The organism is Streptomyces sp. NPDC005963, assembly GCF_040638655.1.
Taxonomy (GTDB): domain Bacteria; phylum Actinomycetota; class Actinomycetes; order Streptomycetales; family Streptomycetaceae; genus Streptomyces.
This window is the reverse complement of sequence record NZ_JBEXVD010000023.1, coordinates 55,529-110,858: the sequence shown is the minus strand read 5'-3', so window position 1 is coordinate 110,858 and position 55,330 is coordinate 55,529. Positions and strand designations below refer to the sequence as shown.

Sequence of the window (55,330 nt, the reverse complement as noted above, 5' to 3'; positions counted from 1 at the left end):
GGAGTTCGCCTGGGGGAAAATCAGCGACCTCGGGGTCGTGGAGAGGCTACTCACGCCTTCCCGTCTGCTCGACATGGTGATGCGCCGCAGTCTCGCCAACCCGCAGTTCCGGTTCTTCAAAGGTGGTGCTGAGCTGCACCCCGACGCCTATCTCGACCGCCAGGTTACGCCCCGGGGCCAAGCGATCCCCATGGTGGACATACGTCGGGTGGGCGGCCTGTTGCGTGAGGGCGCAACGCTGGTCCTGGATCAGTCGAACGTCTTCGACCCCACGATGGAAGCGGCCTGCCGAGCGATGCAGTGGTGGTCTCGGGAGCACGTCCAAGCGAACGTATATCTGACCACGAACGATGCTTCCGGTTTTGACCTGCACTGGGACGACCATGACGTCCTCATCGTTCAATTGGCCGGCGAGAAGCAATGGGAGGTACGCGAGACCTCCCGGCCCGTGCCCATGTTCCGGGACGCGGAGCGGAACAACACCCCCAGCGAAGACATCGTGTGGACCGGCACGATGAAGACCGGCGACGTGATGCACATTCCCCGCGGCTACTGGCACGCGGCAACGCGCGTGGGCAATGGCGACGGCCACAGTACTCATGTGACCTTCGGCTTCGCCAAGCGCACCGCCGTGAGCTGGCTGACCTGGCTCGCCGACTGGTCCCGACAGGAGGAAGTGTTCCGCCACGACCTCGACCGCTGGAGCAGCCCGGAGGAACGGGAAGCCCAGAAGCGGCTGCTGGCCACAGAAGCCTCACACCTCGTCGACGTCCGCACTCCGGAGGAATTCCTCCGCCTCCGCGAGCAGGAAGCCCCTCCCGGTCGACACGTCCCCTTTCTGGACATCTTCGGCCCGCTTCAAAGCGTGGTGTGTGTCAGCGAGTTCCCGCCGCTGATCAAGGAGGAGGACGAGACGGTCGCCGTGCTGGCCGCAGGCAAAAAGCTCACCTTCATGTGCAAGGCCCTGCCCGGGCTCCGAATGCTCCTCAGCGGCCATCCCGTGCAACTGGACGAGGCTGCCCGCCTGGTGGGCGCGGAGATAGAGACCCTGGCAAAGATCCTGGTGAAGGAGGAGCTGTGCGCGAGTCTGACCCCCGAATTGTCCTCGGGCTACACCGGTCTCGTTACGAGCGCCGGATCCTGACAAGCGCACTGGATCTCGGTATCGACGCGATCGACACCAGCTTCAACTACCACGGCTTCTCGGCCCATTCAGCCCTGGCGAAAGCTGCAAATGATCTTCTACCCCGATTCAAGGTGTCCACCAAGGTCGGCTTCTTCCAGGCTGCCGGCCAAGCCGAACACTCTCTCGACCCCGTTCGTCTCCGGAAGGCAGCGGAGAAGACGATCCGGGATCTCGGCCGCGTTCCCGATCTGGTGTTCCTGCACAATCCGGAACGCTCCTTGCACAATCTCTCTGCCGGTTCCCGGAACGCACTGGACATGGCGTGTGCTGCACTTGCGAGTGCGGTGGCAGATGGTCTGTGCGGGGCCTGGGGCGTCTCTTCCTGGGACCCACGTCCGCTGCCCGGATTGGTCGAAGATTCGACGCCGAGACCCGACGTGTTCATGGTCCGCGCGGGGCTTCTTGCTGGAGCCGACGTCTTGGATGCCGCGGAAGCACTGGCGACCCGCTGGGATCTCGGTTCTGACCAGCTTTGGGGCATGAGTCCCTTCGGCGGCAGCACCGAGGACCCCCTGTGGAGCAGTCTTGACGCCCGGATGTTCATCCGGGCAACTGGATCTGGGCTCTCCCGCGTCCAGGCGGTCTTCCGTACTGCGTACTCGCTTCCTCGGGTGGGAGCAGTCGCCGTCGGTACGGATGACCCCTGCCACCTGCGGGATCTGATCGCCTCACTGAGGTACGACACCGACGACACGAGTGTCAACGCGTACCGCAGGCTCCTCCGCGAGCGGGCGGACCGTCAGCCTCGCTGAAGCTCGTCCGCGACCCGGGTGGCCATGTGGCGTGCCGGTTGGAGTCGGGGGTCCTCGGGGTGGGCATCCGGAGCCAGGATCTTCGCGCAGACGAAAAGGGTCATCAGCCGGCCATCCCGGCTCTCCAGGTCATGTCGCCGCTCATGGCGGACCCGATCGGCCAGGGCCGGGACAGCAAGGGAGTTACCCCACAACGACGCGGCATCCAGCCCGCGCGGGGCAATGCCCCAATCCTCCCAGTCGAAGAGACAGAACTGCGGACCGGTCATGTTCGCCCAATTCAGGTCGGCGTGCGCCGACCGCCACTGGTGGACTGTTGGGTCGACGCCGCCAGGAAGGAATCGCTTAACCGCATCCGTCACTCCATTCTGCGTGACGGTGACGGTGTCCGGGGTGGCGACCCGACTCGTATGCTGGGCGGCCAAGGCGTCCAGCGACGCGTTCAGCGCCTGCCACCAGCAGTCCGGCAGCTCGGGATCCGCGAGCAGGACACTGCCGCCGATCGGTGCCCCGGGCAGCAGGTCCGTCTCGTCCGCGCGCCACATCGCGGCCTCATCCGGTCTGCTCCATGTGCTGGCCCGGTGCCATACGGGCTTCGCGATCCCCTCCAGCAGAGCCGCACATTCCGTCCCGTTCCAGCCCTGGCCGCCGATCCTGACGAAGGGACGCCGCTCGATCCGTACCCACGTATCCCGGTCCGTGCGGGCGCCGAGCGAGCGTCGCTTGCACACCAGAGTGTGCCGATCGAGCCGTGTCTGGAGTGAACGCTCGACCTCGTCGAGCACGGCATCCACCGGCTCAACACGCAAGTCGACGACGGCATTAGTGGGGAACGAAGACGGCACTGGACCTCCCTGGCCGGCCACTGGCCGACGTTAACAAGAACCGGCTCACTCGATTCCTGGTGACATCAGCAAGCAAGGCAGTGCCGGTGCAACTCACGGACGGCTCGGCCTTCGGCGTCGGCGAGGGCAAGCCAGCTTGGGTTGGTAACGAGCCCAAAACGGAGACCACAGGCAGCAAGACAGCCCGCGCCCGACGCAGGCGCCACATCCGATAAACAAAAACCCCAGCTCATGACGAGTGATCTGGGCCACACATTAAGCCTCTGAGAGCCCCCTGTCGGATTCGAACCGACGACCTACGCATTACAAGTGCGTTGCTCTGGCCAGCTGAGCTAAGGAGGCAGCCGTAGCAGTGTAACCAACCGTGTGCCCTCGTCGACCGAGAATCTGGTTGCCTACGGCAGCTGACAGATCAGAAAAGGGCAGGTAGCGTCACCCCACGTCCACACAGGTGGACTACACCAATCCTTTACTCGGATCGTCCGGCACGTTCCTGCCGGTGAAGGGAACCATCAGCATGGCCAGCGTCACGTTCGACAAGGCGACCCGCATCTACCCCGGCGGGGACAAGCCTGCGGTCGACCAGCTCCAGATCGAGATCGAAGACGGCGAGTTCCTCGTCCTCGTCGGCCCTTCCGGTTGTGGCAAGTCCACTTCCCTCCGGATGCTCGCCGGACTTGAGGACGTCAACGGCGGAGCGATCCGCATCGGCGACCGCGATGTCACGCACCTGCCACCCAAGGACCGGGACATCGCCATGGTGTTCCAGAACTACGCGCTCTACCCGCACATGAGCGTCGCCGACAACATGGGCTTCGCGCTCAAGATCGCCGGCGTCAACAAGAGCGAGATCCGCAAGAAGGTCGAAGAGGCTGCCAAGATCCTCGACCTCAGCCCCTACCTCGACCGCAAGCCGAAGGCCCTCTCCGGCGGTCAGCGCCAGCGTGTGGCGATGGGCCGCGCCATCGTCCGCGAGCCGCAGGTCTTCCTCATGGACGAGCCGCTGTCGAACCTCGACGCCAAGCTCCGTGTCTCCACCCGTACCCAGATCGCCTCGCTCCAGCGGCGCCTGGGCATCACCACCGTGTACGTCACCCACGACCAGGTCGAGGCCCTCACCATGGGCGACCGGGTCGCGGTCCTCAAGGACGGTCTGCTCCAGCAGGTCGACTCCCCGCGCAACATGTACGACCGCCCGGCCAACCTCTTCGTCGCCGGCTTCATCGGCTCCCCCGCCATGAACCTGGTGGAGGTGCCGATCACCGACGGCGGCGTGAAGTTCGGCAACAGCGTGGTGCCCGTGTCCCGCGAGGCACTCAGCGCCGCCGCCGACCGCGGCGACACCACCGTCACCGTGGGCGTCCGTCCCGAGCACTTCGACGTCGTCGAGCACAACGGCGCCGCCGCCCGCTCGCTCTCCAAGGACTCCCAGGACGCGCCGGCCGGTCTCGCCATCTCCGTCAACGTCGTCGAAGAGCTCGGCGCCGACGGTTTCGTGTACGGCTCCACCGAGGTGAGCGGAGAGTACAAGGACCTGGTCGTCCGCGTCGGCGGTCGTTCCGTGCCCGACAAGGGCGCTGAGCTGCACGTCGTTCCGCGCCCGGACGAGCTGCACGTCTTCGCGACCTCGACCGGTGAGCGCCTCACCAACTGAGTCGACCGAAACGGTTCAACACAGAGTGACGGCCCCGCAGTTCCTGCGGGGCCGTTTCCCGTGTCCCGCCAAAAGCCCCACCGCTCCGGGCATTTCGGTACCCGCCGTCAACACCGGATTCGAAAGGGCTCGTCGAACCGTCCCCCGCCCGAGTGACTAAATGTCGCCAAATCATCACTGACCGCTACGCTCGCTCGCGTGACCCACTCAGCACGCCGAATCGGCCGCACACTCGCTCTCGTTCTGCCCGTCGTCCTGGTGCTCTCCGGAACCCTCGCGGTCACCAGCGTCCCGTGGGCGGGCCAGCCGAGCCAGTCGCAGATGCTCACCGCCTCCTCCCAGGACGTCTCCGTACGCGCGAAGCCACGCGCCCCCCAGGACGTCCTGCGCGACCGCCTCCTGGCCGAACTCCAGGAGAAGGACCCCGGGACCGCGCTCACCCACCTCCAGCGCGAGGTGGAGGCCCGGCCGTCGCTCGCACAGCACTGCATGTCCATCGCACGCGCCCTCGGCCGCGCCGCCGTCGACCGCCTCGGCCCCACCCGCGCCCAGTCCTACTCCAAGCCTGTCTGCGACACCTCCTTCGCCACCGGCGTCGCCGCACAGACCCAGGGCAGCTGAGCCGCCGGGGCCTTCCGGCCCGTGCCGCATATGGTTCACGCCATGAGTACGCCTACGCATCCGACGCAGGCCGTGGTCCTGGCGGGCGGCCAGGGCTCACGGCTGCGCCCGTACACCGACGACCGCCCCAAGCCGATGGTCGAGATCCCGGGAACCGGGACCCCGATCATCGGCCATCAGCTTTCCTGGCTGGCCGCCGAAGGCGTGACCGACGCGGTCGTCTCCTGCGGTCACCTCGCCGAAGTGCTCCAGGACTGGCTGGCGACCACCGAGTTGCCCCTGCGCGTCACCACCGTCGTCGAACCCGAGCCGCTCGGCCGCGGCGGCGGTCTCAAGTACGCCGCCGCCCGTCTGCCCCGCCCCGATCTGCCCTGGTACGCCACCAACGGCGACATCTGGACGCGTTTCCCGCTGCGTGACATGGCCGCCTTCCACACCGAGCGCGACGCCGTCGCCACCCTTGCGCTCGCCCGCCCCCGCATTCCCTGGGGAGCCGTGGAAACCGATGCGTTCGGACACATCACGGACTTCATCGAAGCCCCGCCGTCGCCGTTCCTGATCAACGCCGGCGTGTACGTCTTCTCCGCCGCCTTCACCGAGCTGCTGCCGGATCGCGGCGACCACGAGCGCACCACCTTCCCCGGACTGGCCCGAGAGCGCCTGCTGGCCGGCTTCCCGCTGCCCCAGGGCGCCTATTGGCGGGCGATCGACACCGCGAAGGACCTCACCGAGGCCGCGAAGGAACTGGCCGCGCAACAGCCCTCGTAGCAGGCGCACCGCCGGGCATACCGTGCGCAGGGAACGCCAAGGGCGGCCACCGGGATTCCGATGGCCGCCCTCGGTCGTTCGGTGGGCGGGTGCTCAGCCCAGCAGGCCGCCGATCACCCGACCGCTGCCCCCGCTGCCCGATCCGCCGCCCGAGCCCGAACCGGAACCGCTCGTGGACCCCGGGTCCTCGGCGCTGCTGTCCGTGGCGCCCGTACCACCGCTGCCACCGCCCGACGACGACGGCCCCGAACTCCCCGAAGGTGCCTGCTGGGCGGGCTCTGAACGGGCCGGCGGCTCCTGAGCGCCACCACCCGTGCCCCGGGGCTCGCTGGGCTGCTCCTGGGCCGTGCGGCCCGGCTCACGGGCCTTCTCCCCGGACGGCGTGGCCTGTTCCTTCTTAGGGGTCTCCACCCGGCTCACGGACGGCTTAGGTTTCTTGGGCTGCTCCCCGGTGGGGCCGGAGGAACTGCGCTCACCCGTCGGCTCGTCCTGCGGCAGGGCGGAGCCGGGCAGATGGTTCGTCGGGTCCTGGTTGGGACCTGGCACGGTGACCATGTCCGTGGAGCGCACCGCCCCGCCCAGGATCGAGCCGAGGAGCAGGGTGAGGCCCACGACCACGGTCGCCACGACCGCGCCCCGCCGCAGCACCCGCTGGCGCAGCTGCCAGAGCTCGGAGCGCGGCCCGAGCTTGCGCCACGCCTCGCTCGCCAACCGGCCGTCCACCGAGTAGACCGGTGCGCCCGCGATGATCAGCGGGGACCAGGCGGCGAGGTAGATGATGTCGGGTGCGTCGTAGACGGGTACGGTCCGCCAGCTCACCGTGAGGATCAGCGCGGCCGACAACAGTGCGCCGACGACGGCGGCGACCCGCTGCCACAGCCCCAGGACCGTCAGCACACCCACGACGATCTGGAGGAAGGCGACCGTGAGGCCCGCGCCCACCGGGTGGGAGAGCGCGAAGTCGCGCAGCGGCTCGGCCAGCGCCCACGGGTGCAGCGAGTTCAGCCACTTGACCATGGAGCCGCGCTCGCCGCCGTCGAAGTAGACGGGATCGCTGAGCTTGCCCATGCCGGCGTAGATGGAGATGAAACCGAGGAAGACCCGCATCGGCAGCAGCACCACGCCGAGGTTCATCCGGCGCCCGGGGTAGTAGCCGTGCCGAACCGTGTCCTGCCCCGCCCGGTGCGGGGGCGTGTCCCCCACGACGTCGTCCAACTCGTCCTCGTAGGGCTCCTGTTCGTAGGAGGCGTACGAGGCGGATGGGTCGTAGCCGTCATAGGTGCCGTAGCCGTCGGGGCCGTCATAGGCGCCGACGGCCTGGCGCATCGGCGGCAGGAGCGGGCTCTCCGAGCGGCTGTGGGGCACTCCGGGATGGACGGGGTGGGGCTCGGTCGGATCGCCGCCGACGCCGGTGACCTCGACCCGGGGGATCACCTGGGTCGAGCCGCCGTCGTAGTGGTCGTGGCCGTCCTGGTATCCGGTGGTGGCGTTGTTCCGGACGGCTCGGAGCAGTCCCGTCGCACCGGCGTCCCCGGGTGCGGACCGGCCGCTCCAGACGACGGGCGCCCGCCGCCGGGCCACGGCACCCGTATGGGGGACGCGCGTGGTGTCCGCCACGGCTCGTGACGGGCGCGAGCTCGGAGCGAGCCGCACCCGGAAGCTGGCGTGGTTCACGATGACCTGCGCGGGGTCGCAGTCAACCTTGACCATGCTCAACGCAGGCTGATCATCGAACCCGGGCCGGGGCGTTCTGGTGTCCACACTCATCTAACCGAGTGACAACGAGTTAGGACACTGCCACGGCCGGCCCTATCTGTCCGAGACCCGTCAAGGCTGGTGAGCGCCCCGGAAAGGGCGTGGCGGGCCGGAGTCAACCCGCCACGCGGACGTCATGGGCGCCGCTTGGCCGCCTCGTACAGCACGACGCCCGCCGCTACACCGGCGTTGAGCGACTCCGCGCCGCCCGGCATCGGAATGCGGACGAGGAAGTCGCAGGTCTCGCCGACCAACCGGGACAGGCCCTTGCCCTCGCTGCCGACGACGATCACCACGGGTCCGCCGAGCGCTTCGAGGTCGCCGACCTCGTGCTCGCCGTCCGCGGCGAGACCGACGACGGTCAGGCCCGCCTTCTGGTACCCCTCCAGGGCGCGGGTGAGATTGGTGGCCCGGGCCACCGGAGTGCGGGCGGCGGTGCCTGCGGACGTCTTCCAGGCACCCGCGGTCATGCCGGCCGCACGGCGCTCGGGCACCACGACGCCATGACCGCCGAAGGCGGAGACCGAACGCACCACGGCACCCAGGTTGCGCGGGTCGGTCACCCCGTCGAGCGCGACGATCAGCGGGTCCTCGCCCTCGTCGTGCGCGGCCACCACCAGGTCCTCCGGGTGCGCGTACTCGTACGGCGGGACCTGGAGCACCATGCCCTGGTGGTTGAGGCCACCGGTCATCCGGTCCAGCTCGGGCCGGGGAGCCTCCATCAGATGGATGTTGCCGCGCCTGGCCGCCAACTGGAGGGCCTCGCGGACGCGCTCGTCGTTGTCGATGAACTGCTGCACGTAGAGCGTGCTGGCGGGCACCCCGTCGCGCAGCGCCTCGAAGACGGGGTTGCGTCCGACGACCATCTCGGAGCTGCCCTTGCCGCCGCGGCGGGCGACGGGGCGGCGCGCGGTCTGCTTCGCCTTGGCGTTGGCGACGCGGTTCTTCACGTGCCCCTTGCGGGCGGACGCGGGTGGGGTCGGGCCCTTGCCCTCAAGCGAGCGGCGCCGATTGCCACCGCTGCCGACCTGCGCGCCCTTCTTGTTGGACGTGCGGCGGTTCCTGCGCTGGCTGTTCCCGGCCATGGCTACTACCTGTTTCCTGAAAGCTCGAAGGCGTACGTACGTATGTATGAAAGTGTGCCGCCCGGGGAGCCGGGCGGCACATCGCGGATGGGCGTCAGCGCGGTCCGAGCGTCCAGCGCGGTCCGTCCGGGCTGTCCGCGATGACCAGACCGGACTGCTGGAGCTGGTCGCGGATGGCGTCGGCGGTGGCCCAGTCCTTGCGCCCACGGGCCGCCTCGCGCTGCTGGAGCACCAGGCGTACGAGGGTGTCGACCGCGCCGTGGAGGTCCTCGCCGCTCTCCGTCTCCCCCGCCCAGTGCGCGTCGAGCGGATCGAGACCCAGTACACCGAGCATGGCACGAACCTCGGCCAGACGGGCGACCGCGCTCTCCTTGTCGTCCGCGGCGAGCGCCGAGTTCCCCTGTCGGACCGTGGTGTGGATGACGGCCAGGGCCTGCGGGACCCCGAGGTCGTCGTCCATCGCCTCGGCGAACGCGAGGGGGACCTCGGCGGCGGGGGCGACGGTGTCCCCGGCCTTCTCGCAGACGCGCTGCATGAAGCCGACGATCCGGGCGAAGGCCGATTCCGCCTCGCGCAGGGCCTCCTCGCTGTACTCGATCATCGACCGGTAGTGAGGCGTGCCCAGGTAGTAGCGCAGGACGATGGGCTTCCAGTGCTTGACCATCTCGGAGACGAGGACCGAGTTGCCGAGGGACTTCGACATCTTCTCGCCGCTCATGGTCACCCAGGCGTTGTGCACCCAGTACTGGGCGAAGTCATCGCCGAACGCCTTGGCCTGCGCGATCTCGTTCTCGTGGTGCGGGAAGACCAGGTCGATCCCGCCGCCGTGGATGTCGAAGCTGGTGCCGAGGTACTTGTGCACCATGGCCGAGCACTCCAGGTGCCAGCCGGGACGGCCGCGGCCCCAGGGCGTCTCCCAACTGGGCTCACCGGGCTTGACGGCCTTCCACATGGCGAAGTCGCGCGGGTCGCGCTTGCCGGTCTCCCCCTCGCCGGAGGGCTGCCGGAGATCGTCGATGTCCTGGTTGGAGAGCTGGAGGTAGTCGGGGAAGGAGCGCACGTCGAAGTAGACGTTGCCGTCGGCCTCGTAGGCGTGTCCGCGCTCGATGAGGCCGCGCATCATCTCGACCATCTCGGTGATGTGACCGGTGGCGCGGGGCTCGTAGGTGGGCGGGAGGCAGCCGAGCGCGGTGTAGCCGTCGTTGAAGGCGCGCTCGTTCTCGTAGCCGATCGACCACCAGGGGCGGTTCTGTTCCGCCGACTTCTGGATGATCTTGTCATCGATGTCAGTGACGTTCCGGATGAACGTCACGTCGTAGCCGCGGTACTCGAACCAGCGGCGCATGATGTCGAAGTTCAGCCCGGAACGAATGTGTCCGATGTGAGGGGCGGCCTGCACCGTAGCGCCACAGAGGTAGATCGAGACACAGCCCGGCTTGAGCGGGTTGAAGTCACGGATCTGCCGGGCGCTGGTGTCGTACAGGCGAATAGTCACGCAACAAGGGTAGTGGGCGCACGGCAGTGCCCCGCGACCCAGTGGGGGACGCGGGGCGAAACTTTGCTCACGTGGCCTGTGTGACTTCCCCCTTGTGGGGTTCAGATACGCCCGACGACCTTCCGCGGGGTGATTCGGACAACCACGCGGGGAGCGTCCTGAGCGGCGGCGGGATTGAACTCCGCGTACTTCTTGCCCACGTACTTCACCGAGAGTTCGTCGATCAACTCCTGGCCGCCCTCGCTGGTGAGCTCGGCGGTCCCACGGATCTCGGCGTACGTGTACGGGGCGTCGAACGGCTGCACCAGGACCGTCACCCGGGGGTCGCGACGCAGGTTCTTCTCCTTGCGCCGACCGACGGTCGTCGAGATGAGGACGTCGTCGCCGTCCCGCTTCACCCATACCGGCGACACCTGGGGGCTGCCGTCGGGCTGGATCGTCGCGATGTTCACGAAGACGGGGGAGTCGAGGAGCGTCTTCAGTTCGTCCGAGAGTTCGGCGGTCATGTACGCGGCCTTTCGGGTCGGGTGCGCCGGAGTGGACCCGGGGCGGGGTCAGCGGACGGAAGGGGTCCACCGGGGCGGGTCCTCGTAGGAGTACCCGGGACGGGCGGCACGTCACACCCGTCCAACGTTTCAGCCTGACGAACTACTCACCCGTACGGAACACCAGAGCCGTGGCGACCGCGGCGATCCCTTCGGCACGACCGGTCAGGCCCAGGCCGTCCGTCGTCGTCCCGGAGACGGACACCGGGGCTCCGACCGCGGCGCCCAGTGCCTTCTGTGCCTCCGCTCGGCGCTTGCCGATCTTCGGGCGCACCCCGATCACCTGAATGGCCACGTTGCCGATCTCCAGGCCCTCGGCCCGGACCAGCCGGGCGGCCTCGGCGAGCAGGGTGACGCCCGAGGCGCCGGACCACTCGGGGCGGTCGGTGCCGAAGTGGGCTCCGAGATCGCCGATGCCCGCGGCCGAGAAGAGCGCGTCACACGCGGCATGGGCGGCGACATCGGCGTCGGAGTGACCGGCGAGGCCCGTCTCGCCCTCCCAGAACAGCCCGGCGCACCACAGTTCCCGGCCCGCCTCGAAGGCGTGGACATCGGTGCCGATGCCGACCAGGGGGAGGCTAGAAGCCGTCATTGGCCCTCCTACGGGCGAGCACTGCTTCGGCGAGGACGAGATCGAGGGGACGCGTCACCTTGAACGCCTCCTCGTGGCCGGGCACCACGACCACGGGGGCGCCCAGTCGCTCCACCATGCCGGCGCAGTCCGTGGCGCCGTCGCCGCCGGCCGCGGCCATGGTCCGGTGGGCGTTGACGAGGGTGGCACGGTCGAAACCCTGCGGTGTCTGTACGGCCCGCAGTCGGGCCCGCTCGGGAGTGGCGACGACGGGCTCCGGTCCCGGCGGCAGCCCGGCGGGCGCCGGCTCGACCTCCTTGACCGTGTCGGCGAGCGGTAGCGCCGGCACCACGGCCACAGCGCCGTCGCGTACGGCCTCGATCACGGCGTCGACCGTGTCGACGGGCACGAGCGGGCGGGCCGCGTCATGGACCAGGACGATCTCGATCACGTCGGGGATGGCTTCGAGGCCGAGCCGCACCGACTCCTGACGACTGTCACCGCCGGGGACGACCACGACGTCCGTGCGGTCCGGCAGCGCGATGTCCGCGAGGAGGGTCTTGACCCCCTGCACCTCGTCGGACGGGGCGACGACCACGACGAGGGTGACCGACCGCGAGGCCGCCATGGCGCGTACGGCGTGGACGAGCATCGGTGTGCCGTTGAGCGTACGGAGCGCCTTGGGTGCGCCGGGGCCCAGCCTCACCCCCCGCCCGGCGGCCGGAATCACCGCTGCGGTGCGGGGCGGATGCGATACGTCTGACATCGGTTGCACTCCGGCAGGTTTGTTTCCTCGGCCGACATGGGTATGGCCTCAAGCGTGCCGGGCGCGACGCCTTGACGGACCCTTCCGTGACTACTGGTCTGCGCCAGCCGCCCGGGCCCGGCACACCACAGGGATCAGTGGTGCGGTCCACAGCACCGAAAAGCAGTACCAGCACGACACACGGGCGGGACCACGAAACATGCCGCAGCGCCCGGCGACAGGGCCATGATCAATGGTGATCATGTCATGTCATCGGGCACCGCGGCATTGGTGCGTCACGCGTCAGGACGCGAGGACCTCGTCGAGCAGAGCCTCGGCCTTGTCTTCGTTGGTGTTCTCCGCGAGGGCGAGCTCGCTCACCAGGATCTGGCGAGCCTTGGCGAGCATGCGCTTCTCACCTGCGGAAAGTCCACGCTCACGCTCACGACGCCACAGGTCACGCACTACTTCAGCGACCTTGATGACATCACCGGAGGCAAGCTTCTCCAGATTTGCCTTGTAACGACGGGACCAGTTAGTCGGCTCTTCGGCATACGGTGCGCGGAGCACCTCGAAGACCCGGTCGAGCCCGTCCTGACCGACCACATCGCGTACGCCGACGAACTCCGCATTGTCCGCTGGCACGCGAACAGTCAGGTCACCCTGAGCGACCTTGAGCACCAAGTAGGTCTTGTCCACGCCTTTGATCTGGCGAGTTTCGATGGCCTCGATCAGCGCGGCCCCGTGATGGGGATAGACCACGGTGTCGCCAACCTTGAACGTCATGTGACAGGTACCCCTTCCGTGGCTATCCAGGGTAACACGGATACAGCTTCTTCTGAATGGCGTTTTCGCAGGTCAGGGCATATCTCGGGGCTTGACAACAGCAACAGGAACGTGCTGCGAGCGGCTTCCGGAAGACGGTATTCGCAGGTCGGAGCGGCTGCACGGGCCGAGTGAAACACGTACGTTACCCCCCGTACCGACCCCCCAGACATGACTGAACGTCCCGATATGCCGGGTTCTTCATGGTGAACTTCCCGTACTCCGTTCGGCCGTCGTTCACCCGTTCGGCCTGATGGGCGCGGGAATCCGCAATTGATCACCGGGGCTGTGTCGAAGCTTTCACCTGCACGGTATTCGGAAGGAATGCGGAGCGGGCTCGGGAATTGATCACTGGTGATATGCGAACGCCAAGGGGAACGACAAGAGAAAACCGGCTTCTGGCGGCTTCCTCGGAAGGAGCCGGAAGTCGGCCGTTCCGACCTCCGGTTCATCGCCCGGTTGGTTGTGGCCCCTTCTGGTAGCCGGCCGCCGGTAAGGAGCCGCAACCGACTACCAGAAGGGGCCACAACGCGAAGGGGCGGGTCGGGTGCAGGGCGGAAGCGACGGCTCTGTAATCTGTCGACGAACTGAAGTGGTCTCGGCCGGTATCGCGAACTGTCGCGGTCCCGGCCGGTATTACGCCGGTTCAACCGGCCCGCCCACCGTCGTTCGGCAGGCGGCAGCCCGACCAGTCCGCAGTCCGTACGTCCAAGGAGATGCCGCCGTCGTGAGCCTCCACCACACTCCGTCGGGAGGCCGCACCCGCAGCCTTCGACGCGGTGCCCTCGCCGTGACCGCTGCCGTGCTGTCGACCGCCGCTCTCACCGCTTGCGGCGCGGGCAACAACGCCCAGTCCCTCGGCATCAAGCCGGACACGGCAGGGGTGACGGTCGACACGATCAGTGTCCAGAACGCCAACGTCATCACCCAGCCGAAGGCGGACTCGGAGGGCCCGGCGGCCGTCTCCGCGACGATCTTCAACAACGGTCAGGACGCCCAGACGATCGACTCGATCACCCTGCCGGGTGCCGGTCGCGTGCAGTTGAAGCCCGCGAAGGGCTCCGGCCCCATCACGGTGCCCGCTCAGGGCACGGTGATCATCGGTGGCAAGGGCAATGCCTCCGCTTTCATCGAGAACGGCCGCGATCTGACGAAGAACATCGGCGGCGTCCAGGAGACCGTCTTCCGGTTCAGCGACACCGGTGATGTGAAGCTGAAGGCGTTCGTGATGGCGTCGTCGGGCGACTTCAAGGACTTCGGGCCCACCGCGCCGCCGAAGCCCGCTCCGGAGAAGCCCAAGCCGTCGGAGCCGGCGGGCGAACCGGGTGAGAACCCGGCAGACGCCCAGAACCCAGAAAACACAGAGAACGCGCAGAACGCAGAGAACGCGACCAACACCGAGAACGGTGCGAACGGCGACAACCCGGGGAACGGGTCGGAGCCGGGTGCGGAAGGCCAGCCGGGCTCCGAGGGCGAGCAGAACGAGCAGGCGAACGAGCAGGGCCGGGACAACGAGCAGGGCGACCCGGAGGGCGATTCCTCCGACTCCGCGCACAGCTGACGCCCGGCGTCCGTACCGTTCGTACGTCTGGACAGCAGGGCGGTACGGTCCGGGTTTCGGATCGAGCTCCATCGCTAGCAGAACGCCCCACCGGTTTCGGTGGGGCGTTCTTCGTCAGCCGGTGGGGTCGGCCCTCGGACCGCTTAGGGCTCGAACTTGTAGCCGAGGCCACGGACCGTGACCAGATAGCGCGGGGCGCCCGGGTCCGGTTCGATCTTGGCGCGCAGGCGCTTCACATGGACGTCGAGGGTCTTGGTGTCGCCCACGTAGTCGGCTCCCCACACCCGGTCGATCAACTGCATCCGGGTGAGCACGCGGCCCGCGTTGCGGAGCAGCATCTCCAGCAGGTCGAACTCCTTGAGCGGCAGGTCGACCTTGCCGCCACCGACGGTGACGACGTGGCGGTCCACGTCCATCCGCACGGGGCCGGCCTCCAGCGCGGCGGGGGTGACCTCCTCCGGTTCGCCGCGCCGGCGCAGCACCGCTCGGATGCGCGCCACCAGTTCCCGCGAGGAGAAGGGCTTGGTGACGTAGTCGTCCGCCCCTATCTCCAACCCGACAACCTTGTCGATCTCGCTGTCCTTGGCGGTCACCATGATGACCGGGACATTGGACCGGCCGCGCAGTTGGCGGCAGACCTCGGTGCCGGGCAGGCCGGGGAGCATCAGGTCGAGGAGGACGAGGTCGGCGCCGTTGCGCTCGAATTCGTCCAGCCCTTCGGGGCCCGTGGTCGCCACGGCGACTTCGAAGCCTTCCTTGCGGAGCATGTAGGACAGGGCGTCGCTGAAGGATTCCTCATCCTCGACGACAAGCACTCGGGTCACGGAAGGACCTCCGGGGCAGGGGTTTCGGTGTTCGGATCGGTGTCGTTAGGCCGGTTGTCGTCCTCGGCGGGGCGATCCGTGCCGGTGGCGGGGCGGTCGTCGGGCGTGGTGACGCCTTCGGGCGCTTCCGTACGGGTGGTCGGGGCCTGGCTGCTGGCCTGGCCCTGGCCGGTGGCTGAGCGGTCCCTGGCGGCGCCGGCTTCGGGCAGCCGCAGGGTGAAGGTGGAGCCCTGTCCCTCGGTACTCCAGACGGTGACCTCCCCGCCGTGCGAGGCGGCCACGTGCTTGACGATCGCCAGCCCGAGCCCGGTGCCCCCTGTGGCGCGGGACCGTGCCGGATCGACGCGGTAGAAGCGTTCGAAGATCCGCTCGCGGTCCTTCTCGGGGATGCCGATGCCCTGGTCGGTGACGGCGATCTCGATCAGGTCGGCGCCCATGTCGGAGATCCTGCGTGCGGAGATGCCGACGCGGGTACGGGCGGGTGAGTAGTTGACGGCGTTCTCGACGAGATTGCCCAGTGCCGCGGCGAGCTGGCCGCGATTGCCCCAGATTCGCAGGTCTTCGGCGCCAGCGGCAGCCATGGTGATCTGTTTGGTGGAGGCGGGATGTCGAGAACGGTCGATGGCCTCGGCGACCAGCTCCTCCACCCGTACGGGCTCGGCGTCGTCCAAGGGGTCGTCGTTCTGGACGCGGGAGAGGTCGATGAGTTCCTGTACGAGGTTGGTGAGCCGGGTCGCCTCGATCTGCATCCGTCCGGCGAACCGGGTCACCGCCTCGGGGTCGTCGGAGGCGTCCATGACGGCTTCGGAGAGCAGCGAGAGTGCACCGACGGGGGTTTTGAGCTCGTGGCTGACGTTGGCGACGAAGTCCCTGCGTACGGCATCTATCCTGCGGGCCTCGGTGAGGTCTTCGACCAGCAGGAGGACCAGCCGGGAGCCGAGGGGAGCGACCCGGGCGGAGACGGCGAGGGCCTCGCCCCGACCGGTGCCGCGCCGGGGGAGATCCAGTTCCACCTGGCGTATCTCGCCGTCGCGACGGGTGTCCCTGGCCATCTGGAGCATTGCGTCAACAGTGAGTTTTCCGCCACGGACCAGTCCGAGGGCGTAGGCGGCGGAACTGGCTTTGACGACGGAGTCGCCCTCGTCGAGGACGACGGCGGAGGAGCGCAGCACGGACAGGACCGTGTCGACGCCGGGCGGCAGCACGGCATCGGTGTGCAGCGAGCTACGGGTGGGTCTGCGCTGCTCCCGCTCGCTCCAGCGGAACGCCAGCATCGCGACCACACCGGTCAGGAGACCGGCCATCGCCGCCGCTGCGGCGACCGCCGCGTTCACGTCCATGCATCCAGGTTATGCGTGGTCACGGACATGCTCACAGCCAATCGGGTGGCAGCGGGAACAGTCGTCGCCCAGAGTTCACCGAGGGGATGGGGCCGGTTCATTTGGCCGGGAGGATCTGGACGGGTTTTCCGTGCACCGTGGGAGCGTGGAGGTCCGAGTGCCCCACCCGGACCTCTGTTCATCAGCAGAAAGGGAACCCGATGCGGGACGCGTACCACGAGGAACTTGATTCCATTGGCGAGGGTCTTGTCGAGATGGCCCGACTGGTGGGGTCGGCGATTGGACGCGCCACCACGGCCATGCTCGACGCCGATCTCAAACTGGCCGAAACCGTAATTGCCGCGGATCAGAAGGTCGATGATCTCCAGCACGATCTGGAGGCGCGGGCCATCGCCCTGCTGGCCAGGCAGCAGCCGGTCGCCACGGATCTGCGGATCGTGGTCACCTCGCTGCGGATGAGCGCCGACCTGGAGCGATCCGGTGATCTGGCGCAGCACGTGGCAAAGCTGGCCCGGCTGCGATTCCCCGATTCGGCGGTGCCCCAGGACCTTCAGGCGACCATCCTGGAGATGGGCCAGCTCGCCCAGCGGCTGATGGCGAAGGCCGCCGAGGTGATCATCACCAAGGATGTCGATCTGGCACTCCAGCTGGAGACGGACGATGACGAGATGGATCTGCTGCACCGGACGCTGTTCCAGCACCTGATGGAAGATCGTTGGAAGCACGGGATCGAGACGGCGGTGGATGTAACGCTGTTGGGTCGTTACTACGAGCGCTTCGCCGATCATGCGGTGTCGGTGGCCAAGCGGGTCGTCTATCTGGTCACGGGCGAGCACGCCGACGAGATCCAGCCAATTACCCCGGTGGACGGAAGCTGAGGTTCCCGCGAGCCCTCCCGGAGGAGGGAGGGCTCTGCCGGATCTCCGGGGTGTTGCGCCGGATCGCGGCGCGGCAGTGCGACGGAGGCCCCATGCCTCAACGCGCTGTTGATGCGCCCGCCAGGGCGGGCATGGAATGGCGGAAGGCGAACCCGTCGCCGTACATCTGTACGGCTCGTACGCCCATCAGGAGGAACTCATGATCGATTCCCCCAATTCCCCGATGTCTTCGATATCTCCGATGGCTCCCCCAACGACGACCGCACATGCGCAGAAGTTCTCGACGTATGTGGCGCGACTGGCACTGCTCGGCGCGTGCGGCTGCGGCACGGGGTGCAGTTGCGGCTGCCAGTCCGGCGGCTCGTGCCAGTGCGGCGGCGGCTGCGGCTGACCGACCGCCGATCGGCACCAGTGCAACACGGACGTGCCCCGCCCGGCGCCATCGGGCGGGGCACGTCCCATCGATGGCCACGGCGACCGCCGACGGCGTCCGGCATCGGGCGGTTCCCGTCTAGGGCAGGGCGCTCGGGTCGGTGGTGCGGAACCCCTTGCCCTCCTGCCAGATGACGACGCACCGCTGACTCCTGGCGAGGGCGAGCAGGTCTTGCCGTGGCTCGGACGGGAGCAGGATCGCGCGGTGGGTGTGGGAGACGAACCTGCTGTAGTCCGCGAGTTGGCCGATCGCCATGCGCAGGTTCTCCCGGGTCACACTGCCCTTGGCCTCGACGAGCAGCCCGAGCCCCGGGGAGTAGAGGTCGGTGAACAGGGGGCGGCTCTCTCCGGGCGGCAACAGCCGGTGCCGGTGCGACTGGTGGCCCTTGCCGGTGAGGTAGTCGGCGAACGCCAGGACCAACTGGACCTCCCTGCGCTCGGCTTCGTACGCCTCACGGTTGGGATTGACATAAGTCCTCTCCGTCTCGCTGCGCTCCAGGGGCAGTTCATCGACTTCGTGGGGGCTGCGCACCAACAGCCGCCCCAACCTGGTGGTCGGGGGCTGCGGTGCGGTGTCCACCGGCTTGAGCCGAAAGACGATGACCTTGCGCAGCGGCCCGTCGCCGGTCTCGGGTGCATCCGCCGCGTACCAGGGTGATTCCTGGTCCACGACGAACTCGCCGCGATAGGTGACGGTGCCGCGTGCTCCGCCGAAGACGCGCAGAGCGCGCCCTTCCGCCCGGTGGTTGAGGATGCTGGCATTGCCGGAGATCATCCGCTGGTCCCCGTACTGGCCCTCTCCGCTGTAGTGGAAGAGGCCGTCGGGCATCCAGTCGTCGTAGTAGCCGTGCTTCTCACCGGCCACGGGATCGGTGAAGACGAAGACGTGGGGGCTCTTGGCGGAGGGGCCGATGCCGCCCTGCGTACGACCCCCGTAGATGCTGTGCAGCACTTTGCGCTCGATCTGCTGACCGGGCTCCAACGTCCACTCCGGTACGTTCACGGCCGGCTCGCTCATGGTCCTCCGTCGCTAGACACGCCGACGCCTCGCACGCCGAGCGTGTCCCCATACTGACATGCCACATCTGAATCTGATGCCGAATTTTGGCATCAGATTCAGATGTGCAATGGCCGCATCAGGATTGCTCTTGGGATCTCTGCTGGTCAGGGACCTAGCAGCTTCTGCGCACCGATACTCGGTTGCCCGGCGGCAACAGCCGTGGATGCAATGGCCGATGACACGAGTCCGTCCGTCAAGGCGGGGCTGACAAGTACGACACGAACGACGGGAACGACAGCGCATGAGCACGCACCCCTCGCCACCCTCGCCCTCACCGTCGAGCGGGGTAGCAACGACTGACGGGCCGTCCGTCCGGATCGGCGCACTCGCTCCCCTGACCCGGCCTGGCTGGACCGAAGCGGGTCACCACTTGCTCGCCGGACTCGAACTGGCCGTTCGCGAGGTCAATGAGTCGGGCGGGATCGCCGGGAGGCCACTGGAGCTGGTGGTTCGGGACACCGCGGCTGATCCCCGCAAAGCGGTCGAAGCCGTGGACGAACTGGCTCAACTGGGCGTGGCCGCCCTGGCCGGGGAGTACCACAGCGTCGTCGCTCGCGCCGCCGCCACCAGGGCCGATGCCCTCGGGCTGCCGTTCCTCTGCTCTTCGGCGGTTCTTGACGCGCTCACCGAACGGCCGACGGAACGGATCGCGCGCCTCGCCCCGGAACAGTCCCGCGGCTGGCAGGTCTACGCGGACTTCCTCCTCGGCGCGGGCCACAGCCGCATCGCCGTGGCGGCCCAGCCGAGTGTCTACTGGGAATCCGGGGCCCGCATCCTGCGGGAGCACCTCGCTCCACGCGGTGGCACGGTCGTCGAACTCGACATGAGCGCGCTCGACCCCGCGGCCCTGTGCGACGAACTCGTCGACAGTGGTGCGACCGTCCTCCTGCTGTTGGTCGGCCATCCGGAGCCGGCGGTGTCGATTGTCACGTCCATCCGCCGCGACCGGCGCCTCACCGGGATCACCATCGGTGCTCCGGCCGGGCAACCGGAGTTCACCGAGTGGGCGACCCTGCTGGGTGACGACGGCACCGCGATCCCGTTCCTGCGCTATCTGCCCGAGCGCCTCAGCCCGCTCGGGGCACGGGTGGAGACGGCCCTACGGGAGCAGTTGGCCGGGGCGCCCTCCTTCGTCGCCTTCGAGGGCTACGACACGATCGTCGTCCTCGCCGACCTGTTGCGCTCGCACGGCGTGGACCGGGCGCGTACCGCCGAACCCTGGTCGCGCACCGTCGAACCCTGGTCGCGCATCGGGGTGGAAGGCACGCGCGGGCCCATTCAGTTCTCCCGCACTCCAGGCATCAGCGTGTGGCAATGGGCCAAGGCGCCGATCCAGGTCGTCGACCGGGACCCCGCGGAACCCGATCGCTTTCGGATTCTCCGCACCGGTTGACCTTCCGTAGCGGCCGAGCCGGCACCTGGGCCGCTACAGCTCCGTGGAACGGCTCAGTCCGGGGTGGTCCAGTCGGGAGCGGCTCAGTCCGGAGCGTCGAGGGCTGCCCGAGCGGCGGTCTTGAAGGCGATCACGGACTGACTGACCTGGTGGTGCATCGCGTCGCTGCTGGGGAGGTCGTCCCGGGGCGGAACGCCCCGGGCGGCGCGGAGTTCGGAGACGATGGCGGAGGCTTGCCAGTCAGCGATCGAGCGCATCACCCTGTCGGCCGCCGCCGCCACCTCGGCGGGACCTTCCAACTCGACGATGAGCAGGGCCTGCTCGATGCCGCGGATGAGCTCGCGGAGCCTGTCGGCCGTGCCCGTGGGTATGTCCTGGTCGAGCAGGGACCACTCGCGATAGGAACGTCGCAGCTCGTTGAATTGTGCGACGGAGTCCAGGAAGGCTGCGTAGGCGTCGCGGCGCACTTGGCGCTGCCAGTGGGCGTGTTGGCTCCTCGACTGGTGTCGACCGGTCAGACGAGCGGCCACCACCGCTCCTCCGGCGCCGACGACCGACGCCACGATGCCCGCCACCGCTCCCACCAATGCGATCTCCCCGGCATTCATGGCGACATTGTCCTCCGGGGAGTGGCCGAACACGAGAGAGCTCGCAGTCGAGTGTGTGCCTGCCGGCCGCTGGCACCGTCCCGTCCGACGGCCCGGAACCGCCCCCCGTACGGCAACAAGCCCCCCACCCGCGGAAGATCCACGGACAGGGGGCTTGACCAGTCGGGCTACTACTTCTTGCCCTGGTTCTTGACCGCCTCGATCGCCGCCGCAGCCGCGTCCGGGTCCAGGTAGGTGCCGCCCGGCTTGAGGGGCTTGAAGTCGGCGTCCAGCTCGTAGGCCAGCGGGATGCCCGTCGGGATGTTCAGCCCGGCGATGGCCTCGTCGGAGACGCCGTCGAGGTGCTTGACCAGCGCGCGCAGGGAGTTGCCGTGCGCGGCGACCAGGACGGTACGGCCGGCCAGCAGGTCCGGGACGATGCCGTCGTACCAGTACGGGAGCATCCGGACGACGACGTCCTTCAGGCACTCCGTGCGCGGACGCAGCTCCGGCGGGATGGTCGCGTAGCGCGGGTCGTCGCTCTGGGAGAACTCGGTGCCGTCCTCAAGGGCGGGCGGCGGGGTGTCGTAGGAGCGGCGCCAGAGCATGAACTGCTCCTCGCCGAACTCGGCGAGGGTCTGCGCCTTGTCCTTGCCCTGGAGTGCGCCGTAGTGGCGCTCGTTGAGGCGCCAGGAGCGGTGCACGGGAATCCAGTGCCGGTCGGCGGATTCCAGCGCGAGCTGGGCGGTGCGGATGGCACGCCTCTGGAGGGAGGTGTGCAGCACGTCGGGGAGCAGACCGGCGTCCTTGAGCAGCTCTCCGCCGCGGACCGCCTCCTTCTCGCCCTTCTCGGTGAGATTGACGTCCACCCAGCCGGTGAACAGGTTCTTCGCGTTCCACTCGCTCTCGCCGTGGCGGAGGAGAATCAGCTTGTACGGTGCGTCGGCCATGCCTCCGAGCCTAATGGACGCCCTTCGGCCCTTCGCTTGCGGTCGGCGTCAAGTCACTGGCGGTGGGATGACCCTCTATGTAATGTGCGCAAAACGGAAAGAGCCATTACATGGCCTGATCAAGGCCACTGGGGGGACATATGCCCATCGCCCGGGCACGGCGTGCGATCGAGGAGAGCGTGTCCGGGCTCCCCCGCGAGTTCTGGTGGCTGTGGACCAGCACCCTGGTCAATCGCCTCGGCGCTTTCGTGGCAACCTTCATGACCTTGTACCTCACCCTGGAGCGCGGCTACTCGGCCTCGTACGCGGGGCTGGTGGCCTCGCTCTACGGGCTGGGCGGAGTGGTCTCGTCCATCGGTGCGGGTGTGATGACCGACCGGCTGGGGCGACGCCCCACCCTGCTGATCGCCCAGACCTCGACGGCCGTGTCGGTGGCCGTGCTGGGCTTCGTGCAGCACCCGGTGGCCATCGCCGTCGTCGCGACGGTGGTCGGTGCGGCGACCAATGCCTCCAGGCCCGCCGTGCAGGCGATGATGGCGGACATCGTGGCCCCAAAGGATCGGGTGCGGGCGTTCTCGCTGAATTACTGGGCGATCAACCTGGGCTTCGCGATCTCGGCCGCCGCGGCGGGATTCATCGCCGAGTACAGCTATCTGGTGGGCTTCCTCGGGGAGGCCGTGATGACGCTGGCCTGCGCGATCTTCATCTATGTGAAGCTGCCGGAGTCCCGGCCGGAGCGGACCGGACCGGCGGATGCGGGCTCCTCGGAGCAAGGGGAGCAGGTCAGCCTGGGGACCGTGCTGCGCGACGGCCGCTTCATGGGCATGGTCGGACTGTCGTTCCTGATTTCGTTGATCTTCATGGAGGGCTTCGTCGGACTGCCGTTGGCGATGGGCGCGGCCGGATTCTCAGCCGCGGACTTCGGCCTGGTGATGGCCCTCAACGGCGGGCTCATCGTGGCCCTCCAGATCCCCCTCACCCGCTACATCGAGCACCGTGATCCGCGCCGGCTGCTGATCGTGTCGTCGCTGCTGGCCGGGTACGGCTTCGGGCTGACGGCGTTCGCCGGGTCGATCGCCGCGTACGCACTGACGGTCTGCATCTGGACGCTCGCCGAGATGGTGAACGCGCCGACTCAGACGGGGTTGGTGGTCAGGCTGTCGCCGGTCCACGGGAGGGGCCGCTACCAGGGGATGTACACCCTGTCCTGGGCCGCGGCCTCACTGATCGCGCCGGTGCTCGCCGGTACGGTCATGGACGGCTTGGGGGCCGCGTGGCTGTGGGGGATGTGTGCCGCGCTGGGAACGGTGGCGGGGGTGGGGTACTGGGGTCTAATGCGCAATCTCCCCGCCGCCGGCTTCGAAGGCGCGGAACCGGGACCCACCGCCACCCAGAAGGCGAACGACGGAGTACAGGCGCCCAGCGCGGCCGGCTCCCCTTCCGACTGAACGTTTCCCCGGTGGGCGATCCGACTCGGGACGGTCCGCCGACCGTCACCGTGCTGTCCGCCCACCGTGCCCACGGCGTCTCCCCTCACTCACCACACCCCGAGGGTTTCCGGACGCTTCAGGGCCGGCGCGGAGGAACCGGCGCATGGTGGTCGCCGAGCACGGCGGCCCCGGGCACACCCACGAACGCCCCCGCGCTCGGGGCGGCGCTCTGCTGCGGACCGGAGCCGATGGCGGCCAAGGCACCGACGCCCGACACCAGAAGTGCGGCGAGGAGCGGGGGCAGGATGATGCGTCTGGTCTGGGGCACGAGGCCCTCCCTTTCCGGTGTTGGGTGTGCCGTGCGGCACGGAAGTGCGGGACGCAGTGCGGTGGCGCTGTTCGGTACGGGCTGCGTACCCGTTGACCGGCAACCTAACGAAGCCGAACGGCGGCAGACAGAGTGCGCGGAGCCGCACCCGCGCACGACACGTGCATGAGGAAGCGTCATATCGGTGTGCAGGGGTGCGGTTGGCCTGTGCGGCTCGGGCGACCGGCTGCGTAACCGGACTGACCAGCACCAACACCCCTGTGTCGCACGTCACTTCGAAGCGATCGCCCTCCGGCGTCGAGCGTCCCGCCGAGCGACAGCGCCCCTCACCTACGGATGGTGGGGTCGTCCGTGACCCGGGTGCCCGGGTGCGCCAGGGCGCAGAGGAAGGCCAGGGCGAGGGCGATCGCCATGCCGTAGAAAACCCACTGGTTGGCCTCGGCGAAGTCCACCCGCAGATGTTGGGTCGCCTCCTTCACCAACACCGCGACCCCTCCCTCTCCCGCGGGCCCCCGTTCCTGGGCATGGCCGGTGACCTGTTGGGTCACCTTCTGCGCCGCCTGGCGCGCCAGCGAGGTCGGCACCCCTCGTCCTTCCAGGGTTCCGGTGACCCGCTCGGTCGTGATGTGGGCGAGGACGGTTCCGTACACCGCGAGACCGACCGCCGCGGCATAGTTGCGGACGGTTTGGGTGATGCCGGTGACCTCCCCGTAGGAGGCGTTGATGGAGCGGTTGACCGCGTCGGTGGACGCCGGGGCCAGCAGAAAGCCGATGCCGGCTCCGGCCAGGACCACATAGGGCCATTGGTCGCTGAAGGAGAGGTCCGTGAGCTGCCCGGCCCACAGGGCGAATCCGGCGGCGCCCAGTGCCGTACCGAGCAGCATGGCCGGACGGGCGCCGCGCTTGTCCAGGATGCGTCCGCCGAGCTGGGAGGTGATGGCGAATCCGATGAAGAAGTAGAGGAGGTAGAGCGCGGCTTCATTGGGGGAGGCGTTGAGCGAGACCTGTGCGTACACGGAGGCGAAGAAGAACAAGGGGACGAAGGCCAGCATCGCGAAGAAGAGGACCGCGTTGTCCACGGCGAAGGCACGGTCGCGGAAGACCCGTAGTTGGATCAGCGGATGTTCCGACAGCCGGAGTTCGTAGCGGCAGAAGGCCACCAGGACCAGCAGGCCACCGACGACGCACACCCAGGTGGCCGCCGAGTCCCAGCCCCACTCGGACGCCTGTTGCAGTCCGAGCACGCTCAGCCCCATGCCCAGGGCGACCAGGACGGCACCCGGTACGTCGAGTCGTTCCTTGCGTTCGACGTTGGGGATGCGTGCCAACACGGTCAGCACGATCGCGATCACCGCGACCGGGACGTTGACCCAGAAGATCGCCCGCCAGGTCCAGGTGGTGAGCCAGCCTCCGAGGAGGGGGCCCAGTGCGGTGAGGCCGCCCGAGATCCCGAAGAAGAGGGCCAGTGCCCGGCCGCGGCGCTCCACCGGGAAGACGGCGACGACCACCGCGAGCGCGGCCGGGAACATCAGGGCCGCCCCCATCCCCTGGGTCGCCCGGAAGACGATCATCCATGCCTGGGCGAAATCGCCGGTCGGCACGCAACCGCAGAGGATGGACGAGATCACGAAGACCAGGGTCCCGATGAGCATGATCCTGCGGTGGCCGTAGATGTCGGCCAGACGTCCGCCGAGTGCGAAGAAGGCGGCGAGGGCCAGCAGATAGGCATTGACCACCCAGCGCATACCGGCCGAGGAGAGGCCCAGCTCATGGGTGATGTCCGGGGCCGCGATGGCGACGATCGTCTGGTCGATGAAGGTCATCGCCACGGCGAACATCATGGCGGCGAGGGCGAGCCGCTCGTTGGGTGCGGTTTCCCGGGGCGTGGAGGGACCGCTCGAAGATCTCCCCATTTCTGACTCTCCGGACATTTCACTCATGCGCAGATTCTGCCGTGCAGCCCGTAGTGCCGCACGGAGGAACGAGCGGTGGACGGAGTCGATCGGGGCGATGAGTGATGGTGTCCCACCGCGAAAGAGCTTGCGGACCTCGGCCGGAGCGGGCGCCGAGTAGGGGGCCCGCGGCGGACGGGGAACACACGGCGGGAGGAGCCATCCGATGGACGGGGAGTTCCTCGCGCCCGCCAACGACGGCGTTGCCGGCCACATCGAAGGACAACCCGAGCGATCCCGCCTGTTCGATTTTCGAACGGATTCCGCTCATGCCTCACCCGCAGGTCAAAACCCGCTGGCGGACAGGCCGTCCACGGGCGGATTCAGCGTGCAGAAAGGTTCCGGAAACCGGCTGTATGATCCCACCGCCATCACCGCCAGAGGGGGAATCATGGAGAATTTCGCACCACATGCGCCACACGCGCCCGAGCCGGCTCCGCGCCGAAGACGGAATCCCTGGATGATCGCCAGCATCGTGCTGGCCGCCACCGTGCTCGCGCTCGGCGGCTTCCTCGCCGGGCAGGCGTTCCCGTCGGGCGGCCACCACAGGTCGAAGGTCGACTGCGGCGAACTGCGCGATCTGGCAAAGAAGAAGAAGCGCAAGGCCGAATCGCTGCATTCGGTCGAGGGACAGCGCACGGAATGGCTACAGAACGTGCGTACCCACGCCTATCTCATCAAACAGAACCGCCGCTGCTTCTCGGCCGAGGACCGGGCGGAAGCCCATGCCACGCTGGATCAGTTCCGCGTGGTCTCCTGACGCACGTCCGCTGACTCGCGTGGCTTCTGGCACGCAATGGGGTCCGCGCGAGCGCTCCCCGCGGGCGGAGGGTCAGTGGGAACGCCCCTCGCCCGACTCGGCCGACTCGCCCGTTTCGACTGATCCGGCTGTTTCGGCAGCTCCCGTTGAACCCGTTGAACCCGTTGAGTCGGTCAAGTCCGTCGAGCCGGCTGATCCCTTTGATCCGGTCAGTCCGGCGAACGCGTCCAGGTTCCTCGTGGACTCGCCCCGGGACACCCGCCAGGCGTACTCCTTGCGGATCGCAGTCGCGAACCCCAGCTCCAGCAGCGTGTTGAACGCACCGTCCGACGCTTCGAGCACCGCACCGAGCAGTCGATCGAGCTCCGCCCCATTGATCACGGAGAGTGGCAGCCGCGCGGTGACATAGACATCGCCGAGCTGGTCCACCGCATAGCTGACCCCGTACAGCTTGAGGTTGCGCTCCAGCAGCCAGCGGTGGACGGCTGCGTCGTTCTCGTCGGGGTGCCGGATGACGAAGGCGTTCACCGACAGCGAGTGCCTGCCGATGCGCAGCGAGCAGGTCGTGGAGAGCTTTCGGGAGCCGGGGAGGGTGACCACGTAGGAACCGCTGGCCGGGCTCTCCCACTCCAGACCCGCGTCCTTCAGGGCACTCTCGATGATCAGAGCCGGCTGCGGTGCGTCAGACATGGTGCGAGCGTACCCGGCGGCGTCGTTCCCACATCGCCGCCGTGTAGACGTCCGCGGTGGCGGCGGCTGCGGTGTCCCAGCCGAAGTGTTCGGCGTGGTGTGCGGCGTCCACGCCCATCCGGGTGGCGAGATCCGGGTCGAGAAGCAGCCGGTGCAGCGCCGTGGCGTAGTCGGCGGGGTCGTGGCCGTCGATGAGCATCCCGGTCCGCCCGTCACACACCGCGACCGGCAGTCCGCCCACCGCGGCGGCGACCACCGGGGTGCCCGCCGCCTGGGCCTCGATGGCGACCAGACCGAACGACTCGCTGTATGAGGGCATCACCAGCGTCGAAGCGGCACGGAACCAGTCCGCGAGCACGTCCTGGTCCACCGGCGGATGGAAGTGGACGATGTCGGCGATGCCCAGGCGGGCCGCCAACTTCTGGAGCCCCTCGGGCCTGGCCAGCCCGCTGCCGCTGGGGCCGCCGACGATGGGGACGTACATCCGTGCCCGCAGCCCCGGTTCGCGCACCAGCAGTTGTGCGACGGCCCGCAGGAGGATGTCGGGGGCCTTCAGCGGTTGTATCCGTCCCGCGAAGAGGGGGACGAAGGCGCCCTGCGGGACTCCGAGACGAGCCCGGGCCGCGGCCCGTCCATCAGCGGGACGGAACCGGTCGAGATTCACGCCGGGATGGACGACGGCGACCTTCGCGGGGTCGGCGTCGTAGAAGCGGACCAACTCGTCGGCCTCTTCGGCGGTGTTGGCGATCAGCCGGTCGGCGGCATGGACGATCTGGGTCTCGCCGATGACGCGCGAGGCGGGTTCGGGGGTGTCGCCGTCGGCGAGGGCGGCGTTCTTGACCTTGGCCATGGTGTGCATGGCGTGCACCAGGGGGACGCCCCAGCGTTCTGCCGCGAGCCAGCCGACGTGGCCCGAGAGCCAGTAGTGGGAGTGGACCAGGTCGTAGTGGCCGGGGCGGTGTCCGGCCCACGCCTGCATCACGCCGTGGGTGAAGGCACAGAGCTGACCGGGGAGCTCCTCCTTGGCGAGCCCCTCGTAGGGGCCGGCGTCCACATGGCGTACGAGCACTCCCGGCGCCAGTTCCACCACGGGGGCGAGGCCGCCGGCGGTGGCCCGGGTGAAGATCTCCACCTCGATGTTGATGGCGGCGAGGCGCTTGGCGAGCTCCACGATGTAGACGTTCATCCCGCCCGCATCGCCCGTCCCCGGCTGGTGGAGGGGAGAGGTGTGGACGCTGAGCATCGCGATCCGGCGCGGTTTGCGGTGGCCGCCCGGAAATCTGATGCGAGGAGCCAAGAAGCTGCCGGAGAGGCGGGAGACGTACTGGCTCACGTCGAAGGTCCTCCTCGCTCAGGGCACGGCAAGCTGGGGCCACCAGCAGCCCTCCACTCGCCGACAACAGCGGACCGCCCCCTTCCATTTCCCGAGTGTGTCCGCTTTACCAAATTATTGCCAACCGCTCTCCGGCACCCGGGACGACGAGGAAGGGGACGGGGATCGGGGCATCGGCTGCCACCACCGCGGTTGACCGGACGCGCCCGGCCCCGTCCACATCGGCACGGAACCTCGCGTTCCAAATGCGCTGCGAGGGCATCCGGCACCGGGGCCGCACCCACCGCACACCACATACGCTCGCTTCCATGACACGCCCCGTAGGCACCGCCACCCGCGGGACCACCAACCCCAATCGACTGCGTCGGATGGACCGCTGGATCGCCGCAGTCCACGGCCCGGCACTGCGTCGCAGCGATCGTCCGGTGGCGGTCGACCTCGGGTACGGCGCGGCCCCCTGGACCACGCTCGAACTGCTGCGCCGGCTGCGCACCGCCGACCCGCGCTGCGAAGTCATCGGCATCGAGATCGATCCGGAGCGGGTCGCGGCGGCCGAACCCTACGCACGCGAGGGGCTCAGCTTTCGACACGGGGGCTTCGAGATCCCCGTGGCCCCCGCCGTCACACTGATCCGCGCGGCCAACGTGCTGCGCCAGTACGACGAGGACGACGTCCACGCCGTCTGGAAACGACTGCGGTCCCGGCTCGCACCGGAAGGACTGCTGGTCGAAGGCACCTGCGACGAGATCGGACGACGGCACGTCTGGGTGGCGCTCGGACCCGAGGGGCCGCGGACGGTGACGTTCGCGGCCAGACTGGGTTCGCTCGACCGGCCGTCGGACCTGGCAGAACGGCTGCCGAAGGCGCTGATCCACCGCAATGTCCCGGGCGAGCCGGTCCATGCGTTCCTACGGGACTTCGACCGCGCCTGGGCGAGCGCGGCTCCTTACGCCCCGCTCAGTGCCCGGCAGCGCTGGATCAGGGCGGTCGGCGACCTGGGCACCGACTGGCCACTGCGGGACGACCATCGGCGTTGGCGGCAGGGCGAGGTCACCGTGGACTGGGCGGCACTCGCGCCCCGCTCCGTCTGAGACGACTCCCGTACACCCTCGTCGAACGCCCCCTGGGCCAGAGCGGGTCGGCCCGGGAGTCGTCACGACCGGTGCCAGGTGCGGGGTGCAACGGCATGCGGACACTGGCCGACCAGCAGGGATGACCGTCCGAAACGGATCGTTGGGGAACGAGACGGGAGCGCCGTTCGTCTTGTGATTTCGGGGGACGGGATCGCGCTGCGGAGACGACACAGGCGCCCTGTCGCTTTCCGCCCCACCGTGGCAGCATCGCCACGACGCCGGCACGTTACTGACGGTAATTCAGATGGGTACGGGAGGGGAGCTGTGCATCGACGCCACTGCGCCACCGCGGCGATCGCCCTGGTCTGCGCGCTGACCGCCCTGGCAGCACCGGGCACGGCCTTCGCCTCCCCCGCGGTCCCCAGACCACCAGCAGTTGCCCCCGGCTCCCCTCTGCTACCGAAGGCCCCCGAACCGCTCCCGGGGAACGGCCCGACCGGTGCGCCGACCGCGCCCGCCGCGCCCAAGTCGCTCGACGAGATCCGGTTGGAGATAGAGGGCCTCTACCACCAGGCCGTTTCCGCCACGGACACCTACAACCTCGCCAAGGAACAGGCCGAGCAGCAGTCGAAGGAGATCACCGAACTGACCGAGCGGATCGTCAAGGGCCAGGCCCGCATCGACGATCTCAAGCTGCGCGCGGGCGCAGCGGCTCGCGCCCAGTACCAGAGCGGTGGGCTACCGCCCGAGGCCCAACTTATGCTCACCGACGACCCGCAGCTCTTCCTGGACGGCGCGAGTCGGATCAAGGACGGGATGAAGGCGACCAGGGACCTCCTGCGCGACTTGGAACAGACGCAGGCGGACCTGGAGTCCTACTCCCAGGACGCGAGCACGCATTTGCGCAAGCTGGAGGCCAACCGCGTCCGACAGGCCGAGGCGAAGAAGGAGATCGACGCCAAGATCGCGGCGGCAGAGGCGATAGAGGGGCGGTTGCGCAAGGAGGAGCGCGAGCGGCTGCTCCTGCTGGAGCGACGGGCGGCGGACCGGGCCCAGTCGGAGTGGATGAGGACGGCACCGCTCCAACGCAGTGCGACCGCCACCGCGCAGGGGGCGGCTGCGGTGAAGTTCGCGAAGGCGCAGATCGGCAAGCCGTATGTGTGGGGGGCTGAGGGCCCGGGGTCGTACGACTGCTCGGGGTTGACCTCGCGGGCATGGGCGACGGCCGGGCGGCCCATTCCCCGTACCTCGCAGGAGCAGTGGCGCCAACTGCCCAAGGTGGCGGTCGAGGACATGCAGCCCGGCGACCTGATCATCTACCACGCCGATGCCAGCCATGTGGGGATGTACGTCGGTGACGGGGTGATCGTTCATTCCCCCCGGCCGGGCCGGCACGTGACGCTCACGGGTGCGGGCTCGATGAAGATCCTCGGCGTCGTACGTCCCTGAACTCCGCCCCCCGCCGGGATCCAGCCGGCGGGCCACGACGCCCAGGCGGGGCGGGGCAGGGTGGTGTACGGACGGGTGCTGCTCGGGCGGGGCAGCCATCGGATGCGCGGGCGCGTCGGCGTGTGCCCCGAGCCGGGAGCGAGCACCGACCACCGCTGGCCGAGCACCGAGCACCGAGCACCGAGCACCGAGCACGCTGACGGCTGACGGCTGACGGCACGTCGAAAACACGCCTAGTCGGTGGTAATAAATGAGACATGGGTAACACTCGCCCATACCCATCCGCAGCACCATTGGGGCGAGTGTTGCCGGTGATGCCCTACGGCCCCTATGGGGGCTTAATGCCCCCACCTGGCGCGGGGACTCCACACTCACCCCGAGCGCGGCGGAGAATGCCGTGGAAAGCCGCTCACGCCGGTCGAACAGCCGGTCGAACCGCTCGGTGACGGCGCGGGGGCCACTCCCAGGCACGCCACAACGACCGCCCACGCCCATCCGCCCCCTGGAAACGCGGCCGGCACTCCCCCACCGCCCACCACCAGCGCAACCGGCTCCATCGCCACCCGGCGACCCGACGTGTCCACCGGCGTGATGTTCGTCATGGGGGCGCTGCCAACCGCCCGTGCACCGAGTGGAGATGACACCACCCACTCCTCGGTCGCCATTCCACTATCGGCGGGGCTACCGCTATGGTCCCCGTCTGGCGGGTTGTCGATCGTCGTCCCGCCGTGCCCTCGGGGGAGGGAAGGAATCCGGATCAATGCCAGCACCTGTACCGCGACAGCGGAGAGTCCCCGTCGCGGAGGCCGCACAGGGCGCCACAGCCGTGAGCGCACCCCGTGCCGGAGCTCCCGACGCCGAAGCCACCGCTGCGGGGGAACTCGACGACGCAGGCTCCAGCGCCCGTGGCACCGAGTCCGCCGGTGGCACGAACCCCACCGATCTCACCCTGCTGGTGATCGAGGACGACCCGACCGGCCCCTTCTCCGTACCCGAACTGTCCGCCACCGCGGGCACCCGCGTACGGATCCGCAGCGCACGCAACCTCACCGAGGCCGAACGGCTCCTCACCGATGACGTCCACTGCGTCCTGGTGGACCTCGCCCTGCCGCTGCCCGGTGATGACGCACTCGCCGCACTCAAGCACGTACTGCGCATCGCACCGCGGCACGCCGTGCTCGCCCTGACCACATCGGGCGACACCGAGCGGGCGACGGAAGCCGTACGGGTCGGAGCACAGGACCATGTCTTCCGGGACGAACTGGACGGACGGCTGCTGAGCCGGACCGTCCGGTACGCCGTGGAACGCAAGCGCGCCGACCTCACCCAGATCAAACTGGCCGAGTCCCGACTGCGCGCCCAGGAGAACGCCCGGCTGGAGCGCGGGCTCCTGCCGACCCCGCTCCTCGAAGGGTCGAACCTGAGGTTCGCCGCGCGCTATCGGCCCGGCCGCTCCCGAGCCCTCCTCGGCGGCGACTTCTACGACACCGTCCGCACCCCCGACGGAACCGTCCACGCCATGATCGGCGATGTGTGCGGACACGGCCCCGACGAAGCCGCGCTGGGCGTGGAGTTGCGCATCGCCTGGCGGGCCCTGACCTTCGCGGGCCTGTGCGGGGACGAACTCCTCTCGACCCTGGAACGGGTCCTGGAGCACGAACGGGAGAGCGACGAGATCTTCGCAACGCTCTGCACCGTGGACATCGCACCGGACGGACGGCACGCCGGACTCTGCCTGGCCGGCCACCCCTCACCGTTGATCACCCGGGCCGGGCGGGCCGCCCAACTGCTCCCGCACGAGAGCGGAGGGCCCGCGCTCGGGCTGCTGCCCAGGGCGCGCTGGCCGCGGCTCCAGGTGGAGTTGGGCGGCACATGGAGTCTGATGATGTACACGGACGGACTGATCGAGGGTCGCTCGGGGCCCGGCGCCAAGCAGCGCCTGGGCGACGAGGGCATGGTGCGGATGATCAACCGACAGCTCACGGCCGGGCTGAAGGGCGAAGAACTGCTCGACGCGGCGGTGACCGAGGTGCGGGAGCTCAACGGCGGAGAACTCACCGACGATGTGGCGGTACTGCTGCTGAGCAGGGGCTGAACCCCTGCCCAGCAGATCCGCATCCGGCGGGGTCGGTCACCTACCGCCGTTGTACGGACCGTAGGGGCCGTCACTGCTGGAGCCGCCGCGCTTGCCGCCGCCACCGCCGGTGACCGCCTTCAGCGCGGGTCGTACGTCGACGAAGAAGACGATCGTGGCGATCAGTCCCGCAATCGACAGGAACAGGATGTTCAGCAGGAGGTTCACCACGACGGTGATGCCGAGGATGATCAACCAGAAGTTCTTGGTCTGCTTGTCGGCGGCACGGTAGGCGTCGCTCCGTGCCATCGCGGCCATGACCAGGGCGGTCACGGACGTCACGGCAAAGACCAGGAAGAGCAGGAGCGAGAGTGTCGCGTCGAAGTTCGCGCGAAGCATGATGAGCACCGCCTTGTCTGCTGAGGGCACCTCGCCGCAAAGGTACCTGGAGAACGGGCCGGACACTTCAAAGGTGCCCGGCCCATTCTGCCCGCACGCATATGCCTACTCGGCGGGCGGGGGCGTCTTCTTCGCAGCGGGCTTGCGGGCCGGCGCGGTCTTGCGGGACGTCGCCGTGCTCTGGCGCGCGGCGACCTTGGGCTGCTGGGCCTTGGTCTCGGCCTTCGGCTCGCTCTTGACGTCGGCCTTGGCGGCCGTCGACTTCGGCTGCGCGGTCCTGGCCTGTCGGGGCTTCGGCGGCTGGGCCTTCGCGGGCTGCGGCTTCGCCGGCTCGGGCTCGACGGCCACGGCGATCTCCGTGATCTCCTCGGCCGCCTCACCGCGCCAGGTCCGCACGGCCTGCTCGCCGTGCTCGGCGACCCGCTCGTAGGTCTCCCGGGCCTTCACCGCGTACTCCGCGGCCAGACCGACGCTGCGCAGGGCCAGGTCCTGGGCGGTCTCGCTGATCTTCTTGAAGTCGGCGTCGAAGCCCCCGAGCACCTCGTTGACCTTGGTCTGCACGGTGACCTGGGCCTCCTTGGCCTGGACGGTCACCTTCTCCTGCACGGCCTTGGGGTCGGCGTTGCGGACCGCTTCGATCCGACCGGGTGCCTCGGCCGCGATCTGCTCAAGGATCGCGGGCACCTTCCGGGCCTCCTGAACGGCCAGGTCGGCGGTGCCGGCGAAGAAGTAGAGGGGCTTGGGGTCGGACAGGGTCTTGCGCAGGTCATCGGTGATGGCCATGGGTGGTCCTCCTGGACGCAGAGTCAGTGTGAGGGTCGGTCGGCTCCACCGCCGTCGCCCGCGCTCGGGCCTTCGGCGGTGGTGTCCGGGGCTATGTCCATACGGATGTCCTCGCCGGCTGCGATCACGGCGTCGACGTCCTCGACCGCATCCGCCGCGTCCGGATCGTCCGAACCGGCGGCGGTCTCGAATCCGTTCTCCTTGCGGAAGGACTCGTAGATCTGGAGCAGCACGGCCTTCTGCCGCTCGGTTATGGAGGGGTCCGCGATGATGACGGCGCGCGTCTCCAACTCGTCCCGGTCCCGCTCGTCGAGGATGCCGGCCCGCACGTACAGCGTCTCCGCGGAGATCCGCAGGGCCTTGGCCACCTGCTGGAGGACCTCCGCGCTCGGCTTGCGCAGTCCGCGCTCGATCTGGCTCAGATAGGGATTGGACACCCCGGCGGCATCGGCGAGCTGCCTCAGCGAGAGCTGGGCGCTTCGCCGCTGCTCGCGGAGGTACTCACCGAGATTGCCGACGTTGAGTGATGCCATGAACCGATGGTGCAACAGGTCTGCTAACTATTGCAAGCAAGTGCTTGCAATAGTGTTACGCACAACAGTGCGAACGACTGGGACTGAGCACGATGGTTGTCACTTGAGCTAGACAACTGTCATCGCTCAGCTCGGCGGACCCCCGTACAGGCGAGGACCCACTGTCCCGTCGCGTTCCAGTTGGCAGATTCGCGGCCCTGCGCATCCACGGTGGCCGATTCGCATTGGATCTTGCTTCGATCGTGGGGGTTTGAGTCCGTGGGATCATCGGCCGGCCGGGTAGGCATGTGATCTCTATGAAGGGCGGTGGGTGGGCATGGCTGCCGGCTGGGAATGGGACGACACATTGTTTTCGGGCACAGCCACCTACTACCGGCGTGGGAGGCTCCCTTACGCCCCCGGGCTGACGGATGTGCTCGCCGAGGTTCTGAAGCTTGATGGGCGAGGTCGTCTCATCGACGTGGGGTGTGGACCGGGCATCCTCGCCTTGAGCCTGGTGCACTTGTTTAGGGAGATCGTCGGTGTGGACTCGGACAGCGGAATGATCGCCGAAGCCACTCGCGAAGCCGCCGAGCGCGGAGTGACCGGGAAGGCGCAGTGGGTCCAGGCCCGGGCCGAGGATCTGCCAGCGGGTCTCGGAACGTTCACCGTCGCGATCTTCGCCCAGTCCTTCCACTGGATGGATCGCGACCTGGTGGCGGCAACCACTCGGAAGATGCTCCAGCCCGGCGGGGCGCTGGTGCACATCTCCGACTTGAAGACGGAGTCACGAACCGTCGACGGTCTTCCCCATCCGGCGGTGCCCTATGCGGCGATCGAGGAGCTGGTGAGGCACTACCTCGGACCGGTCCGGCGAGCCGGCCGGGGCGTGCTGCCGCAGGGCACACCCGGCGGTGAGGCCGCAGTGCTCGCCCGGGCGGGATTCGCCGGTCCTCAGCGCCATGTCGTTCCCGGCGGACAGGCGCTGGAACGCACGGGTGACGACGTCGTCGCGGGAGTCTTCTCGATGTCGTTCTCGGCTCCGCATCTGTTCGGCACGCGCTGCGACGCATTCGAGGCAAACCTGCGGCAATTGCTGCGAGAGGTCTCCCCAGCGGACCGGTTCTCCGAACCCCAGCCGAGCACCGAGGTCTTCGTCTGGTGGAACGCCCCCGCCGAACCAGCACATCCGCCGGCCACATGACCCTTCTGCGGAGGCCAACTCATTTGAGAATGACACCGCACCGAACCTTCACACCATCTGGCAGCCCGCCAGGTCAGAGCCTTGTCTCATGCCAACTGGAATGCGACAGGACACCCGCGCTGGCGTCGTCGGCGAAGAAGAGCATGAAAGCCCACGTCCGGTCCGGTGAGGAGACGCAGCCGATCCTGACCTGAGTGGCTTCGAGCCGGGTGAGGATGTCGACGGTAGACGGCAGGGCGAGAGTCTCAGCACCCCGCTTCCTCGCCCGTCGGAAGCGAGCCGCGTAGATGCCAGCAAGCTGCTGGCTGCGAACACTGCCGTCCCATACGACGAAGTGCCCTCCATCGAGAAGCGCCGCTCTGGCGGCTTCGCAGGCCGTGGTCTGGTCTCCCAGCATCACGGCGAGTTCCACCCGATCCATCTGGCTTCCCCTCGCGGTGCCCGCTGCCGCTCAGTCGCCAAGTGGAGTTCAGGCCGGGGTGAGAGAGCTAGCTGCGCGGAGTTCCGAGTACCCGGAGTGAAAGATGCGCCCCGCGCCTCCCGCCGGTTCTTTATGGGACCCGCCGTTGGCGGAGAGGTGGCGCGGTCGCGGCGCCAATCTCAGTTGACGACATCGGCCCAGCAAACGCTTCGAGAACTGACCGCTAGATCAGGGCTTCACACTAGGTGCTCGACTGTGACGCTGCCCCAACGATCAGCGAGATACTCCGCGACCAACCGGCGGTGACAGTGGTGCGGTTTGTCCTCGCTGCAGAGCAGAACTGCGTTGTCGATCAAACACTGTGGGACGGTATCCTCGATGGTCCGTTGCTCCATTATTTTCAGGAATCGGTTTTCGTATGTCTCCCAACCGGTTGCCTGCTTTTTGTAGTCATCGAGGATGGCCTGGGTCGGCGCCAAGTCAGGTCTGTGCGTGTACCCCATACCGCAGAGCTCATCGAGGAAAAACCTCAGGTCGTCCCGTTTGGCGAAGCCTGCCAATTGTGAAACGTTATTAAGTCGTACGTCAACCAGGGTCGTTGCACCCGATGTCCGCAACAGGCCAAAGAACTTCTCGGCGGATTTCTTCGTGAACCCGATAGTATAGATTTTCATGCCTCTGTTACCTTTTCGGCGCGAAACTCATCCTTGACGTAGGCGATCCGATTCTCCTGGCGACTCAGTGCCTCTTTGAGACGCTCAGCGGGAGTCCGGAATAGTTCGTCCTCCGCCAACCCAAATTTGGCCATAAGGCGCTCCATCGCTGCGGTGTGGCTCTCAATTCGTCCGTCGCCATGGATGTGGCTGATCATAACGCCGTGCTCGGCGAGTACCTGCGCGACGAGTACCGTGCGATGGCAGTCCAAGGGCTCACCTTCGGCGCACATAATGGCGATCCGCTCGGTTCGTGCGCCTTTTGTCAAGCGATCAATGCCGCTGATGAACTTAGGCGTCTGCGCAAGGCGGCTGTACTGCACTTGGCCGTCGACGTAGCAGGTCGTGTCCTCTGTACGCGCTCCGAGTTCCTTGCCCAGGAATACGTACTTCATGCCGGCCTCGTGCAAACCGTGCTCCAGCGGGACCCGGTTAAATTGCGGAGTGAACCGACTGACAGGAACCGAGCGAACATCGGCGACTGCGGTTACATCGTTCTGCTGAAGCAGCCTCATCAATGTCGAAAATTCATGGTTGGAGTGACCGATAGTCAATATCATGCCGGATGTCGCCACCTGCTATTTGGTTCCACTTCGGCGCACTCAATGACTGCCGCCACCAACTTGTAGAGGTAGCCCTCGAACTCTTCACTGAGGCTTATCGTCAAGAAGGAATCACTCAGCGAGTAGCGTCCGATACCCCGGCCCCGGAATCTCTCTTCGCAGACCGGGTCGGTCACTTTTAGGGAGTAAAAGGATCCGGCGTGATGAAAATGGGCGCGCACGGTCGGCCTCGCATCATTGGACCAAGGCTGATCCACGTGTATCGTCGCACCATCGACCCGGATGAGCTTGAGTGATTCCATCACTGTTCCCTCCTGGTCGGCTGGCACTCGGTCATTATTGCCAGCTTTTGTGTGGTAGCCGTTCCTCCATAATCGTATAGAGGATTCTTCCAGGAGGCACAGATCATCCCATCCGATCTGCCCTTCCTTTCGCCAGCGGACGGTGGAATCAACGAGCCAGTTTTCCCGATGAAATTCGATGGGCTTAGGCTCGATGAGCCGCATGGAGACAATGTCAAGCAGGTGCGGTTCGACCCCACTCAGATATTGCCGCTCAGTCGCGGAGACCTCATGACCCGGACGACCGCTGACGGGACGAATCCAACTATTCGAGCTAACTTCAATTCCCGCAACGCATCGTCCACCATGTTTGCGGGAATTGGCCAAACACACCAATTTTTTGTTTGTCGCCACGTCGCCCCCTCCGAACCTCGACGCGTTCATGGTAGTAGAGGTTCTCAACTCCGAACAGTGAACTCAATGCCGAGTAGAACCCCTACGGGCGCCCTGCGCTCCAACACCGAGGTCAGCACGGCGCCTCGGCAGTCGCTGCGAAGGAGTCCCGGTCCTCTTCTTGCTGGATCAGGTCGGCAGGGGCGGACGTCGATCAGCCCCGTCCCCAGCCTCAAGTGACACTTCCGTGCTCAGTCACAACGACCCTCGCCCCTCCAAGGCCACTGCCCCGCCTCAAGCGATCCACCCTCCGCGATCCACCCCGAGCGCGATCCACCTTGAGCCGGAAAAGTACCTTTCTGGATAATCTGTCACGGCCCTAATTGCTACCCTGGCCGGCATGACCGCCATGGCGCCCGCCCGCACCCAGCCCGACCTCTCCTTCCTGCTGGATCACACCAGCCATGTGCTGCGGACCCAGATGGCCGCCGCCCTCGCCGAGATCGGACTGACCGCGCGCATGCACTGCGTCCTGGTGCACGCACTGGAGGGCGAGCGCACCCAGGCACAACTCGCGGAGATCGGGGACATGGACAAGACCACGATGGTCGTGACCGTGGACGCCCTGGAGAAGGCCGGTCTCGCCGAGCGCATCCCCTCGCCCCACGATCGCCGCGCCCGGATCATCACCGTCACCGAAGAGGGGGCAAGGGTCGCCGCCGAGAGCCAGCGGATCGCCGATCGCGTTCACGCGGAGGCGCTGGGCACCCTCGGGGAAAGCGATCGGCAGGCACTGCTGAAGGCGTTGAACCAGCTGACCGCAGGACATCTGGCGAACGCGAGCGAAAGCCCACGGCCGGCCCGCCGGGCGCGTCAGCGAGAGCGCTGAGCAATGGGAAAGCCGTAGCGCACCCCCCGCCCACCATCCGAACAAGGGAGCATCCGAGCTAGATAGTCTGCAACAAAACTATCTGCTACGGTCATTCCTGTTGCCCCCATGAACAGGAGCCCCGTCGTGCCCGACCCCTCCGCTCAGACCGAGAACACCGAGACGGCCACGAACACCGAGAGCGCTGAGAGCGCTGAGAACATCAAGAACGTCAAGAGCACAGAGAGCGCAGAGAGCACAGGGAACCCCTCGACGCCCGGAGCGACCGAAGACCCACCAGGTGGCGGACCCGCTCCCCGGGTGCTGAGTGACGGCGAGTTGGACGCACTGTTGCGAGCACAGCAGTTCGGCGTGCTGGCGAGCGTCAAGCGCAGCGGGCATCCGCATCTCTCCACCGTGCTGTTCCACTGGAGTCCTCAAGAACGCGTCGTGCGCGTGTCGACCACGGTCGATCGCCTCAAGGCACGTCAATTGCGGCGTGATCCCCATGCGGCACTCCATGTCAGCGGCCCTGACGTGTGGTCGTTCGCCGTCGCGGAGGGCGAGGCGATGGTGTCGGAACCGTCGACCGCGGCCGGTGACGCGGTGGGGCGCGAACTGCTCTCCATGACTCCCGGATTCACCGACCCCGCCGAAGAAGCCGCTTTCCTCCAGCAGTTGGTGAGGGAACGTCGGGTGGTGGTGCGCATCCGGGTGGACCGGTTGTACGGGACGGCACTGGACGTACCGCGCGGGGACTGACCATACGGCCGGTCGCCGCCTCCCGAGCACCGAACAGCCCCCGGGGATCGGGGAAATGCCGTTCAGGACCAGGACCAGGACCAGGACCAAGACACAGGACCAGGACTCAGGACCAGCACCAGGGCCGACAGCGGTACGCAGCGGTACCCGGACGGGACTCGGGCCGATTCACCCGCTCCACGCCCCGTCGCCGGTGGCTCCCTCTACCATCTGGGCATGAGCATGATCGGTGAGTACGTACGGGTGACGGCGGCGCAACTCGACCAGGCGATCGCGGATCCCGAATGGGCGTCGGGCCTCATCGACGAACTGATCGAGGCCGACTGGGAGGGTGGCGCGGACTCCAGCGGGGACCCGTCGACCACGCCTCCCGTCGCGGCCGACGCTTCCGGGGTCCGCTCCCTCGACGTGGACAAGGCATGGGACGCCCTGGACTTCCTCCTGCGCCGCCGGGACTTCCCCGTCGACATCATCCACGGAGAAGCGGCGATCCCCGGGGCCGACGACTGGGGCTACGGACCGCCCCGCTACCTCACGCCCGCCCGGGTCCGGGAGGCGGCCGATGCGCTCCAGGGGCTGACGGCGGACGAGCTCGTTGCGGACGTCTCGGCAAAGGAGTTGGCCGGTGCGGACGTCTACCCCCGGATCATCTGGGAGCGGGGCGAATCACTGGACTACGTCCGCGAACACTTCACGGCCCTGGTCCCCTTCTTCCAAGCGGCGGCCCGAGCAGGCGACGGAATGCTCATCTGGCTTGATTGATCCGCTCCACGCTCACCCACACAGAGACGCCCAATACCACAAGTTCCATTTAACTATGGCGGTTTGTTCCAGCCAGTTTGCGGTCGAGCTGACCCCCATCAAAAGGCCGACACGCTGAGCTTCAAGGGCAACTGGCCCCTATAGTCAGCAGCCTTATGCTCTGTTTTGCGATTTTTATACCACTTCTTGAATGCCCATAGAACATGTGGCACAGATCTCTCTTCGTACGGTTTCGCCCGCCACGGCCCCTCCGGAGCGAGGTGATGGCCCGATGGGCGTGTCGCATTCGAGCCATCGCCAACAGCCCCCGCCATCTGGGATCTCCGGTGCGAACCGCACGACGCCAGGAGCGCAAGAGGGGCGCTCTTTCGCGCCATCGAAGCGCGCCGGAGCGAAGAGCGGGCGCGTACACCCGCTCCAGGGTGGCGCGAAGGCCCCATTGGATGCCCCCTGACCAGTGAGTACTATGCGCCGTAGTTGATCAGTCGCGTGGCGTCACCCGACGCACCAGCAACGGGCGACCCACACACCATGTGCAGAGAGGTGGCCGAAGGTGGGGCCAGAACTGACCGTTCCGCCGATCTTCTCGCCGATACCCCCAGCCATCCATCCACGCCATGCGGCCATCGACGCCCAAACGGCGGCGTGGGCCGAGGCGTTCAGCATCGGCGACCCGGAACTCCGGGCCCGGCTCGTCCGCCATGACATCGGTACGTTCTCCGCCATGATCCTTCCCGAAGGCCGGGAAGAGGTCGTCAGCATCCTGGCGGACTTCGTCCTCTGGCTCTTCGGCGTCGACGACGGCTACTGCGAAGAGAGCGATCTCGGCCACCGCCCGGGCGACCTGGCCGCCGTGCTCCACCGCCTCCTGCGCGTCGCCCAGAACCCCGATACCCCGCTGCTGGAATCCGATCCGCTCGCCACCGGACTGCGCGATCTGAGGGCCCGGATCTCTCACCACGGCACCCACGGGCAGGCGGCACGCTGGATAGACGCGCTGCGCGAGTACTTCTTCTCCGTCATCTGGGAAGCGAACCACCGTCAGGCCGGGACCATCCCCGACCTCGACGACTACACGTTGATGCGGCTCTACGACGGCGCGACCACGGTCGTGCTGCCCCTGTTGGAGATCGCGCACGGCTATGAACTCCAGCCGCACGAACGCGACCATCCCGCGACCCGGGCCGCGGCCGAAATGGCGTCCTTCATCATCACGTGGGACAACGACATCCTCTCCCACCACAAGGAGAGCCGTTCGCGCGGCTACTGGCTCAACGTCCTGCGCGTACTGGAACACCATCACCAACTCGACCCGGACGAGGCGCTGGCCGTCGCCGTGGCCCAGCGAGACCGGGTGATGTGCCTCTACCTGCGCCTCCTGCGTCATCTGACACCGCGTGCGAGCCCGCAGTTGCACCGGTACCTCGCCAGCATCACCCACTTCATCCGCGGTGCGCAGGACTGGGGCATCAGCTCCCACCGCTACACCACCCCGGACGATCCCGCGGACCTCCCCACCACTTTCAGCGACGTTCCGACCGACAGCAGTGAGGAGCCGCTCGACATCTCCGTCATCACCTGGTGGTGGGGGCTGGTGCCGGGGAGTGCGGGCCTCGCGGAAGTCGACCCGGCGGGGGTCGAACCAGCGGGCGCACCGGTCCAACTGGCGGCGCCCGCCTAGCGGCCCGCTCTCAGGGCCTGCCTCGCGGAGCCCGGCGTCACGCTCTCAGTGCCCGTGGCGCGTTCGCACAGCCGGACGTGCCACGGGCTCATCGCGCACCGGCTCGACGGCCGCGGTGCCCGGCTCGCTCCTGCGGGCGACCAGGGCCGCCACCCCGTCCAGGACCGTGTCCAACCCGAACGCGAAGTCCTCGTCGGGATCGCTCTCGCCGGTGAACACCCCCACGTCGAGCATGCGCGCCACGGCCGGATAGCGCGCGGGGTCGGCCAGTTGCTTGAGGATGCGCTCATGGCGGCGCATGACCTCCTCCGGGCTCGCACCGCTGGAGGCGACGGCCTCCTCGATCTCCGTCATCATCAGCACCTCGTTGCGGACGAAACCGGTGATCACCAGGATCATCGCGAGCTTCTCGCCCTCGTCCAACGCGGTCCGCTCCAGTGCCGCGAGGCCCCTCTCCCACCAGGCGAACGAGTTGGGTGTCGCGGGCGGGCCGGAGACGGGGATGCGCAGGGTCCAGCGGTTGCGGCGGAGCGCCTGGCGATACGCCCACGACCACTCGGCCAGCGCCTCTCGCCACCCCGCCCCCGCGGGGAGGGGCGGCGGGGGCGGGCCGACCGCCGCGTCCAGCATCAGGACGTAGAGCTCGTCCTTGGCCGCCACGTACCGGTAGAGGGACATCGTGGCCACGCCCAACTCCTTGGCGACCCGGCCCATCGAGACCGCGGCCAGTCCCTCCTGTGCGGCGATCGAGACGGCCGCATCCACGATCCGCCCCAGGGTGAGGCCGGGCCGCGGTCCTTTCGCGGGGCGTTCGCGCAGGCCCCAGGCCGCCGCGAGGCTTGCGGGCAGGCCCGTATCGCTGTCGTCCCCGCTGTGCGTCATCGGCGCCGCCTCGTGTCGATCGGATCGAACCCTCTTGACTCCCATCCTAGTAATGCGTAAGCCTTACGCAATAGAGCGTAACACATACGCAGTAGGGAGTGAGGATCATGCCCACCCAGCCCCCACCCGCCATCGAGACCACCGCCCTGACCAAGAGGTACGGGGAGACGACCGTGCTCGACGGGATCGACCTGCGCGTCGAACGCGGGGTCGTCTTCGCGCTCCTCGGCCCCAACGGGGCGGGCAAGACCACCACCGTCCGCCTCCTGGCCACGCTCACCCGACCGACTTCCGGCTCGGCCCGTGTCGCCGGGTACGACGTACTCGCCGAACGCCCCCGCGTACGCCGTGCCATCAGCCTGACCGGCCAGTTCGTCGCCCTCGACGACAAGCAGTCGGGCGCCGAGAACCTCCGCATGATGGGGCGGCTGCGCGGACTGTCCCGGGCGGCAGCCCGTCGACGCACCGCCGAACTGCTGGAGCGCTTCGACCTCACCGCCGCCGCGCAGCGCAGGACCGAGACGTACTCGGGCGGTATGCGCCGCCGGCTCGACCTCGCGGCCGGCCTCCTCGGCGAGCCCGAGATCGTGTTCCTCGACGAACCGACGACCGGACTCGACCCACGCAGCCGACAGGATCTGTGGCACCTCGTACGGGAGTTGCGACGCGACGGCACCACCGTCTTCCTGACCACCCAGTACCTGGAAGAGGCGGATCGACTCGCGGATCGCATCGCGCTCGTCGACAGGGGTCGACTCGTCGCCGAGGGCAAGGCCGACGAGCTGAAGTCGCAGGTCGCCGGGCATCGGCTCGATCTAGTCGCCGTGGACCCGGCGGCCTATCTACGCATCGTGCAGCGCGCGGAAAAGCAATCGCGCCGACTGCATCACATCCCGGAGACTCTCACCATCGGCCTACCCACGGACGGATCGGCCGCCGGGGTCCGCGCGTTGTTGGACGAAGCGGACCCGGACCGCAGCGACGTTCTGCGCTTCTCGGTCCACCAAGCGACGCTCGACGACGTCTTCCTCACTCTGACCGGCAAGGAGCACCAGCATGTCTGACGTACTGACCGGCATGAGCCGTGCCGGGACCATGGCCGGCCGCAGCATCCGCATCAGCGGACGCAACACCGACGCCTTCATCACCTCACTGGTGCTTCCGGTGATGTTGATGCTCGTCTTCGTCTACCTCTTCGGCGGAGCGATCCACACGGGCACCGCCTATGTGACCTACGTCGTCCCCGGGATCCTGATCCTCTGCGCCTCCTTCGGCGGAGCCACCACGGCGGTCGGGGTGAGCGAGGACCTGAAGGGCGGGATCATCGACCGCTTCCGCTCCCTGGACGTCGGCGGTACGGCGATCCTGGCCGGGCATGTCGCCGCCAGCGCCCTGCGCAACATCGCCTCCACCGTCCTGGTGCTCGGCGTGGCCCTGCTGATCGGCTTCAGGCCCTCGCCGACGTTCGCCGGTGCGCTGGCGGCCGTCGGTCTGCTGCTCGTGTTCCTGATCGCGATCTCCTGGCTCTCCGCGGCCTTCGGGGTGCTGGCCCGCACCCCCGAGACCGCGGGCGGCTTCACCTTCTTCATGACGTTCCTGCCCTACCCCAGCAGCGCCTTCGTCCCCATCGACAGCATGCCGACCTGGCTGCACGGATTCGCCGAGCACCAGCCGGTGACCTCGCTGATCGAGTCCCTGCGCGGTCTGCTGCTCAACGAGTCGGTGGGGACCGCGCCCTGGACGGCACTCGCCTGGTGCGCGGGCATCCTGACCGTCGCCGTCGCCCTGTCGGGCACCCTCTTCGGAATGAGGACACGATGAGATCCGTACGCGTGCCGCTGTGGGCACGATCGACCACGGCAGCCCTGTCGGCAGTCGGCCGCTCCTCGGGGGAGGGGTCGGGCGGGCCCGGCGAGTGGGACCCCGGGTTCCGGTCAGGGACCGAATCCGGCCCGTCGCCCTGAACGACGACTGTGGGCCCTGGGCACCGGCTCCGTACCGGCGCACAGGGCCCACAGTCCTCTTAGCGGGGGCAGGGGCCGCCGGTCAGCCGCCCTGTGCCCGCCACCACTCCGAGTACACCGTCATCACCTGCGGAAGGTTCGGTACGCCCCGCAGTCCCAGCGGCCGTTGTGCCGCCACCAGCGCCCGTCGGACCTTCCAGGCCGCCGCGGGCAACCCCCGCCAGTGCGGATCGGTCCCGTCGCTCAGCATCCTCGCCGTACGGATGACGTCGGTGAAGACCGACTGGGTGCGCTTGAAGGCCAACAGGTGTGGCAGATCGCGTTCCCAGCCGCGGGAACTCCCCGGCAACACGCCCTCCACCGCCTGCGCCCATCTGGCCCCGACGCGTTGGGCGTCGCGCCGCACGTAGCGCATCAGATGGAGATGGGTGGCCAGTTCATAGAGCGGGTCGCCGATCATGGCGAGTTCCCAGTCGATGGTCCAGAGGTCGCCCGAGGTGTCGACGATGAAGTTCCGTCGGTGCAGATCGCCGTGGACCAGGGCGAAGGGACGTTCGGTGAAGGGGCGCCGCGGGGTTCTGAGGGCTTCCAGGGCGGTGCCGCGGACTCCCAGCCGTTCGAAGATCTCGCCGTAGGCGTCGAGGCCGTCGCGGTACACCCGGTTCTCGGTGAAGGAGATCAGTCGGTGCAGGAAGCCGAGCGAGTCCTCGCTGTCGAGACCGGGCCCGTCCGGCTCACAGCTGCGCGGCACTCCGTCCAGCTCACTGGTCTTCACGGCGACCAACTCACGGAAGAGAAGCAGAAGTTGCTGTTCGTGCCGGGCGGTGAGCGGGCGGCCGGGCAGGGCACCGGCATTTGGTGGAGCTCCCTCGATGAAGCCCTGGAGGAAGATGTTCTCGGCCACCTCCACGGTGTCCGGAATACGGGTGACCCTGCCCTTCAACGCGGTGAGCAGCCGGTCTTCGGATGCGAAGCAGCGCCGGTCGTACCAGAACACCCCGGGGCGGGGGGCCCGCAGCTTGCCCCGCTGGAAGCGGGCGCCCAGCGGATTGCCCTCGGGCAGGGAGAACGCATAGGTCTCGTGGTGGTAGCCCTTGAGCGGTCCGAAGACCTCTCCATCGCCGTTGCTCAGCTCGACGGCCTGTCGATGAGCTGCTGAAGCCGTCTCGTCTGTCATCGCTGGTGCCTTTGGTGCTCTTGCCTACTGGTGGGGGTGTCGGTGGTCCTTCGGCCTGGCGCCCCGCCGTCGCCGTGGTCGACCACTCGGACGGCTGCGGGCTTCCCCGTCTGGCTTCCCGCTCTTCCGGGTGCCTCTGACGCCTCAGTGGCCCTGTTACCCCTGATGCTTCTGAGAAAGCAGTGACCGGAAAGCGATGTAAGGAAGCTACTCCTCCGCTACCACCCCGGTGGGGGTTTCCGCGGATGTGCCCGTGACGGACCGCCTCGTTCGGAGGAGTCCTTGCCAGGCCCCACCGTCTCACGCCGTGCGTGACCCCACCGTCTCACGCCGAGGCAGTGACCGACGACGCCACACGGGCCAACTCAGAGCAGTTTGTACCCACTTGGCCGATCCTCCCTCGGCAGATCCCGCGGCAGATCATGGCGCAGGTCCCGAGGCGGATGCCGGTGCGGTCCGTCGAGGACCGGCAGCAGGTCGACCATCGAGGTGACCACGTGCACCGCACCCGCCTCCCACAGCCGCGCTTCCTTGGCTCCGCCCCGGGCGTACCCGAGGAAGGGCACCCCCAGCCGGGCCGCGGCCTCGCCGTCCGCGACCGAGTCACCGATCATCACGGCTTCGTCGGGAGTCGATCCCGTGGTGTCGAGCGCCCTGCGCAGACAGTGCGGATCGGGCTTCATCAACTTGGGTTCCTCCGGCGCCCGACCGTGGACGTGTCCGGCGAAGGAGGCCGACAGGCCCACACGGGCGAGGTAGTGGTGCGCCGCGTCCGGAGAGTTGTTGGTGGTGACGGCCAGTCGATAACCGGCCTGGTGCAGTCCGCGGATCAGCGCCTCCGCGCCCCGGGTGGGCTCTGCCGTCCGCGCGGCCCGCACCTCCTCAGCGGTGAGCCTGCGCTCCAACTCCTGGACCAGCGGGTCACCGGGATGGGCATCGGCCACGGCCCTGAGCAGTGCCAACGGATCGTCCTCGGCCCCGGGTTCCACCGCCACTCCGCCCGGAATGCGCCGCTCGGTCCACCGTCTGAGCCCGGCGGCGACGGAGGCTGCCGGGTGGCGGCCGAAGAGATGGCAGACCGGCCCGTCGAAATCGAAGAGGACGCATCCGGCAGCGGAGAAGAGGGCGGCTATCGCAGCCGGGGGCGAGCCAGTCACATCGCTCCGTCCGTCGGACCAGGCGGGTGGCGCCGTCGGGCCGGCGCCGTCCTTCCATACTGCCTGCCGCGTTCGCCGGCAGGCCAAGCGCGCCCGATGCGATCGGCGCGGGCCCGAGAGGTGCAAAAACGCCGTCAGCCGAGGGTGATCTCCTTGGCCAGCGTGCCCCACAGGCCGTCGAACCACGCCTGTGACTGCGCCACGAAGACCTCGTCGCGCGGCTGGCCCGCGCCTTCGAAGGGGAAGAGCACCGACTCGCTCCCCAGTGCGTCGTAGATCTCCGTGGACGCGCCGTCGATCTGCTCCTTGCGCTTGGTGACGGTGTAGAAGGCGAAGAGCGCCGTCTCGCCATTCACCAGATAGAGCTTGACGGGCGGGGTGAAGGGGAGTGCCCGCAAGGTCACTTCGACGTCGAGGTCCCGGGTGGTGCGCAGGGCTCGCAGGCTGGAGCGCAGGACCTGGCCGTGACTGTTGCGCAGCGCAAGCCAACGCTCGTGCACCAGGCGCACCTTGCCGACGTCCCCCGCGGGCCGGGGGAAGGCGAGTTCCAGATCGCGGGAGGGCACCATCAGCCGCACCCGGACGGTCTCGGGGCTGAGTTGGCCGGTCCGCATCAGCCGCAGTGGTTCGGCGAGGGCGAGGTTGAGCGACTCCGCTGTCAGCGAGACGGCGTCGATGCGTACGTGGGGCTCCCGGAAGGCGGTCATCAGCCGGGGGCCGAGCCCGGCATCGGTCTGCTGGGGGCGTTGTGCCGAGACGTCCGCGGTGGCGGGGCGGGTGATGCGTGCGGGGGCGCCCTTGACCGCCGCACTCAGCAGACCGGCCCGGCGCAGCAGGTCCAGGGCCTGGCGGATCGCCCGGCGCTCCACGCCGAACTCCTCGGCCAGTTGTTCCTGGGTCGGCATGCGCTGCCCGTGCGGGAGGGCGCCCGAGCGGATGCGCCCGGTCAGGATGTCGGCCATCTCGGCCGGCGAGGGCTTGTGACGGCCGTTCGCCGCTTGCTGTCCGTGCTCGGAGTTCACAGCAGAACGCTACAACTTCCGACCATCTAACGGGAGAGAGCTGCAAGTTGTTTATCGATCGCGACCAAGTGGGGACAACTTTATTTAAGTTGGCTGACAGTTGGCAGCCAAGTTGTTGCGCCCTTCGGCGCATCCCGGCTTCCCGTCCGATGGCGTACGGGGTGCTGTGCGGCTCGTACCGCAGGAACCACCAGACCCCCCACGGCACCGCCCACCCGGCGCGCCCGCGCCGGCCGGGCACACACGACCGGTCGACCATGAGGAGGGACGCCATGCCCGTGATCACCCTGCTGATCGAGCAGTACGTACAAGTGCGGTTCGGCTTCATGGCCGCCCTGGGGCTCGCCCTGCTCACGGTCGGCGTGAAGTCCGAGAACGCCACCTGCGCAGGCATCGGCGGGCTGCTGTTGATGGCCCCGCTGATCTCCTCCGGCGGCTGATCCGCCCCGAGCGGGCGGCGGATCGACCGCCGCCCGCCCCGAACACAACACCCTTTAGAACACGTCCGGGCACCAGGGCCGCCGCGGCGTGCGGAACACCCGCTCGGCCGTGCGCGCTGCGCCCTCCCGGTGCTCCTCCAACGTCCCCAACTCCACGAGCCGCAACGCCGACTCGTCACCGAGGTACAGCGCCCCCAACTCCCTCACGTCGAGCGTCAGATCAGCCGCTTCCGTCGTCCTCGTACAGTGCGCGCCCTGCTCGGACGCCTCCAGCCGGTACCGCCCCGACGACAGGCCGAGCCCGTCGTGGACCTCCAGCACCAGGGTCGCCGAGACGTCGTAGGTGCGTGCCTCAAGCGCCCGTACGACATCGAGGACCCGCACCCACAGGAAGTCCGCCTGGGTGCGCACCGTGGCCGCCCGCGGGTCGGGGAGCAGCCTGGGCAGCAGGTCATCGGGGGCACGGTGGCCGGTGCGCAGCGCGGAGACCCAGTCGATCGAGCAGACGTGGTGCCACAGCGCACGCTCGGCGGCGGGGGTCACAGTGATCAGATCGCGTACCTGCGCCAGGTGCTGGGGTTGTTTGGCCCGGCCCCAGTGGTCCTCGCAGTCGTACGTGAGCAGCCCTTCGACCCGACCATCGGCCGTGCGGTACACCGCGTAGAACGGCTCCTTCCACGGCTGGCTCGGCACCGTCACCGCACCGGTGCCGAGCTGCCACCAGCGCTCGTTGCGGCTCACCTTCCCCGGTCGGCCGGCCGTCCGGCGCGCGTGCAGCTGCGGGCCGAGCACCCGGACGTCCGCCGGGTCCACCAGATCGATGCGACCACCCTCCGGGGCGTACGCGCGTCGACGGTCGAGGCCCGTGCGCGGCAGGTCGACCTCCCATTCGGTCGTCCAGGTCGCCGGGCCGAACCCGTAGCGACCGTAGATCGGGTACTCGGCCGAGATCAGCGAGGCCACCACATCGCCGCGTTCCTTCGCCACCGCCAGGTCCGCGGTCATCAGCCTGCCGAGCAACCCGCGACGGCGATGGGTCGGGGTGACCGCGACATTGGTGACCGCGTTCGACGGCACGGTGGCGCCGCCGACCACGGTGAGCTGCTGTTCGAACGTCCGGTACGTCGCCACGCAGCGCCCGCCGTCGAAGGCACCGAGCGTCCGTGAGAGGTCCGCGCCGGGGCGACGAGCCGCGATCTCCTCGTCGGACGGCGTCGGCGGCTGGAGGAACCCCGTGGACACGGCCCGGAGCCAGTCTGGGTACTCGGATTCCGTGACGGTTCGGGTCTCTAGGGTCATGCCGTCCACGCTAAGCAGCGCAACCTCAGAAAGTCGCGCGGATTTCCCCGACCTCGCGACCACCGCCGAGCAGCGGTGCACGTCCGATTCTGGCCAGCACCGGAGCCCGTACGCCCATCAGTTCCACGGCCCGTGCCAGCACCGGCCCCAGCGCCCTGCCCCCACCGTCGTCGATCTTGAAGGCGAGGGTGCGGCCGTCGGCCAGCGCGACCGCCTGCACCGCCTCGGCCCCCATCTTGGCGAGCGTCCCGGGAACGTCCCGCATCAGCCAGGTGTCGGCTCGTCGCGTGCCGGCCACGTACTCGGGGTGCGCCCGCATCGCGTCCGCCACCCGCCGCTCCGCCGTCCCGGGAGCAGCCCGCACGAGCGAACCGAAGGCCCGGGCCAGCCCCATCAGGCTGATCGCCATCAGCGGCGCACCGCAACCATCCGTGCCGACGGCCGCAACCGGCTCCCCCGCGGCCTCCTCCACCACGTCGCGCACCAGGAGTTGAAGGGGGTGCGCGGGATCGAGGTAGCCGGTGCGGTCCCAGCCGTTGTGCGCGCAGGCCGCCAACATCGCCGCGTGCTTCCCGGAGCAGTTCATGGTGATGCGCTCCCGCACCCGGCCGGCGGCCAGGTACTCCTCGGCTTCGACCGGGTCGAGCGGCAGATCGGGAGGCGTACGGAGTTCGTCTTCGGCGATGCCGTGTTCGGCCAACATCGTCCGGACCAGATCGAGGTGGAAGCCCTCACCGGAGTGGCTCGCAGCGGCCAACGCCAGCCGCTCCCCCGCCAGATCGAGCCCGGCCCGCAGCACGGCCGCCGCCTGGAACGGCTTGCTGCTGGAACGGGGGAAGACCGGCTCGAAGGGGTCGCCGAGCGCGAACTCGACCTCACCGTCGGACGTGAGGGCCACCAGCGAGCCGCGGTGGTGCCCCTCGATGAATCCGGAGCGTACGACCTCGGCCAGCACGGGGGGTACGGCAGGAGTGGTGCTCATCGTCGTTCCTCCACAACGGTGACCCGCCCCCGAAGGATCGCCTCAGGTCAGCAGGTCGTCTACTTGCGCTTCGCCTTCACGGTACCTGCGGGCGATCTCCGCGCTGCATTCGTCCGCCGTGCGTTGCAACACCTGGCGCCGATGGGAAACCTGCTGCTCGTAGCGGCTGAGCCGACCGAGTCCCGCCGTGAGCTCATCGCCGGTACGGGCATCGAGGTCGGACAGTTCCACATCGGCGAGCATGTCGGCGGCGAGACGTCGGTACTCCTCGGCGTGGGGCGTGGACAGCGTCACATGACGGGCCGACGTGCGGTGCCGGGAGGGGGCGTCGGTGAGGATCTCGGAGAGCCGGTCGACGACCGGAGCTTCGGGGTCGATGGGCGTGTCGGGGGCGCTACGACGGTTCAGTTCGGCCCGGAGGATGTCGATCCGCCCCTGGAGCAGTCGGCGTACGTAGCTCAGATCGGCCTCGTCGCGCTGGGAGTCGCGGCGCAGGGTGCGCAGTTCGGGCAGTCGCAGCGCGGGGAGGTCGTGTGGCACGGGGTCGGGCAGGACGTCCGGACCGGCGTCAGGATCGTCGCCGGGCGAGAGGTGGGAGGGGTCGGCGCGCACCGCGCGCTGCTGGGGCGGGAGGGCCGGCCGGGTCGTCGCCATCGCCAGGTGAGAGGTGGGAATCGATACAGGACCGGCGGGCTGTCCCGTGCCAGACGTATTCATCGGATGCCTCCATGGGTGCTCCGCCCGTCGGGGCGGAGGAGGAACGGACTCCTACTGAGCGGGGCAGGAGTGACGCGGGCGGAGCGGGGCAGGAGCAGCCGCCCGGAGGGAGCCGGCCCGGGTCCGCGCCGGGACGGTCGGCAGGTGCGCGGACGCGGCGGGGCGACTTCTGTCCGCAGAAGGGGTGGTGACGGGCGGTGGGGCTGGTGTGAGACCTCAACGAGCACTCCGGGCGGGCGGCCGGCAACGGTGCAGAAACGGCACGGCACGAGCCGTGTGGTCCCTCCTCTTAGGGAGGAGTGCGTCGGTCACGCATTCCGTCTCCTCGACCTCGACCGGTGCTTGGGGCCTCCCCGGGCCCCGAGGGCCGAAGGTGAGGCCGCCCCCGGCGCTGCGGCCGGGGGCGGGGCCTCCCACGACCGACGGTCCGGGACGGCTCTCCCCGGGACGGGATCGAGGGGAAGCACCGCCTCTGAGTGCATCGTGCCATTCCGCTACCGTCCGACGCAGGTGCTCTGCACCCGTTCAGCCCCAGATAGGTTGGTCTGTATGCGTGCGGTGGTGCAGAGGGTGGACGGCGCGAGCGTCGTCGTGACGGACGGGTCAGGGACCGAGACGGTCGGCGAGATCATCGGGGAGGGACTGTGTGTGCTGGTCGGGGTCACTCATGACGACACCCCCCAGAAAGCGGCTCAACTGGCCCGCAAGCTCTGGTCGCTGCGGATTCTGACGGACGAGAAGTCCTGCTCGGACGTAAATGCGCCCTTGCTGGTGATTTCTCAGTTCACCCTCTACGGGGACGCCCGCAAGGGCCGCCGCCCCACCTGGAACGCCGCCGCGCCGGGGCCGGTCGCGGAACCGCTGGTGGACGAGGTGGTGGCGCAGCTCAGAAGTCTGGGCGCACAGGTAGAGACGGGCAGCTTCGGTGCGGACATGCGGGTCTCGCTCACCAACCAGGGTCCGTTCACCGTACTGATCGAGATGTGACCGCTCCGGCGAAGGCACCATGGTCTGGGGAGTGCCGGCCCGGCGAACCACGGGCCCGGGAGTGCCGGGCCCGTAGCGCAAGGTCTTGTTAGGGCTCCACCACGGTCTCTTGGGCCGCCGCGGTGTCGCCGGCCAGCAGTTCGGCGTCCACGGGTACGTTCCGCTTGACCAGCGCAAGAGCGATCGGACCGAGTTCGTGGTGGCGCACGGACGTGGTGATGAAGCCGAGCTTGCGACCGTCCTCGCCACCGTCCGATGCCAGTCGGACCGCGGTGCCCGGCACCGGCAGATGGACCTCGCTGCCGTCGAGGTGTAGGAAGACCAGCCGCCGCGGTGGCTTCCCCAGGTTCTGGACGCGCGCCACGGTCTCCTGCCCCCGGTAGCAGCCCTTCTGGAGATGGACAGCGGTACCGATCAGGCCGAGCTCGTGGGGGATCGTGCGGTGGTCCGTCTCGAAGCCGACCCGCGGGCGGTGGGCCTCCACGCGCAGCGCCTCGTGGGCCAACACCCCCGCCAGCGGACCGTGTGCCGCCGCGAAGGACTCCAGCTCGGCCCTGGGCAGGAAGACGTCCCGTCCGTACGGGGTCTCCCGCACGGCCGCGCCCTCGGGGACCTCCGCGATGGAGCCCGCGGGCAGATGGACCACGGCGGTGTCCTCGGTGCGGTCGGTGACCTCGACCCGGTAGAAGAACTTCATCGAGTCCAGATAGGTGATCAGCGCCTCCTGGCTGCCCGGCTCCACATGGGCCCACAGGGTGTCACCGGTGTCGACCAGGGACATCCCGTGCTCGATGTGGCCGTTGGAGGAGAGGATCAGCGCCTCGGTGGCCTGACCTGGGCGCAGCTCGGTCAGGTGCTGGGTCACCAGGAGATGCAGCCAGCTCAGCCGGTCCTCACCGGTGACGGTGAGGACTCCGCGGTGGGACAGGTCGACCAGTCCCCTGCCGTCCGCGAGGGCACGCTGTTCACGGAAGAGGTCGCCGTAGTGCGCGGCGACGCCTTCGTCGACTCCTTCTGCGGGGACGGCACCGGGAAGGGACAGCAGTGGGCTCTTCATGGAGCAAGCCTACGACTCGGTAGTTGAAGACCGGGTGGACGCCTGTGCCGTGCACTCCTGACAGCGTCCGAAGATCGCGAAGTGCTTCATGTCCGTATCGAATCCGAAGGTCTCGCGGAGCTTGGCGGTGAACTCCGCCGCGACCTCGATGTCCGCCTCGATCACCCCGGTGCAGTCCCGGCAGACCAGGTGCATGTGGTGATGGCGATCGGCGAGGTGGTAGGTGGGGGCGCCGTGCCCGAGGTGGGCATGGGAGACCAGCCCCAGCTCTTCCAGCAGCTCCAGCGTCCGGTAGACGGTGGAGATGTTCACGCCCGACGCCGTCTTGCGCACCTCGCAGAGGATGTCGTCGGGCGTCGCGTGCTCCAGCGTGTCGACGGCTTCGAGGACAAGCTGTCGCTGCGGGGTCAGCCGATAGCCACGCCGCCGTAGATCGCTCTTCCAATCGGTGCTCACCACGCCCCCAGTGTAGGCAGGAGCGGGCGGTGGCCCGGGCCTGACGGATCGGGCCCCGGTCCACTCCGCCGGCCGGGGCGGCGCCTAGCGGAAGAAGGCGATGCCGTCGTCCGGGAGGTCGCCGAGGTCCTTGGCCCAGTTCTCGACCTGGTCCGGGGTGACGACCTTCTTCAGGTGCGCGGACATGTACGGGCGCAGCGGCACGTCCGGGGTGGTCTTCTCGCCCACCCACATCAGATCGCCCTTGACGTACCCGTAGAGCCGCTTGCCGCCGCTGTAGGGGCCGGATGCGGCGGTCCTGGCGACCGCGTCGGTGACCAGGTCGATCTGCGGCTTCTGGTCGGCGAGCTCGCCGTACCAGACCTCGACGATGCCCTGGTCGCGGACCATGACCACCTCGATCTTGCGGTCCTTGTCGATGCGCCAGTAGCCGTGCTCGCTCTCCAGCGGCTTGACCTTGTTGCCCTCGGCGTCGAGAACCCAGGAGTGCGAGGCGTACTCGACGAAGTCCCGACCGTCATGGCTGAAGGTGACGGACTGGCCGAAGTTGCACTTCTCAGCACCGGGGAAGTCGGACACGCCAGCGCCCTCCCAGGTCCCGAGGAGGAAGGCGAGGGGGACGAGGTCCGGGTTCAGGTCGGACGGAATCTCGATCATGAGGGCTCTGGCGATCTGTAGGGGGAGGTGCGGTACGGGAGCACGAAGCGTTCGGGGTTCTACCTGCTGGATCGAGCCACAGGGCCGGGATCCGCAGGTCGGAGCTAGGGTCTTTCTTTTGGATCAGGCTGGATCAGGGAGCGGGGTCTGGTGCCGTGGATCGCAAGGCGGAGGAATGAATCACTGCGGAGCATTGGTGATTGACGACAACGCGGCGAGGCGCGGTGCCA

At 68.3% G+C, this 55,330-nt stretch carries 55 protein-coding genes, 1 tRNA gene and 1 pseudogene (1 of these 57 only partly in view); 22 read left to right on the top strand and 35 right to left on the bottom strand.

The window, feature by feature from the left end; genetic code table 11:
• On the top strand, positions 1-1,144 hold the 3' portion of the coding sequence (locus ABZ348_RS26320) for a cupin domain-containing protein (RefSeq protein WP_358937028.1). Its footprint begins 68 nt before the window's first position; 1,144 of the gene's 1,212 nt are visible here — the last part of the coding sequence; its start codon lies beyond the left edge, outside the window; it ends in the stop codon at positions 1,142-1,144.
• Positions 1,078-1,938: an aldo/keto reductase gene (locus ABZ348_RS26315; RefSeq protein ID WP_358937026.1), complete on the top strand. Its 861-nt coding sequence runs from the start codon at positions 1,078-1,080 to the stop codon at positions 1,936-1,938. Before ABZ348_RS26320 ends, ABZ348_RS26315 begins: the two co-directional genes overlap by 67 nt.
• Here ABZ348_RS26315 and ABZ348_RS26310 read toward each other — a convergent pair.
• The gene (locus tag ABZ348_RS26310) at positions 1,926-2,783 is read right to left on the bottom strand and encodes a hypothetical protein (protein ID WP_358937024.1); all 858 of its coding nucleotides are present in this window, start codon (positions 2,781-2,783) and stop codon (positions 1,926-1,928) included. The genes ABZ348_RS26315 and ABZ348_RS26310 overlap by 13 nt on opposite strands.
• Positions 2,784-3,051: 268 nt before the next feature.
• A tRNA-Thr gene (locus ABZ348_RS26305) sits at positions 3,052-3,125 on the bottom strand.
• 175 nt (positions 3,126-3,300) lie between these two features.
• Between ABZ348_RS26305 and ugpC the strand changes: the two genes are divergently transcribed.
• The 3 genes from ugpC to ABZ348_RS26290 all read left to right on the top strand — a co-directional run bounded on the left by ugpC (position 3,301) and on the right by ABZ348_RS26290 (position 5,826).
• Positions 3,301-4,437, top strand: a complete 1,137-nt coding sequence (ugpC, locus tag ABZ348_RS26300; protein WP_358879503.1) for a sn-glycerol-3-phosphate ABC transporter ATP-binding protein UgpC — start codon at positions 3,301-3,303, stop codon at positions 4,435-4,437.
• A 198-nt stretch (positions 4,438-4,635) separates the two neighbouring features.
• Positions 4,636-5,058: a hypothetical protein gene (locus tag ABZ348_RS26295; RefSeq protein ID WP_358879504.1), complete on the top strand. Its 423-nt coding sequence runs from the start codon at positions 4,636-4,638 to the stop codon at positions 5,056-5,058.
• A gap of 42 nt (positions 5,059-5,100) precedes the next feature.
• Positions 5,101-5,826, top strand: coding sequence for a nucleotidyltransferase family protein (locus ABZ348_RS26290; RefSeq protein ID WP_358937022.1), 726 nt, complete (start codon positions 5,101-5,103; stop codon positions 5,824-5,826).
• A 93-nt stretch (positions 5,827-5,919) separates the two neighbouring features.
• Here the strand turns inward: ABZ348_RS26290 and ABZ348_RS26285 are convergent, their stop codons facing one another.
• The 7 genes from ABZ348_RS26285 to ABZ348_RS26255 form a co-directional block, all read right to left on the bottom strand.
• The gene (locus tag ABZ348_RS26285) at positions 5,920-7,593 is read right to left on the bottom strand and encodes a DoxX family protein (RefSeq protein ID WP_358937020.1); all 1,674 of its coding nucleotides are present in this window, start codon (positions 7,591-7,593) and stop codon (positions 5,920-5,922) included.
• Between the two features lie 122 nt (positions 7,594-7,715).
• Positions 7,716-8,666: a 23S rRNA (guanosine(2251)-2'-O)-methyltransferase RlmB gene (gene rlmB / locus ABZ348_RS26280; RefSeq protein ID WP_358937018.1), complete on the bottom strand. Its 951-nt coding sequence runs from the start codon at positions 8,664-8,666 to the stop codon at positions 7,716-7,718.
• Positions 8,667-8,760: 94 nt separating this feature from the next.
• Positions 8,761-10,161 (bottom strand): cysteine--tRNA ligase, encoded by a 1,401-nt coding sequence (cysS, locus tag ABZ348_RS26275; protein ID WP_358937016.1) that lies wholly within the window; start codon positions 10,159-10,161, stop codon positions 8,761-8,763.
• Between the two features lie 101 nt (positions 10,162-10,262).
• Entirely contained in the window at positions 10,263-10,667 is a 405-nt protein-coding gene (locus ABZ348_RS26270; protein WP_358937014.1) for a PPOX class F420-dependent oxidoreductase, read from the bottom strand.
• Positions 10,668-10,809: 142 nt separating this feature from the next.
• Positions 10,810-11,298 (bottom strand): 2-C-methyl-D-erythritol 2,4-cyclodiphosphate synthase, encoded by a 489-nt coding sequence (ispF, locus tag ABZ348_RS26265; protein WP_358937012.1) that lies wholly within the window; start codon positions 11,296-11,298, stop codon positions 10,810-10,812.
• Positions 11,285-12,043, bottom strand: coding sequence for a 2-C-methyl-D-erythritol 4-phosphate cytidylyltransferase (gene ispD, locus ABZ348_RS26260; RefSeq protein ID WP_358937010.1), 759 nt, complete (start codon positions 12,041-12,043; stop codon positions 11,285-11,287). The genes ispF and ispD overlap by 14 nt, the downstream gene beginning before the upstream one ends.
• Positions 12,044-12,325: 282 nt before the next feature.
• Complete coding sequence (locus ABZ348_RS26255; protein ID WP_003953493.1) at positions 12,326-12,808, bottom strand: CarD family transcriptional regulator; 483 nt, start codon at positions 12,806-12,808, stop codon at positions 12,326-12,328.
• Positions 12,809-13,574: 766 nt separating this feature from the next.
• Here ABZ348_RS26255 and ABZ348_RS26250 point away from each other — a divergent pair.
• A complete protein-coding gene (locus tag ABZ348_RS26250; RefSeq protein ID WP_358937008.1) occupies positions 13,575-14,408 on the top strand; it encodes a DUF461 domain-containing protein in 834 nt (277 codons plus the stop codon).
• A gap of 143 nt (positions 14,409-14,551) precedes the next feature.
• Here ABZ348_RS26250 and ABZ348_RS26245 read toward each other — a convergent pair whose 3' ends face one another.
• Positions 14,552-15,232, bottom strand: coding sequence for a response regulator transcription factor (locus tag ABZ348_RS26245; protein WP_065961092.1), 681 nt, complete (start codon positions 15,230-15,232; stop codon positions 14,552-14,554).
• Positions 15,229-16,572: an ATP-binding protein gene (locus tag ABZ348_RS26240; RefSeq protein ID WP_358937006.1), complete on the bottom strand. Its 1,344-nt coding sequence runs from the start codon at positions 16,570-16,572 to the stop codon at positions 15,229-15,231. Before ABZ348_RS26240 ends, ABZ348_RS26245 begins: the two co-directional genes overlap by 4 nt.
• A 200-nt stretch (positions 16,573-16,772) precedes the next feature.
• On the opposite strand from ABZ348_RS26240, the gene phoU reads away from it, so the two are divergent.
• The gene (gene phoU / locus ABZ348_RS26235; RefSeq protein WP_358937004.1) at positions 16,773-17,450 is read left to right on the top strand and encodes a phosphate signaling complex protein PhoU; all 678 of its coding nucleotides are present in this window, start codon (positions 16,773-16,775) and stop codon (positions 17,448-17,450) included.
• A 511-nt stretch (positions 17,451-17,961) separates the two neighbouring features.
• Here phoU and ABZ348_RS26230 read toward each other — a convergent pair.
• Positions 17,962-18,900 carry a restriction endonuclease gene (locus ABZ348_RS26230; protein ID WP_358937003.1) on the bottom strand — a complete coding sequence of 313 codons (939 nt, stop codon included), beginning with the start codon at positions 18,898-18,900 and terminating at the stop codon, positions 17,962-17,964.
• A gap of 283 nt (positions 18,901-19,183) precedes the next feature.
• Between ABZ348_RS26230 and ABZ348_RS26225 the strand changes: the two genes are divergently transcribed.
• Complete coding sequence (locus ABZ348_RS26225; protein WP_358937001.1) at positions 19,184-20,335, top strand: ABC transporter substrate-binding protein; 1,152 nt, start codon at positions 19,184-19,186, stop codon at positions 20,333-20,335.
• An 83-nt stretch (positions 20,336-20,418) separates the two neighbouring features.
• Here ABZ348_RS26225 and ABZ348_RS26220 read toward each other — a convergent pair whose 3' ends face one another.
• Entirely contained in the window at positions 20,419-20,943 is a 525-nt protein-coding gene (locus ABZ348_RS26220) for a hypothetical protein (protein WP_358936999.1), read from the bottom strand.
• Between the two features lie 170 nt (positions 20,944-21,113).
• Positions 21,114-21,872 (bottom strand): phosphoglyceromutase, encoded by a 759-nt coding sequence (locus ABZ348_RS26215; RefSeq protein ID WP_358936997.1) that lies wholly within the window; start codon positions 21,870-21,872, stop codon positions 21,114-21,116.
• 140 nt (positions 21,873-22,012) lie between these two features.
• Here ABZ348_RS26215 and ABZ348_RS26210 point away from each other — a divergent pair, with 140 nt between their 5' ends.
• A complete protein-coding gene (locus ABZ348_RS26210; RefSeq protein ID WP_358936995.1) occupies positions 22,013-23,320 on the top strand; it encodes an MFS transporter in 1,308 nt (435 codons plus the stop codon).
• A gap of 118 nt (positions 23,321-23,438) precedes the next feature.
• Here the strand turns inward: ABZ348_RS26210 and ABZ348_RS26205 are convergent, their stop codons facing one another.
• Entirely contained in the window at positions 23,439-23,630 is a 192-nt protein-coding gene (locus ABZ348_RS26205; protein WP_358936993.1) for a hypothetical protein, read from the bottom strand.
• Positions 23,631-23,956: 326 nt separating this feature from the next.
• Positions 23,957-25,543, bottom strand: a complete 1,587-nt coding sequence (locus ABZ348_RS26200; protein ID WP_358937084.1) for an MFS transporter — start codon at positions 25,541-25,543, stop codon at positions 23,957-23,959.
• Between the two features lie 205 nt (positions 25,544-25,748).
• On the opposite strand from ABZ348_RS26200, the gene ABZ348_RS26195 reads away from it, so the two are divergent.
• A complete protein-coding gene (locus ABZ348_RS26195) occupies positions 25,749-26,342 on the top strand; it encodes a hypothetical protein (RefSeq protein WP_358936991.1) in 594 nt (197 codons plus the stop codon).
• A gap of 219 nt (positions 26,343-26,561) precedes the next feature.
• On the opposite strand, the pseudogene ABZ348_RS26190 reads toward ABZ348_RS26195, so the two are convergent.
• Positions 26,562-27,032, bottom strand: a pseudogene (locus tag ABZ348_RS26190) (YbjN domain-containing protein); the annotation flags it as partial.
• Positions 27,025-28,365 carry a D-inositol-3-phosphate glycosyltransferase gene (mshA, locus tag ABZ348_RS26185; protein ID WP_358936989.1) on the bottom strand — a complete coding sequence of 447 codons (1,341 nt, stop codon included), beginning with the start codon at positions 28,363-28,365 and terminating at the stop codon, positions 27,025-27,027. The gene mshA and the pseudogene ABZ348_RS26190, both read right to left, overlap by 8 nt.
• 308 nt (positions 28,366-28,673) lie before the next feature.
• Here mshA and ABZ348_RS26180 point away from each other — a divergent pair, with 308 nt between their 5' ends.
• The 3 genes from ABZ348_RS26180 (at position 28,674) to ABZ348_RS26170 (ending at position 32,982) form a co-directional block, all read left to right on the top strand.
• Entirely contained in the window at positions 28,674-29,456 is a 783-nt protein-coding gene (locus tag ABZ348_RS26180; protein WP_358936987.1) for a class I SAM-dependent methyltransferase, read from the top strand.
• Positions 29,457-29,762: 306 nt separating this feature from the next.
• Positions 29,763-30,887 (top strand): NlpC/P60 family protein, encoded by a 1,125-nt coding sequence (locus ABZ348_RS26175; RefSeq protein WP_358936985.1) that lies wholly within the window; start codon positions 29,763-29,765, stop codon positions 30,885-30,887.
• A gap of 760 nt (positions 30,888-31,647) precedes the next feature.
• Positions 31,648-32,982 carry a SpoIIE family protein phosphatase gene (locus ABZ348_RS26170; protein WP_358936983.1) on the top strand — a complete coding sequence of 445 codons (1,335 nt, stop codon included), beginning with the start codon at positions 31,648-31,650 and terminating at the stop codon, positions 32,980-32,982.
• 36 nt (positions 32,983-33,018) lie between these two features.
• Here the strand turns inward: ABZ348_RS26170 and ABZ348_RS26165 are convergent, their stop codons facing one another.
• The 3 genes from ABZ348_RS26165 to ABZ348_RS26155 form a co-directional block, all read right to left on the bottom strand.
• The gene (locus tag ABZ348_RS26165) at positions 33,019-33,360 is read right to left on the bottom strand and encodes a DUF2516 family protein (RefSeq protein WP_358937082.1); all 342 of its coding nucleotides are present in this window, start codon (positions 33,358-33,360) and stop codon (positions 33,019-33,021) included.
• 105 nt (positions 33,361-33,465) lie between these two features.
• On the bottom strand, positions 33,466-34,143 hold the full coding sequence (locus ABZ348_RS26160; RefSeq protein WP_358936981.1) for a hypothetical protein: 678 nt from the start codon (positions 34,141-34,143) through the stop codon (positions 33,466-33,468).
• A 23-nt stretch (positions 34,144-34,166) separates the two neighbouring features.
• A complete protein-coding gene (locus tag ABZ348_RS26155) occupies positions 34,167-34,676 on the bottom strand; it encodes a helix-turn-helix transcriptional regulator (RefSeq protein ID WP_358936979.1) in 510 nt (169 codons plus the stop codon).
• A gap of 316 nt (positions 34,677-34,992) precedes the next feature.
• On the opposite strand from ABZ348_RS26155, the gene ABZ348_RS26150 reads away from it, so the two are divergent.
• Entirely contained in the window at positions 34,993-35,859 is an 867-nt protein-coding gene (locus tag ABZ348_RS26150; protein ID WP_358936977.1) for a class I SAM-dependent methyltransferase, read from the top strand.
• A 73-nt stretch (positions 35,860-35,932) separates the two neighbouring features.
• Here the strand turns inward: ABZ348_RS26150 and ABZ348_RS26145 are convergent, their stop codons facing one another.
• The 4 genes from ABZ348_RS26145 to ABZ348_RS26130 form a co-directional block, all read right to left on the bottom strand.
• Positions 35,933-36,280 (bottom strand): hypothetical protein, encoded by a 348-nt coding sequence (locus ABZ348_RS26145; protein WP_358936975.1) that lies wholly within the window; start codon positions 36,278-36,280, stop codon positions 35,933-35,935.
• A gap of 236 nt (positions 36,281-36,516) precedes the next feature.
• Complete coding sequence (locus ABZ348_RS26140) at positions 36,517-36,954, bottom strand: DUF488 domain-containing protein (protein WP_358936973.1); 438 nt, start codon at positions 36,952-36,954, stop codon at positions 36,517-36,519.
• Positions 36,951-37,568: a DUF488 domain-containing protein gene (locus ABZ348_RS26135; RefSeq protein ID WP_358936971.1), complete on the bottom strand. Its 618-nt coding sequence runs from the start codon at positions 37,566-37,568 to the stop codon at positions 36,951-36,953. Before ABZ348_RS26135 ends, ABZ348_RS26140 begins: the two co-directional genes overlap by 4 nt.
• The gene (locus ABZ348_RS26130; RefSeq protein ID WP_358936969.1) at positions 37,550-38,251 is read right to left on the bottom strand and encodes a hypothetical protein; all 702 of its coding nucleotides are present in this window, start codon (positions 38,249-38,251) and stop codon (positions 37,550-37,552) included. The genes ABZ348_RS26135 and ABZ348_RS26130 overlap by 19 nt, the downstream gene beginning before the upstream one ends.
• A gap of 379 nt (positions 38,252-38,630) precedes the next feature.
• Here ABZ348_RS26130 and ABZ348_RS26125 point away from each other — a divergent pair, with 379 nt between their 5' ends.
• From ABZ348_RS26125 to ABZ348_RS26110, 4 genes are all read left to right on the top strand, one after another.
• On the top strand, positions 38,631-39,119 hold the full coding sequence (locus ABZ348_RS26125) for a MarR family winged helix-turn-helix transcriptional regulator (protein WP_358936967.1): 489 nt from the start codon (positions 38,631-38,633) through the stop codon (positions 39,117-39,119).
• A gap of 300 nt (positions 39,120-39,419) precedes the next feature.
• Positions 39,420-39,860: a TIGR03618 family F420-dependent PPOX class oxidoreductase gene (locus ABZ348_RS26120; protein ID WP_358937080.1), complete on the top strand. Its 441-nt coding sequence runs from the start codon at positions 39,420-39,422 to the stop codon at positions 39,858-39,860.
• A gap of 216 nt (positions 39,861-40,076) precedes the next feature.
• Entirely contained in the window at positions 40,077-40,622 is a 546-nt protein-coding gene (locus ABZ348_RS26115) for a YfbM family protein (protein WP_358936965.1), read from the top strand.
• A 553-nt stretch (positions 40,623-41,175) separates the two neighbouring features.
• A complete protein-coding gene (locus ABZ348_RS26110) occupies positions 41,176-42,303 on the top strand; it encodes a selina-4(15),7(11)-diene synthase (protein WP_358936963.1) in 1,128 nt (375 codons plus the stop codon).
• Positions 42,304-42,348: 45 nt separating this feature from the next.
• Here ABZ348_RS26110 and ABZ348_RS26105 read toward each other — a convergent pair whose 3' ends face one another.
• Positions 42,349-43,185 carry a TetR/AcrR family transcriptional regulator gene (locus tag ABZ348_RS26105; protein WP_358936961.1) on the bottom strand — a complete coding sequence of 279 codons (837 nt, stop codon included), beginning with the start codon at positions 43,183-43,185 and terminating at the stop codon, positions 42,349-42,351.
• A 107-nt stretch (positions 43,186-43,292) separates the two neighbouring features.
• Between ABZ348_RS26105 and ABZ348_RS26100 the strand changes: the two genes are divergently transcribed.
• Together ABZ348_RS26100 and ABZ348_RS26095 are read left to right on the top strand one after the other, a co-directional pair.
• The gene (locus ABZ348_RS26100) at positions 43,293-44,249 is read left to right on the top strand and encodes an ATP-binding cassette domain-containing protein (RefSeq protein WP_358936959.1); all 957 of its coding nucleotides are present in this window, start codon (positions 43,293-43,295) and stop codon (positions 44,247-44,249) included.
• On the top strand, positions 44,242-45,006 hold the full coding sequence (locus tag ABZ348_RS26095; protein WP_358936957.1) for an ABC transporter permease: 765 nt from the start codon (positions 44,242-44,244) through the stop codon (positions 45,004-45,006). Before ABZ348_RS26100 ends, ABZ348_RS26095 begins: the two co-directional genes overlap by 8 nt.
• Positions 45,007-45,231: 225 nt before the next feature.
• Here ABZ348_RS26095 and ABZ348_RS26090 read toward each other — a convergent pair whose 3' ends face one another.
• The 3 genes from ABZ348_RS26090 to ABZ348_RS26080 all read right to left on the bottom strand — a co-directional run bounded on the left by ABZ348_RS26090 (position 45,232) and on the right by ABZ348_RS26080 (position 48,505).
• The gene (locus ABZ348_RS26090; protein ID WP_358936955.1) at positions 45,232-46,326 is read right to left on the bottom strand and encodes a phosphotransferase; all 1,095 of its coding nucleotides are present in this window, start codon (positions 46,324-46,326) and stop codon (positions 45,232-45,234) included.
• Between the two features lie 365 nt (positions 46,327-46,691).
• On the bottom strand, positions 46,692-47,483 hold the full coding sequence (locus tag ABZ348_RS26085; protein WP_358936953.1) for an HAD-IA family hydrolase: 792 nt from the start codon (positions 47,481-47,483) through the stop codon (positions 46,692-46,694).
• A 134-nt stretch (positions 47,484-47,617) separates the two neighbouring features.
• Positions 47,618-48,505, bottom strand: a complete 888-nt coding sequence (locus ABZ348_RS26080) for a GntR family transcriptional regulator (protein ID WP_358936951.1) — start codon at positions 48,503-48,505, stop codon at positions 47,618-47,620.
• 272 nt (positions 48,506-48,777) lie between these two features.
• Here ABZ348_RS26080 and ABZ348_RS26075 point away from each other — a divergent pair, with 272 nt between their 5' ends.
• The gene (locus ABZ348_RS26075; protein WP_329020740.1) at positions 48,778-48,945 is read left to right on the top strand and encodes a hypothetical protein; all 168 of its coding nucleotides are present in this window, start codon (positions 48,778-48,780) and stop codon (positions 48,943-48,945) included.
• A gap of 54 nt (positions 48,946-48,999) precedes the next feature.
• Here the strand turns inward: ABZ348_RS26075 and ABZ348_RS26070 are convergent, their stop codons facing one another.
• From ABZ348_RS26070 to ABZ348_RS26060, 3 genes are read right to left on the bottom strand one after another with little or no spacing between them, the layout of a single operon-like run.
• A complete protein-coding gene (locus tag ABZ348_RS26070; protein WP_358936949.1) occupies positions 49,000-50,244 on the bottom strand; it encodes a GNAT family N-acetyltransferase in 1,245 nt (414 codons plus the stop codon).
• Positions 50,245-50,269: 25 nt separating this feature from the next.
• Complete coding sequence (locus ABZ348_RS26065; protein WP_358936947.1) at positions 50,270-51,226, bottom strand: asparaginase; 957 nt, start codon at positions 51,224-51,226, stop codon at positions 50,270-50,272.
• Positions 51,227-51,268: 42 nt separating this feature from the next.
• Positions 51,269-51,943 carry a hypothetical protein gene (locus ABZ348_RS26060; RefSeq protein ID WP_358936945.1) on the bottom strand — a complete coding sequence of 225 codons (675 nt, stop codon included), beginning with the start codon at positions 51,941-51,943 and terminating at the stop codon, positions 51,269-51,271.
• Between the two features lie 549 nt (positions 51,944-52,492).
• On the opposite strand from ABZ348_RS26060, the gene dtd reads away from it, so the two are divergent.
• Positions 52,493-52,930 carry a D-aminoacyl-tRNA deacylase gene (gene dtd / locus ABZ348_RS26055; protein WP_358936943.1) on the top strand — a complete coding sequence of 146 codons (438 nt, stop codon included), beginning with the start codon at positions 52,493-52,495 and terminating at the stop codon, positions 52,928-52,930.
• An 88-nt stretch (positions 52,931-53,018) separates the two neighbouring features.
• Here dtd and ABZ348_RS26050 read toward each other — a convergent pair whose 3' ends face one another.
• The 3 genes from ABZ348_RS26050 to ABZ348_RS26040 form a co-directional block, all read right to left on the bottom strand.
• On the bottom strand, positions 53,019-53,987 hold the full coding sequence (locus ABZ348_RS26050) for a folate-binding protein (protein ID WP_358936941.1): 969 nt from the start codon (positions 53,985-53,987) through the stop codon (positions 53,019-53,021).
• 9 nt (positions 53,988-53,996) lie between these two features.
• Positions 53,997-54,446 (bottom strand): transcriptional repressor, encoded by a 450-nt coding sequence (locus ABZ348_RS26045; RefSeq protein ID WP_358936939.1) that lies wholly within the window; start codon positions 54,444-54,446, stop codon positions 53,997-53,999.
• Positions 54,447-54,527: 81 nt separating this feature from the next.
• Positions 54,528-55,100 carry an FABP family protein gene (locus ABZ348_RS26040; protein WP_358936937.1) on the bottom strand — a complete coding sequence of 191 codons (573 nt, stop codon included), beginning with the start codon at positions 55,098-55,100 and terminating at the stop codon, positions 54,528-54,530.
• Positions 55,101-55,330 lie beyond the last annotated feature (230 nt).

Bases quoted from the DNA above. Each gene is read 5' to 3' on its own strand.
- ugpC (WP_358879503.1), top strand. From the start codon at position 3,301: ATGGCCAGCGTCACGTTCGACAAGGCGACCCGCATCTACCCCGGCGGG.
- ABZ348_RS26290 (WP_358937022.1), top strand. From the start codon at position 5,101: ATGAGTACGCCTACGCATCCGACGCAGGCCGTGGTCCTGGCGGGCGGC.
- ABZ348_RS26285 (WP_358937020.1), bottom strand. From the start codon at position 7,593: ATGAGTGTGGACACCAGAACGCCCCGGCCCGGGTTCGATGATCAGCCT.
- rlmB (WP_358937018.1), bottom strand. From the start codon at position 8,666: ATGGCCGGGAACAGCCAGCGCAGGAACCGCCGCACGTCCAACAAGAAG.
- ABZ348_RS26270 (WP_358937014.1), bottom strand. From the start codon at position 10,667: ATGACCGCCGAACTCTCGGACGAACTGAAGACGCTCCTCGACTCCCCC.
- ispF (WP_358937012.1), bottom strand. From the start codon at position 11,298: ATGACGGCTTCTAGCCTCCCCCTGGTCGGCATCGGCACCGATGTCCAC.
- ispD (WP_358937010.1), bottom strand. From the start codon at position 12,043: ATGTCAGACGTATCGCATCCGCCCCGCACCGCAGCGGTGATTCCGGCC.
- ABZ348_RS26255 (WP_003953493.1), bottom strand. From the start codon at position 12,808: ATGACGTTCAAGGTTGGCGACACCGTGGTCTATCCCCATCACGGGGCC.
- ABZ348_RS26240 (WP_358937006.1), bottom strand. From the start codon at position 16,572: ATGGACGTGAACGCGGCGGTCGCCGCAGCGGCGGCGATGGCCGGTCTC.
- phoU (WP_358937004.1), top strand. From the start codon at position 16,773: ATGCGGGACGCGTACCACGAGGAACTTGATTCCATTGGCGAGGGTCTT.
- ABZ348_RS26230 (WP_358937003.1), bottom strand. From the start codon at position 18,900: ATGAGCGAGCCGGCCGTGAACGTACCGGAGTGGACGTTGGAGCCCGGT.
- ABZ348_RS26225 (WP_358937001.1), top strand. From the start codon at position 19,184: ATGAGCACGCACCCCTCGCCACCCTCGCCCTCACCGTCGAGCGGGGTA.
- ABZ348_RS26220 (WP_358936999.1), bottom strand. From the start codon at position 20,943: ATGAATGCCGGGGAGATCGCATTGGTGGGAGCGGTGGCGGGCATCGTG.
- ABZ348_RS26215 (WP_358936997.1), bottom strand. From the start codon at position 21,872: ATGGCCGACGCACCGTACAAGCTGATTCTCCTCCGCCACGGCGAGAGC.
- ABZ348_RS26210 (WP_358936995.1), top strand. From the start codon at position 22,013: ATGCCCATCGCCCGGGCACGGCGTGCGATCGAGGAGAGCGTGTCCGGG.
- ABZ348_RS26200 (WP_358937084.1), bottom strand. From the start codon at position 25,543: ATGGGGAGATCTTCGAGCGGTCCCTCCACGCCCCGGGAAACCGCACCC.
- ABZ348_RS26195 (WP_358936991.1), top strand. From the start codon at position 25,749: ATGGACGGGGAGTTCCTCGCGCCCGCCAACGACGGCGTTGCCGGCCAC.
- ABZ348_RS26180 (WP_358936987.1), top strand. From the start codon at position 28,674: ATGACACGCCCCGTAGGCACCGCCACCCGCGGGACCACCAACCCCAAT.
- ABZ348_RS26170 (WP_358936983.1), top strand. From the start codon at position 31,648: ATGCCAGCACCTGTACCGCGACAGCGGAGAGTCCCCGTCGCGGAGGCC.
- ABZ348_RS26165 (WP_358937082.1), bottom strand. From the start codon at position 33,360: ATGCTTCGCGCGAACTTCGACGCGACACTCTCGCTCCTGCTCTTCCTG.
- ABZ348_RS26160 (WP_358936981.1), bottom strand. From the start codon at position 34,143: ATGGCCATCACCGATGACCTGCGCAAGACCCTGTCCGACCCCAAGCCC.
- ABZ348_RS26155 (WP_358936979.1), bottom strand. From the start codon at position 34,676: ATGGCATCACTCAACGTCGGCAATCTCGGTGAGTACCTCCGCGAGCAG.
- ABZ348_RS26150 (WP_358936977.1), top strand. From the start codon at position 34,993: ATGGCTGCCGGCTGGGAATGGGACGACACATTGTTTTCGGGCACAGCC.
- ABZ348_RS26145 (WP_358936975.1), bottom strand. From the start codon at position 36,280: ATGGATCGGGTGGAACTCGCCGTGATGCTGGGAGACCAGACCACGGCC.
- ABZ348_RS26140 (WP_358936973.1), bottom strand. From the start codon at position 36,954: ATGAAAATCTATACTATCGGGTTCACGAAGAAATCCGCCGAGAAGTTC.
- ABZ348_RS26125 (WP_358936967.1), top strand. From the start codon at position 38,631: ATGACCGCCATGGCGCCCGCCCGCACCCAGCCCGACCTCTCCTTCCTG.
- ABZ348_RS26115 (WP_358936965.1), top strand. From the start codon at position 40,077: ATGAGCATGATCGGTGAGTACGTACGGGTGACGGCGGCGCAACTCGAC.
- ABZ348_RS26105 (WP_358936961.1), bottom strand. From the start codon at position 43,185: ATGACGCACAGCGGGGACGACAGCGATACGGGCCTGCCCGCAAGCCTC.
- ABZ348_RS26100 (WP_358936959.1), top strand. From the start codon at position 43,293: ATGCCCACCCAGCCCCCACCCGCCATCGAGACCACCGCCCTGACCAAG.
- ABZ348_RS26095 (WP_358936957.1), top strand. From the start codon at position 44,242: ATGTCTGACGTACTGACCGGCATGAGCCGTGCCGGGACCATGGCCGGC.
- ABZ348_RS26090 (WP_358936955.1), bottom strand. From the start codon at position 46,326: ATGACAGACGAGACGGCTTCAGCAGCTCATCGACAGGCCGTCGAGCTG.
- ABZ348_RS26075 (WP_329020740.1), top strand. From the start codon at position 48,778: ATGCCCGTGATCACCCTGCTGATCGAGCAGTACGTACAAGTGCGGTTC.
- ABZ348_RS26070 (WP_358936949.1), bottom strand. From the start codon at position 50,244: ATGACCCTAGAGACCCGAACCGTCACGGAATCCGAGTACCCAGACTGG.
- ABZ348_RS26065 (WP_358936947.1), bottom strand. From the start codon at position 51,226: ATGAGCACCACTCCTGCCGTACCCCCCGTGCTGGCCGAGGTCGTACGC.
- ABZ348_RS26060 (WP_358936945.1), bottom strand. From the start codon at position 51,943: ATGAATACGTCTGGCACGGGACAGCCCGCCGGTCCTGTATCGATTCCC.
- dtd (WP_358936943.1), top strand. From the start codon at position 52,493: ATGCGTGCGGTGGTGCAGAGGGTGGACGGCGCGAGCGTCGTCGTGACG.
- ABZ348_RS26050 (WP_358936941.1), bottom strand. From the start codon at position 53,987: ATGAAGAGCCCACTGCTGTCCCTTCCCGGTGCCGTCCCCGCAGAAGGA.
- ABZ348_RS26040 (WP_358936937.1), bottom strand. From the start codon at position 55,100: ATGATCGAGATTCCGTCCGACCTGAACCCGGACCTCGTCCCCCTCGCC.